Below are 56,117 nucleotides of genomic sequence, written 5' to 3'. Positions count from 1 at the left end.
TCGTCCGGGACGGCCTCGGTCCGCGGGGGCTGGGACGGCTCTTCGCCACGGCTCCCGGCGGACGACGGCCGGCCGTCGTCCTCGACCGTCGCGTTGGCGGAGGGGACGAACCACAGGGCGCACAGCAGCGAACCGGCTGCGGCGGCGGTCAGCAGCGGTCGGCGTGCGGACACAACGGCATCCTCCTTGAGGGTGCGGTGAATTGACCCTGCGTGCCCGATCGTAGTGACATACCGGGGGCGGACGGTAGCGAACCGGGACGACGGCCCGCTCCGCACCGTATGACTAATCCTTGCCTGTCATGGTTTGTCCGTATTCACGGTGCTGCGTCATAAGCTGGACCAGCGTCTTTGCTAAGTGGCCTCGCGCACAGTTTTACTGGGCGTGGAACCGACCAAAAGGTACAGGCGTTCTTGCTGGATAGGTCTTGCTGGATAGGTCTTGGGTTTCTGGGGTCCAGTCGTAAATGGAGAAGCGTGTGATGACGTACGGCAAGCGCCGTAGGGGGCTGGTGGCCGCGGCCGCCGTGCTCAGCGGGGCACTCACTCTCGCCGCCTGTGGCGGGGATGGCGGCAGCAGCGACAGCAAGGGCGGCGGCAAGTCGCAGTCGCAGGTGGACGAGGCGGCGGCCAAGGACGCCTCCGACGCCCGTATCAAGATCACGCCGAAGGCCGGTGCGACCAACGCGGGCATCAACAGCGACACCAAGGTCACCGTCAGCGGAGGCAAGCTCACCTCGGTGACCATGACCTCCAAGGCCGACGGCTCCACCGTGGCCGGATCCATATCGTCCGACGGGACCTCCTGGAAGCCGGACGGGCAGTTGGAGCGGTCCACCCAGTACGAGATCAGCGCCAAGGCCAAGGACTCCGACGGCCGCAAGGCCACGGAGCACTCCTCCTTCACCACCGTCTCCCCGTCCAACAGCTTCATCGGCAACTTCACGCCGGAGGACGGCTCGACGGTCGGTGTGGGCATGCCGGTGTCGATCAACTTCGACAAGGCGGTGACCAACAAGAAGGACGTCCAGTCCCACATCAAGGTCACCTCCAGCAGCGGCCAGCAGGTCGTCGGCCACTGGTTCAACGGCAACCGCCTGGACCTGCGCCCGAAGGACTACTGGAAGGCCAACTCCACCGTCACCCTGAAGCTGGACCTGGACGGCGTCGAGGCGTCGTCGGGTGTGAAGGGCGTCCAGGAGAAGACCGTCACCTTCAAGGTCGGCCACTCCCAGGTCAGCACGGTCGACGCCAAGACCAAGACGATGAAGGTCGTCCGCGACGGCAAGCTGATCAAGACCATCCCGATCTCGGCCGGCAGCCCCGACAACACGACCTACAACGGTCAGATGGTGATCTCCGAGAAGTTCAAGGAGACCCGGATGAACGGTGCCACGGTCGGGTTCACGGACGACGACGGCAAGGGCGAGTACGACATCAAGGACGTGCCGCACGCGATGCGGCTGTCCACCTCGGGCACGTTCATCCACGGCAACTACTGGGGCGCCAAGTCCATCTTCGGCAGCCAGAACACCAGCCACGGATGTGTGGGCCTGTCGGACACCAAGGGCGCGAACGACCCGAACACGGACGGCGCCTGGTTCTACAACAACTCCCAGATCGGTGACGTCGTGGTGGTGAAGAACTCCAACGACAAGACCGTGGCACCGGACAACGGCCTCAACGGCTGGAACATGGACTGGAGCCAGTGGGTGGCGGGCAGCGCGACCGGCGCCTGACGCCGCGTGAAGCACACCACCGCCGGGCGGCGGTCGGCCTTCGGGCCGGCCGCCGCCCGGCGTTTACGGAGCCCGGCGATGGACCAGCCGCCAGAACCCCGCCCGGTGTCGCTCTCGCGCACCACGCGCATCCGCGGCATCCAGGTGCCGTCGCCCCGGGCGAGGGGCCGCCGAGTGGCGCGCCCGTCGCACCGGGGGAGAATTGAGGGCAGAGGCCTTGATTGGGAGGCACCGATGCCCGCATTCACCACTCCCCACGAGCCCGGCACCCCCTGCTGGATCGATCTGACGGCCTCCGACCAGCAGGCCGCCCTCGACTTCTACACCGGGCTGTTCGGCTGGTCCGGGGAGATCGGCCCGGCCGAATACGGCGGTTACACGGTGTGCACGCTCAAGGACCGGCCGGTGGCGGGGGTCATGGCCGCGCAGGCGATGGACGACCAGCCCGCGCCGCCGACCGTCTGGACCACCTACTTCAGCTCCGCCAACGCCCAGGCCACCTCCGAGGCGATCAGCCGCAACGGCGGCACCGTGCTGCTGCCCGTCATGGACGTGATGGACCTGGGGAAGATGCTGGTGGCGGCCGACCCCACCGGCGCCGTCTTCGGCGTCTGGCAGGCGCGGGAGTTCTCCGGGGCGGGCATCGTCAACGAGCCCGGCGCGGTGGTGTGGAACGAGCTGAACACCAGCGACCGCGACACGGCGAGCGCGTTCTACGCGGAAGCCCTCGGCATCGAGACGATCCCCATGGAAGGATCCGAGGACTACTTCGGGCTCACCGTGAACGGCCGCACGATCGGCGGGCTCCAGCCGCTGCGGGAAGGGGTGCCGCCCGGGACGCCCTCGCACTGGCTGGTCTACTTCGCGGTCGAGAACACCGACCGGACGGTGGCGAAGCTGTCGGCGGAGGGCGGGACGGTGCTCAAGCCGCCGTTCGACATGGTGGCCGGGCGGATGGCCCTGGTGCGGGACCCGCAGGGCGCCCCGTTCGCGGTCATCGCCCCGCGGCCGATGGGGTCTTGAGCCTCAGCAGGAAGTAACCACCGGCCCTCGCCAGCGCCTCGTACCGCGCGTCGGGGTGCAGTTGCTTCGCGTACGCCAGCTCCTGCCGCACCGTGCGGTCCGGCGGCTCGGCCAGCGCCAGGTACCGCGGGGTGACGCCCTGGGTGGAGCCGACCCAGAAGACCCGGCAGCGGCTGGTGAGGCGGGTTATCGGCCCGACGTTGGCCTCGACGGTCGCCCCGTCGGGTATCCGGTCCAGCAGCCGCTCCGCCGCCTGGACGTGGGGCGGCTCGCGGTAGGTGGCTTCCTCGGCGAGCCCGGCCAGCGGCAGCGAGGTGGTCAGGGCCAGGGCCGCGGCGCAGACCGCGGCGGGCAGCTGACGGGCGTAACGGACGAGTCGGCCGCTGCCGCTGGTCCCGATCCGGTCGAGCGCGTCGACCAGGGCCAGGAAGACGACCGGCATCAGCACCGCGCTGTAGTGCCAGTCCGTGCCCCAGTAGTGCTCGTCGTGGGAGACGAAGCGCCAGCCCAGGGTGGGCAGGGCGGCCAGCAGCAGCGGGGAGCGCAGCGCGAGCAGCCCGGTGGTCGGCAGCAGCGTCCACAGCAGGGTGCGCAGCGCGGTGGCGAAGGGTATGACGGCGTCCGAGCCGCCCCCGCTGCCGACCTTGTCCCAATAGCCGTACGATCCGGCCCCGTTGAAGCCCGGGATGACGACGCCGAGCGCGAGCGCCGAGACCAGCACCCCGAAGCCCATGAGGGCGACGGCGAGCGGCGTGATGCCCGTCTCCCGCTCGCGCCATACGCGTACCACGATGACGGCGCCGATAGCGGCGACCGTGGCGCCCATGTCCTCCTTGACGAAGACCAGCGGGGCGGCCCACAGCATCGCCGCGTACCAGCGCCGGAGTATGACCGCCTCCAGGGAGAAGGCGATGAGCGGGAGGGCGAAGCAGATCTCGTGGAAGTCGAAGTCCACGGCCCGCTGGAGGCCCCAGGCCAGTCCGTACGCGGTGCCGATCGCGAGCCCCCGGGCCCGGCCGAGCAGCCGGGCGCCGGTGCGGGCGACGGGGACGGCGGAGAGCGCGAACAGGGCGGCCTGCGCGAGGAGCAGCGTGACCGGGCCGGGGAAGAGCCGGTAGAGCGGGGCGAGGAGGGCCGTGATGGGGCTGAAGTGGTCGCCGAGGATGTTGGCGCCGGGGCCCTTGAGGTCGGCTATCGGGGCCTGGAAGTGCGCGTACGCCCGTATCGCCTGTTCGAAGATGCCCAGGTCCCACGACATGGTCGCCATGCGGCGGTAGCGGCAGACCGACAGGGTCGCGTAGGCGGCGAACAGGCCGAGGGCCAGCCAGTACGGATCGAACCGAGGATGGCGCAGCGCGACTGCCCGGGCGGGGAGCCGGGTACGAAGGCGTGCGGTGGCGGCGGTCGCCCCTTCGGCGGTGGTGCCGGGCGGGGCTGTCGCGGCCGTGTCCATCCAGGATCCCTATCGTGTGGTGGGCGGTCTGTCGAAAAGATACGCGAAGGGGGCGGTACGGTTGTCGAAACGGTGCGCGAAGTCGAGGGCGGCGGGAAGGGCTACGGCCGTCGTGCTGGCCGCGCTGCTGTCCCTCACCGGTTGCCTGCCCGGGGACAAGGGCGGGGACAGGGGCGGGGACGGGCAGGGGAGCGGGACACCGTCCGGGCCGGCGCTGTCCGCCGTGGGCTCGCTCACGGTCAAGGGCCGGGCGCCGAAGACGGGTTACGAGCGTGCCGCGTTCGGCAGTCCCTGGACCGACACGGACGACAACCACTGCGACACCCGCGATGACATCCTCCGGCGCGATCTGACCGGCGTGCGGCTCCGCGACGACCGTTGCGAGGTGATCTCGGGCACCCTCACCCACGATCCGTACACGGGCGGCACCCTGCGGTTCGTCCGCGGCCACAGCAAAATCGACATCGACCATGTGGTGGCGCTGTCGGACGCCTGGCAGAAGGGCGCCCGGGCCTGGGACCGGGACAAGCGCGTCGCGTTCGCCAACGACCCGCTCAACCTGATCGCCGTGGACGCCGCCACCAACCGCGGCAAGGGCGACGGCGACGCGGCGACCTGGCTGCCGCCCGACAAGGGCTACCGCTGCGCGTACGTGGCGCGCCAGGCGGCGGTGAAGAAGAAGTACGAGCTGTGGGTGACGCCCCCCGAGCGGGACGCGATGAAACGGGTGCTGGGCACCTGCCCGGGGGCGAAGCTGCCCGCGGCCTCGGCCCCGGGGGCGCGCCGCTGAGCCGGTCCGCGGCCAGGTGCTGACCAAGACCCCGGTGAATCGTTGTCCAAGCAGTGGCCTAGGCCGCGCCGACTTCATACCATCGATCAACGCCAGATCGTTTGTCGCGCCGCACGATCTCTGCCGGGAGGCTCAATGATCCGCCGCCGTACTGCGCTCTCCGTCTCCGCCACGTCCGCCCTGCTGGTCTGCGCCCCGCTGCTCACCGCCTGCGGGGGCTCCCCACGGGCCGGTTCCGCGGCCGTCCTGGACGACGGCCGGATCACCGAGTCGCAGCTCCAGGCCCAGGTGAGGGACGTGCGGGACGCGCAGCGCGGCTCCCCGAGGGCGGACCAGCTGGTGGCCGGCAGCGGCCAGCTGACCCAGAACACCCTCATCCGCATGATCCAGTTCAAGGTCATCGAGCGGGCCGGGAAGGACAACGGCATCGGCGTCAGCCGCCGCGCGGTGCAGCGCGCCCGCGCCGCCACCGAGCAGCAGTCCGGCGGGGCCGCCGCGCTGCGCGCCGCCTACCTGGAGCAGGGCATCGCCCCGGACCAGATCGACAACGCCGTCCGCATGGAGCTGACCCGCACCGCGCTGCTGCGCAAGCTCGGCGTCGCCAAGGTCAACACGGTGTTCACCCGCACCTCCAAGGACCTCGACATCAAGGTCAACCCGCGCTACGGCACCTGGGACGACACCAAGGGCACCGCGGTCCTCACCAAGGAAGCCTGGCTGCGCACCTCCACCGCCTCGCAAGCGCCGGCGTAGGTTACGTTTCAAGGGTGACCACGCCTGACTCCGCCGCCCCCGCGGCCGACCTCGCCACCGGCCGCGTCGTTCTCCTCACCACCAGCCACCGGGTGGCGCCCGGACTGCTGTCCTGGCCCGCCTGGCAGGCGCTGCGCGGCGCGGACCGCGTGCTGTGCGGGGACGGCAGCCATCCGCAGCTGCCGTATCTGCGCGAGGCGGGCATCGAGGTCGAGCACGCGGTGCCGGCGGCCCGCGAGCTGGTCGACTACTGCGTCGCGGAGGGCGGCCGCAGCGCCGTCGTGATCACCTCGGCCGACGGTGAGTCCGCGCTGACCGACGGGCTGGCCCGGCTGGCGGGTTCGGGGCGCGAGGCGATGCCGGACCTGGAGCTGCTGCCCGGTTCGTACGACCTGCCGGGCGCCCGGCTGCTGGACCTGGTCCAGGTGATGGACCGGATCCGGGCGGAGTGCCCGTGGAGCGGGGCGCGGACCCATGAGGAACTGGTCAAGTACGGCATCGAGGAGGCGTACGAACTCGTCGAGGCCATCGAGGAGGGCGACCGGGAGGCGCTGCGCGAGGAGCTGGGCGACGTGCTGCTCCAGGTCGTCTTCCACGCCCGGATCGCGCAGGAGCACGAGGACGAGCCGTTCTCGATCGACGATGTGGCCGGCGCCATCGTGGACAAGCTGATCCGGCGCCATCCGCATGTCTTCGGCGAGGAGGCCGCGGAGACCGCCGAGGACGTCAAGGAGCACTGGCTGCGTACCAAGGCGATCGAGAAGCAGCGCGAATCGGTCACCGAAGGGGTGCCGTTGGGTCAGCCCTCGCTCGCCCTCACCGCCCAGCTCGCCTCCCGCGCCCGCACCGCCGGACTCGCCGTCGCCCTGCCGGACGGCGAGGGCTTCGGCTACGAACTGCTCGCGCTGGCGATCCGCGCCAAGGAGGCGGGCGTGGAGCCGGAGACGGCGCTGCGCGCCGCGGCCCGTGCCTACCGGGACGCGATCCTGGCGGTGGAGGCCACGGCGGCCCGGTGATCCGGGACGGGTCAACCGGGCGGACCGGGGTACCCGGCCGCCATGGATACGTACGCCATGGACCTCGCCGTGCCCCACGACTTCCTGGTCGGAACGGGCCCGCTCGCCGTCGGCATCGTGGTGGTCGTGATCTGTATCGCCGCGATCTGGTACGGCATCCGGCTCCGGGCCCGCGAGCCGGTCCCGTCCCAGGAGCCGAAGCGCCGCTCCGGCGCCTGGCAGCAGGTGGACGAGACCGCGCGGGAGGCGCAGCGGGCGGGCCACGGTCCGGGGCATCAGGACGATGAGGACCGGGTCGGCTACCAGACCCACAACCGGGAGCCCGACGAGCTGTCCCCCGACGGCGTCCGGCGCCGCCCGCACCAGCTGGGCGGCTCCGGGACCAGGGATTCCGGCACGGGCGGCGCCGAGGGCCGGAAGACCTGGACCGAGGGGAACAGCGGATCGTTCGGCGGCGGCTGAGCCGCCCCTCCCTCAGCGGGCCGCGGTGGTGGTGCGCGCCGCCGCCCGCGCCGTGCCCGCCGCCGGGACCGGTACCGGCTCCAGCTTGGCGCGGAAGTGGCGCAGGATCGGGGACTGGTCGAAGATCCGGAAGCCGTGCACCGCGTCCGCGTTCTTGGCGATCTTCGCCAGGGTCTCGCCGATGTGGTCGTAGTGGCTGCGGGTGTAGACGCGGCGCGGCAGCGCGAGCCGTACGAGTTCGTACGGCGCGCTCTTGATCGGGTTTCCGGCCTCGTCCTCCTCGCCGAGGTAGAGGGAGCCCAGTTCGGCGGAGCGGATGCCGCCCTCCAGGTACAGCTGGCAGGACAGCGCGTGGCCGGGGTACTGGTGCGGCGGTATGTGCGGGAACAGCCGCCCGGCGTTGAGGTAGAGGGCGTGCATGCCCGGCGGTTCGACGATGTCGACCCCGGCGGCCCGGACCCGCTGGGCGAGGTGGGCGGCGATGTCGGCGCGTTCGGCGAGGTAGCCGGGGTCGGTGACCTCGGTGAGGCCCTGCGCCATCATGTCGAGGTCGCGGCCGGCCAGGCCGCCGTAGGTGGCGAAGCCCTCGGTGGCGATGAGGAGCAGTTCGCACCGCTGGGCCAGCTCGGGGTCGTTCAGGCCGATGAAGCCGCCGATGTGGACGATGCCGTCCTTCTTGGCGCTCATCATGCAGCCGTCCGCAAGCCGGAACGTTTCCTCCGCGACCTGCCGCGGGGTGCGGTCGCGGTATCCGGGTTCGTGACGGGTGACGAGCCAGGCGTTCTCGGCGAACCGGGCGGCGTCCAGGAACAGCGGAACGCGGTGCTTGCGGCACAGGGCCGAGGTCTGCTTCAGGTTCTCCATGGAGACGGGCTGGCCGCCGCCGCCGTTGTTGGTGATGGTCATGACCACCACGGCGACCCGGGAGGCGTCAGGACCGGTCAGGGTCTGTTCGAGCGCCTTGAGGTCGATGTTCCCCTTGAACGGCTCGGTGCTGTCCAGGTCCTTGGCCTCGGGGCAGGGCAGATCGCGCGCCTCGCAGTGGTTCAGCTCCACGTTGGCGCGGGTGGTGTCGAAGTGGGTGTTGGCCAGGACGAGGGAGCCCGGCTGGAGGAGCGAGGAGAAGAGCACCCGCTCCGCCGCCCGCCCCTGGTGGGCCGGGAGGATGTGCTGAAATCCGGTCAGTTCGGTCACCACGTCGTGGAACCGGTAGAAGGAGCGCGAGCCGGAGTAGGACTCGTCCCCGGCCATTCCCGCGGCGAGCTGCGCCGCCGAGAGGGCGCCGGTGCCGGAGTCGGTCAGCAGGTCGATGGTCACCTCCTCGGCCCGCAGGTCGAACAGGTTGTAGTGGACGCGCTTGAGCGCCTCTTCGCGCTGCTTCCGCGTCGTCATGGGGATCGGTTCGACGACCTTGATCCGGTAGGGCTCCACGCTGACCTTGTCTCCTGTCTCATCGTTGTTCTCGATGTGGCTCCGGGCCCGCGCGAGGTCGCGGACCACCGGGCTCCGGTGCTCCGGTGCCGCCTCGTGGGCCGGTCCCGGCTCGTAGACCGGTTCCGTCTCCCGGGGCGGCCGGACCTCGTACGCCTCCGCGGAGAGGTACGTGGTCACCCGCGTCGGCTTGCCGCGTTCGTGGACCAGGGCCAGATACGCGATCAGACCCGAGCCGTCCTCCAGGGGGCGCGAGGTGATCGCGCCCAGCGCCCGGTCCAGCGCCGTGGCGTCCATGCCGTGGCGGCGCAGGACGGCCATGGCCCGCTCCCGTGCCTGGGCGTCGTCGCGCACGTAGTTCCGGACGGGCACATGGGAGGTGAAGCCGCTGGGCAGGCCGGTGCGCGTCTCCGTGATGGAGTGGCAGGAGATGGCGGGCCGGTCGTGCAGCCCCTTGCCGGTCCCGGGCGGGAGGCCCGCGGCGGTGCGGAAGAACTCCTCCAGCCGTTCCCGGCCGGGGTGGGGCGCCATCCGGGAGAGGGTGGCGGCCCGGTCGGGGGTCAGGCCGTGGTGGGAGAGGTAGACCTTCAGCCGTGGCGCGGACCACTCGCCGAGGTCCAGGGCCAGGAACGGGTAGCCGTCGGCCGTCGGCAGGGTGTCGAACGCCTGGCGGCAGCCGAGCCGGTCCAATGCCTCACCGACGGTTTCCGCGGCCCGGTCCGGGCCGTTCGCCGAGGGGTTGAGGTACACCTTGACCGCGGGGACGCCGCCGGGGCGCAGCTCCAGGGCGCACCACAGGGCCAGCGGTCCGGCGGGGGAGTCAGGGAAGAACAGGTCCTCGAGCCGGTCGAGCCGGTCGGTGGAGAACGCCCAGCGGTCGGCCATGGCGCGGATCGTGCGCAGGCCGATGCGGCCGTTCTCCTTGAGGTCCTCGGCTTCGCACCCCGGCTCCAGCAGCACCCTGAGCGCCGGAAGCCGGTCCGGGGTGAAGGCCAGGGAGTACTCGACCGGGGTGTGGTCGTCGGACAGGAAGCTGGGGGACGGCGGCGGCAGCTCCAGCGAGCGGTCGGCCACCGGCCCCAGGGCCTCGGTCATGATCTGCGCGTAAGCCGTGGTGTCGGCTTCGCTCAGCCCCGCCACCTCGCCCAGCCGGGTGAGCTGGCCGGTGACGAGGTCGCCGAGCCGTGTGGGGTGCGTACGGGTTTCGCGCGCCCCCACACGTTTTCCTCCCCCGAAGCGGAAGAGCTTCACCGAACCTCCCGGGGCGCGGTGGAGTGAAGAAACCCGGGTTGCGGAGGAGCGAAAACGTAGTGTGGTGTCACACTTCGGCGGCCCAAAAGGGGTATGAGTGAAACCGTGGAACTTCGATCAACGCCGGGGTGGTCGGCGATAGGCTGCACGACAGCTCCTTGTTCTGATTTAACCAAGAAATTTTTCGCGATACGGCCTACCCGATCGATTGATTAAGCATGCGGTACGGGAAAAGTGGGTGGTGTTGCGTGGGTCACACCCTCCACCAGGTGAGGAACGAACTCCACAAGCCGCCCTTTTGCTGCTTGGTGTTCGGTCGGCCCTGATCCCCGGACGTAACAGGCTGTTGCTGTTGAGTCGGGTGTTTATCTATCCGTACCGGAGTGAAACGGGCGGGCAGCGCCGTCAGCCCGCGGTTGAAGGGCCCAGGACGCCAGCTCAGGCTTTCGCTGGGCACCGCCAGCTCGATGTCGGGCAGCTGGTTGAGCAGGGTCTCGATGGCCGACACCGTGATGAGCAGGGCCGGATCCTTCGCCGGGCAGGCGTGCGGGCCGGCGCTCCAGGCGAGGTGGGCACGCCTGCTCTGCTGCTCACGGGAGACGGCGAGCGCCGGATCGGAGTTGGCCGCGGCGTAGCTGACCAGCACGAGATCACCCGCCCGCAGATTGGTCCCGGCGAATTCGACGTCGGCCACCGGGTAATGCGGTGAGTAATTCGCCATGGGCGGGCTGTTCCACAGCACATCGTCAATGGCGTCCTCGACCAGCAGTCCGCCTCCCGAATACCGGTCGTCGGAGAGCAGCAGGTGGAGGCAATTGGCAATGAGGTTCCGCAGCGGTTCCGCACCGGATCCCAGCAGCAATACCAGCTGATGCGCGAGTTCCTCGTCGGTCAGCTGTGCGGGGTGCTGTATGAGCCAGGACGTGACATCGTTCCCGGGGTTGGACCGCTTCAGTGCGACCAGCTCGGCGACGCTCTGGGTCAGTACCTCGTTGGCCTTTTCGGCGTTGATGCCGTCGAAAATGCCGGAGATGCCGAAGATGACCCGGTCGCCGATTTCCGCGGGGCAGCCGAACAGCTCGCTGAGCATGAAGAGCGGCAGCAGCTTGGCGTAGTCGTTCAGCAGGTCGGCCGAACCGCGCTCGCTGAACTGCTCGATGAGGTAGCGGGAAATACCGTCGACGTGCCGGCTCAGTCTGTGGGTGTCCATCTTGGCCAGGCTGTCGGTGACCGCCTGGCGCAGCCGCATGTGCTCGGCGCCGTCGGTGAACATGCAGTTCGGGCGGTATGCGAGCAGGGGCACAACCGGACTGCTGGGGTTGATCTTGCCCTCGTTCAGATCGCGCCAGCGGCGTGCGTCCTTGCGGAACGTGTCGGAGTTCTGCAGCAGCTGGAGTGCGGCCGAGTAGTCCGTGACGAGGGTGGCTTCGACGCCGGGAGCCAATTCCACCGGAGCGGCGGCACCGAAACGGCGCATCCAGTCGTAGTACGCCTCCGGGTCCGCCTGGAACTCCGGTCCGTGCAGGGGCACCCGCCCATGGGCAGGGCAACCCGGCGGCGGAGCCGGAAAGTCCGATTGTGTGTCCATTCTTGCTCCTAGCGGGTACGTTCCTGTAGATAGCGGACAAGTGCCATCAGGGCATTGGCCGATGACTTCTCGTCACGCGCGTCACAGGTGACGATGGGTGTCTCGGGCAGCAGATCGAGCGCCTCGCGCAACTCCGCGTCGGGCCGGGCCGGCGTGCCGTCGAAGTGATTGACGGAAATCGCGTAGGGAAGTCCGTACTGTTCCACCAGGTCGATCACGGGGAAGGACTCCTTGAGTCGTTCCGGATCGACGAGGATCAATGCCCCGAGGGCGCCCCGGGTCATGTCTTCCCACACCTGGACGAAACGTTCCTGTCCCGGTGTGCCGAAGAGATAGAGGACGAGGCGCTCGCTGAGCGTGAGGCGGCCGAAGTCCATGGCCACGGTGGTCGTGGTCTTGCCCCGGGTGCCCATCAGATCGTCTACGTGCGCACCGGCCTGCGTCATCCGTTCCTCGGTGCGCAGCGGCGGGATTTCCGACATGGTGCCGATGAACGTCGTCTTTCCGACCGCGAAGTGTCCCACGACCAGGATCTTGGCCGCGATCTGCACCGCGTCGTCCAGATAGACGTCCTCATCCGAAGCGGGCCTGGAGACCATCCAGTACCTCCTGAAGGAGTGAAACGTCGACGAGCTGGGCGGGAGGCGCGGGGGCGCGCGTGACCAGATAGCCGTCCGCCGACAGGTCGGACAGCAGAACCTTGACGATGCCGATCGGAAGCCCCATATGGCCCGCGATCTCGGCAACCGAGAGATAGCCTCCTGAACACAGGTCCAGCAGGCTCCGCTTCTCCGGGTCGAGCGTCGGGGAACGTCTCTGTTCGGAGGCGGTCACCAGGGTGATCAGGTTGAACTGGTCGCTGTCCGGGAGTCCGCGGCCGTTGGTGATGACGTACGGTCGCACTAATCCGGCGGACTCGGGCTCTTGCTCCTCCGGGGCAGTCATGCCTGAACGCCCGATTCACGGGGTGGAGTGGTCAGCGCCTTGCCGAGCTGACCGACGAGCTGCTGCATGCGGAAGGTGATGTCGGCCATGTCGACGTCGGGCGCGGAGGAGACGGCCAGATAGGCGCCCTCACCGGCCGATATGAGGAAGACCCAGCCGCCGTCGAACTCGACCAGCGTCTGGCGCCAGTTCATGTGCGGACCGCCACAGAAGCCGGCCATGGTGCGGCTCAGCGACTGGATGCCGCTCATCGCGGCGGCGACGGTGTCGGCCTCGTCCTTCCTGACCTCTTGAGATCGGGCCATCAGCAGACCGTCGGCGGAAACCAGGATCGCGTGGCGCGCCCCGGGTACCTCCAGGGCGCTGTCAAGCATCCATGACAGGTCGTTGTTCACTGAGGATCATGCCCTTCCCTGTTCGGGTTTGCGGAGCGACCGGACTGTGTGCCGCGCTGGAAGGCGCCCATGATCGAGGCGGTTTCCTCGCTCGTCCGGGCGGGGGCGTTCGCCGCGTCCGACTGCGGCACGATGGAGATGGACCCCTTGCGGCGGCGTTTGGGCAGGCCACCCGCCGTGGAACCGCTCTCTTCCGGGGCGGGCGCCGTGGACTGACGGGGTGCGGGCTGCTCTTCCGGCTCGGGCATGTTGGTCAGAAGGTCCTCGGGAAGAAGCACTACGGCGCGCACACCACCGTAGGGAGAGGCCGAATCGACGGAGACGGTGAAGCCGTAACGGGAGGCGAGCACACCGATGACCGCGAAGCCGAACTGCGGCGGATTGCCCAGGCCCGTGACGCCCGTCGCGCGCTGCGCGGAGAGCAGTTCGTCGGCCCGGTTCTTCTCCTCCTCGTTCATACCGACACCGGCGTCGTCGATGATGATGCAGACGCCCTTGGGAACGGTGCGGATCGTGATGTCGATGGGGGAATCGGGGGCGGAGTAGCTGGTCGCGTTGTCCAGCAGCTCGGCCAGGGCCAGTGCGACCGGTTCGACGGCCCGGCTGACCAGGGCGAAATTGCTCTGGGAGCGAATCTCGACGCGCGTGTAGTGGCGGATGCGGCCCTTCGCGCTGCGCACCACGTCATAGACGGAGGCGACGGCCCGCTGACGGCCCAGCCAGCCGTCACACAGCACGGCGATCGACTGCGCGCGTCGGCCGAACTGCGAGTTCATGTGGTCGATCTCCAGCAGGTCCTGGAGAATGTGGTGCTCGCCGTAGCGGTCCTGCAGCTTCGAGATGGCCAGCTGCTGTTCGTTGGCGAGACCCTGAAGCGTCCGCATGGCGGACTTCAGCGCGCTCTTGGTGGCTTCCTCGGCGCGTACGTGAGCGTCTTGGACCGCGGACGCGTAGTTGTTCTCGAGTTCGGCGTTGCGGTTCCCCAGTTCCGCCTTCTCGGCGCTGAGCTTCGCTCTCGCTTTCCGCCCGCGAATGATGGCGGTTGCGGTGAGAGGCGTGCCAGCGATCAGGGCCCAGAGCGCGGGATCCTGCATGTAATGCGTCATAAGACTCTCTTTAAACGACTAGACCGCCAGGGACTGAAGGGTTTGCTGCGTTAATAAAAATCCGGGGGTTTCGGAGGGGCGGCGGTAAGTCAGCGCCCGTACGGCGGCCGAGGGGACGCGGTGCACCGCACTCGTCCTGCCGCCGGCAGCGCACGGGCTCGGGTGCGCCGGTACGGCCCCATATGCCCAACTCGCGGCATAGTGCTCCTCGGAAGTGGTAACCCTCTCGGCTGATTCACCGGATCGCCGTGTGTCTTACGGGCCCTTGGCTCGCCTGGCAAGCGCGGTGATCGTATCACCAGGGGCAGGAGGCCCCGTGCATGTGCCGGTGTCTCATTCAACCACCTGACGCCGATTCAGCCACCCCCGCATTTTGCCCCATTGGTCGACGTCAGCGCGTGTTCCGTGGAGCCGGGTGACGTTCGCCGCAGGCTGCTCCGGGTGATGGTTCCAGCCATCAGATATCGGGCATTCGGTGCGTGCTGTGAGCGCATCGTGGAGGGTGTGTGGAGATGGTCGTCGAATTGTATCGACATTAATTGGCTTTACTTTCGCGTTATGGATTTACTTCCGATAAGTGACGTATCGGAATCCGCGGGCCGTGGCCGGTATCGTCGGGACGTGTCCGAACAGCCCTGCCCCGCCTCCGCTCCCACCCTCTTCACCTGGGAGTTCGCCACCGATCCCTACCCCGCGTACGCCTGGCTACGCGAGCACGCCCCGGTGCACCGGACCACGCTGCCCAGCGGGGTCGAGGCCTGGCTGGTGACCCGCTACGCCGACGCCCGGCAGACCCTCGCCGACAACCGGCTGTCGAAGAACCCCCAGCGGCACAGTGAATCCGCTCACGCCCGGGGCAAGGTGGGCATCCCGGGCGAGCAGCGCGCGGACCTGATGACACATCTGCTCAATATCGATCCCCCCGACCACACCCGGCTGCGGCGGCTGGTGTCCAAGGCGTTCACCCCGCGCCGCGTCGCCGCCTTCGCCCCGCGGGTGCGCGAGTTGACCGACGACCTCATCGACGCCTTCGCGGCCCGGGGGGAGGCGGACCTCATCCACGAGTTCGCCTTTCCTCTCCCCATCTACGCGATCTGCGATCTGCTCGGCGTCCCCCGGGAGGACCAGGACGACTTCCGGGACTGGGCCGGAACGATGATCCGGCACGGCGGGGGCCCGCGCGGCGGAGTGGCCCGCGCGGTGAAGCGGATCCGCGCGTACCTGGCCGAGCTGATCCACCGTAAGCGCGCCGCCCTCGGCGACGACCTGATCTCCGATCTGATCCGGGCCAGTGACCACGGCGACCACCTCACCGAGAACGAGGCCGCGGCGATGGCCTTCATCCTTCTCTTCGCGGGCTTCGAGACCACCGTCAATCTGATCGGCAACGGCCTCTACGCGCTGCTGCGCAACCCCGGGCAGCGCGCCCGGCTGCAGCGACACCTGGAAGAAGCGGAAGAAGGGGACGAGGGGCTGCTCGCCACCGGCGTGGAGGAACTGCTGCGCTACGACGGCCCGGTGGAGATGGCCACCTGGCGGTTCGCCACCGAGCCGGTCACCATCGGCGGGCAGCACATCGCCGAGGGCGAGCCGGTGCTGGTGGTGCTCGCCGCCGCCGACCGCGACCCCGAGCGCTTCGCCGACCCCGACGTCCTCGATCTGTCCCGCACCGACAACCAGCACCTCGGCTACGGCCACGGCATCCACTACTGCCTGGGCGCCCCGCTGGCCCGCCTGGAGGCACGGACCGCGCTCGCCACCCTGCTGCGCCGGATCCCCGACCTCCAACTCGCGGCGGAGCCGGACGACCTGCGCTGGCGCGGCGGGCTCATCATGCGCGGGCTGCGCACCCTCCCGGTGACCTGGGGGAAGTGACTGCCGGTCAGGCATGTGACCGCGGCGTGACCTGGGATACACCGGCTTGTGATGATCGTGTGACGTCGCTATGTTCAACCGGCAAACGACCCCCACACGAGAGGCGATTCGCATGCTTTCCGGGAACGGACGTCACCGCCGCCCCCGCCAGGCTCCGGCCATCGTCGTCGCGGCGGGGGTGACCGGTGCGAGCATCGCCATCCCGCTCCTCGGAGCGACCGGCGCCCAGGCCGCCCCGGCCTCCACCTGGGACCGGGTCGCCGAGTGCGAGAGCGCCGGGATGTGGAGCGCCAACGAGGGCAACGGCTTCTACGGCGGTCTCCAGCTGACCCTCGACATGTGGAAGAAGTACGGCGGCACCGGCTACGCCCCGCGCCCCGACCTCGCCAGCCGCTCCCAGCAGATAGCCGTCGCCGAGGCGATACTCGGCGACCGAGGACCGGACGCCTGGCCCAGCTGCGCGCTCAACGCCGAGCTGACCGACGACGGCGACGCCCCGGACGTGAACCCGGGCAGCACGGCGCGCCCCTCCCAGCAGCCCCCGCAGCGCGGCGACTCGGGCCGGGACGCCGGAGAGCCGGAGCGGCCCCACGTCTCCAAGGCCCCCGACGGGCTGGACGACGACGCGCCCGCCCCGTCCCCTTCTAATGACGGCCCGGAGCCCTCGCCGTCCCCGTCCTCTTCTTCGTCCTCTTCTCCGTCCTCGTCGTCTTCCTCCGGCGAGAACGCCTCCGAAGGACCCGCCGCGACCCCCTCCGCGGACGCCTCGGACCCGGCCGACGCCTCCACGCCCTCCGGTAAGCACCGGGGCGAGCCGGAGAGGGACGCGCGACCGGGCGACCGTGCCTCGCGTGGCGGAGCGCATCGTGCCGAAAACCCCACGGATGGCGGCTACACGGTGCGTCCGGGTGACAATCTTTCAGCAATCGCCGAAAAGCAGGAATCGGGCGGCGACTGGCGTCGGATCTACGAAGGCAACGAGAACCTCATTGGAACCGACCCGGATCTCATCCTCCCTGGTCAGCGACTTGACCTGACCATCAGGGGCCAGTAGTCCGGGGTGATTTGCCCGATCTGGCACCGGTGAGACATACCTCTCGTCACATTTCCCGGGCCGTCCCTGGTGTCCGGTCTCTCCATACCCGGCCCCACCTGCGCCGATGTGGCCCGAGTGAGATCGATAACAGCCCTCTTCGCTGGGATAAGGGTGTTTGAACGTTTCCCGGACGTGTGTTTAACGTCTTTCCGCTCGCCACCGCGAGCACCGTCGACCGTCACGCCGAGTCCTGCCGGCGGTCGTCCGGTACCGACGCGCCAGCGCCGAAGGCAGGAGCGGGGGACCCAAGGTAAGTGCCGCGAGGCCGGCGGAATCGGCCGAACGGCTAGGGGTGAAGCCCGGTGCGAACCCCGCACCGGGCCGGGCAACTCACGCCCGAACCCGACAGCTCACCTCGTAGGCGTCGGTGAGGAAACGAACGAACATGTCCAACGCTCAGGGCAAGCACCGTCGTCCTTCCAAGGCCACCCGCATCACCGCGCTCGTCGGCCTCGCCGGAGCCGCCGTGGCCACTCCGCTCATCGGTGCGACGTCCGCCTCTGCCGCCACCAGCTCCCAGTGGGACCAGGTCGCGCAGTGCGAGTCCGGCGGCAACTGGTCGATCAACTCCGGCAACGGGTACTACGGCGGCCTGCAGTTCTCCTCCTCCACCTGGGCCGCCTACGGCGGTACCGCGTTCGCACCCACCGCCGACAGGGCGGGCAAGTCCCAGCAGATCCAGGTGGCCGAGAAGGTCCTCGCCAGCCAGGGCAAGGGCGCCTGGCCGGTCTGCGGCAAGGGCCTGACCAGCGGCGGCGCCCCCGCCCCCGCGTCGTCCGCCCCGCAGCAGAGCCAGTCCGACTCCACGCAGCCGGCCCCGTCCGCCAAGCCGAAGGCCGCGCCGCGCAACGCGCCCGAGCACGCCGCGCGCTCCGAGGTCCGCGGCCCCGTCAAGAAGGGCGACGGCGAGTACAAGGTCAAGTCCGGTGACACCCTCGGCAAGATCGCCAAGACGGAGCACGTCAAGGGAGGCTGGAAGAAGCTCTTCGAGCTGAACAAGAACGTCATCCAGCAGGCCGACCTGATCTTCCCCGGCCAGCAGCTCCACCTGAGCTGAGCCGCACCACCGGAGTGCCGCGTCAGCCGAGGTTCACCCCGCTCGCCGCCCTGGCACGGCCATCCGCGGCGTTGCCGAATCAGCCGAGTAGGCCCCCTACGAGGCCGATCCGGCGCCTTGCGGCTGACCGCACCAGGACGCCTCGCTGCCGGGCAAACCCCGACTGACGCGGCACTGGCCAACGAGCCCCGGCCGGGTGCGCCGCCCCCACGGTGCACCCCGCCGGGGCTCCGGTGCGGTTAGGCTCATGCTGCTACCGAAGACCCATACGAAGGAGATCCTCGTGCCGTCCATCGACGTCGTCGTAGCTCGCGAGATCCTCGACTCGCGAGGCAACCCCACGGTCGAGGTCGAGGTCGGCCTCGACGACGGCAGCACCGGCCGTGCCGCCGTCCCGTCCGGCGCCTCCACCGGCGCCTTCGAGGCCCTCGAACTCCGTGACGGCGACAAGAACCGCTACGGCGGCAAGGGCGTGGAGAAGGCGGTCCTCGCCGTCATCGAGCAGATCGGCCCCGAGCTGGTCGGTTACGACGCCACCGAGCAGCGCCTGATCGACCAGGCGATGTTCGACCTGGACGCCACCCCGGACAAGTCCTCGCTCGGCGCCAACGCCATCCTCGGCGTCTCCCTCGCCGTGGCGCACGCCGCCTCCGAGGCATCCGACCTGCCCCTCTTCCGTTACCTCGGCGGCCCGAACGCGCATCTGCTGCCGGTCCCGATGATGAACATCCTGAACGGCGGTTCGCACGCCGACTCCAACGTGGACATCCAGGAGTTCATGATCGCGCCGGTCGGCGCGGAGTCCTTCTCCGAGGCCCTGCGCTGGGGTGCCGAGGTCTACCACACCCTGAAGGGCGTGCTGAAGGAGCGGGGCCTGTCCACCGGCCTCGGCGACGAGGGCGGCTTCGCGCCGAACCTCGACTCCAACCGGGACGCCCTGGACCTGATCGTCGAGGCCATCAAGAAGGCCGGCTACCAGCCGGGCCAGGACATCGCGCTCGCGCTCGACGTCGCCGCCTCCGAGTTCCACAAGGACGGCGTCTACCAGTTCGAGGGCAAGGACCGCACCGCGTCCGAGATGACCGCGTACTACGCCGAGCTGGTCGAGGCGTACCCGCTGGTCTCCATCGAGGACCCGCTGAACGAGGAGGACTGGGACGGCTGGAAGACGATCACCGAGCAGCTGGGTGACAAGGTCCAGCTGGTCGGCGACGACCTCTTCGTCACCAACCCCGAGCGGCTGGCCCGCGGCATCGAGAACGACACCGCGAACGCCCTGCTGGTCAAGGTCAACCAGATCGGCTCGCTCACCGAGACCCTCGACGCCGTCGAGCTGGCCCAGCGCAGCGGCTTCAAGTGCATGATGTCGCACCGCTCCGGTGAGACCGAGGACGTCACCATCGCCGACCTGGCCGTCGCCACCAACTGCGGCCAGATCAAGACCGGCGCCCCGGCCCGCTCCGAGCGGGTGGCCAAGTACAACCAGCTGCTGCGCATCGAGGAGATCCTGGACGACGCCGCGGTGTACGCGGGCCGCTCCGCCTTCCCGCGCTTCAAGGGCTGACAGCGGACACGTCTGACACCTGTCCCCGGCCGCGGTCCCGTACCGTGGCCGGGGACAGCCGCTACTCGAGCGGGCACTGCTCAAGCGAAGTCATCACCGGGGAGGCGACGTGCCGGCGGACCGGTTCTCCACCGCGACCAGGCTCAAGGCGCTCGGCGAACACGCCGCCGCCCGGGTCTACCGCGCCCGGATCAAGCGCCGCAGCCGGCTCACCGGCCGGGCCGCCCTCCTCGCGCTGGTCGTCTGCTCCCTCGTGGTCGCCCTGGCCTACCCCATGCGGCAGTACATCTCCCAGCGCTCGGAGATCGCCGACCAGCGGCGCCAGGCCCAGCGCGAACGCGCCGAGGTGGCCAAGCTGCGCGAGCAGAAGGCCCGGCTGCGCGACCCCGCGTACATCGAGCGGCGGGCCCGCGAGCACCTGCACTACCTGATGCCGGGCGAGACCGGCTTCAGCATGGTGGACCCCGGCGCCAACGCCGAGCGCTCCACCGACCAGGGCGCGGCCGACCGCCCCTGGTACACCAACCTCTGGGACACCGTGGACACGGCGGACGAGCCGAAGGCGGCCGCCGCGGACCGCTGACGCGCCGCGCCGGCGCCCGTCACGGTCACACCCGGTCCGACACCGAGCGAAGAGAACTTTTCCCCTCATGGACACGCCCCCTCCGCAGACGGAGCCCACCGCGCCCACCGACGCGGACATCGCCGCCGTCAAGGAGCAGCTGAACCGCGTACCGCGGGGTCTGCGCGCCGTCGCGCACCGCTGCCCCTGCGGCAACCCCGATGTCGTCGAGACCGCGCCGCGCCTCGAGGACGGGACCCCGTTCCCCACCCTCTACTACCTGACCTGCCCGCGCGCCGCGTCCGCGATCGGCACGCTGGAGGCGGAGGGCGTGATGAAGGAGATGACGGCCCGGCTCGGCAGCGACCCCGAGCTGGCCGCCGCCTACCGCGCCGCCCACGAGGACTACATCGCCCGCCGCGACGCCATCGAGGAGCTGAAGGGCTTCCCGAGCGCGGGCGGCATGCCGGACCGGGTGAAGTGCCTGCACGTCCTGGTCGGCCACTCCCTCGCGGCCGGCCCCGGGGTCAACCCGCTCGGTGACGAGGCGATCGCGCTGCTGCCCGAGTGGTGGCGCAAGGGCCCGTGCGTCGCGCCCTGTGCCGGACCGGCCGAGGGGGAGAGCGCATGACCCGCGTGGCGGCCGTGGACTGCGGCACCAATTCGATCCGGCTGCTGGTCGCCGACGCCGACCCGGCCACGGGCGGGCTGACCGAGCTGGACCGCCGGATGAAGATCGTCCGGCTGGGCCAGGGTGTGGACCGCACCGGCCGGCTGGCCCCCGAGGCGCTGGAGCGCACCTTCGCCGCGTGCCGGGAGTACGCGGAGGTCATACGCGAGCTGGGCGCCGAGCGCGTCCGCTTCGTCGCCACCTCGGCCTCGCGGGACGCCGAGAACCGCGAGGAGTTCGTGCGCGGCGTCGTGGACATCCTCGGCGTCGAGCCCGAGGTGATCACCGGCGATCAGGAGGCGGAGTTCTCCTTCACCGGCGCGACCAAGGAGCTGACCGGACACGCGCATCTGAGCGGTCCGTTCCTGGTGGTGGACCTCGGCGGCGGCTCGACCGAGTTCGTCAGCGGTGACGAGAGGGTGCGGGCGGCCCGCAGCGTGGACATCGGCTGTGTGCGGCTGACGGAGCGGCATCTGGTCGTGGACGGTCAGGCCCGCGAGGTGCCGAAGGGGCGCGGCGCTGTCGACAGCGACTCGGGCGCCCCGGAGGCGAACCGAGCCACGAGTATCGCCGAGAGGCCGACGGAGGATCAGATCTCGGCCATCAGGGCGGATATCGGGCGGGCGCTGGACCTCGCCGAGGAGACGGTGCCGCTCACCGGCGCCTGCCGCCCGGGCGAGGGCGGCCACACCCTGGTCGGGCTGGCCGGCACGGTCACCACCGTCGCCGCCATCGCGCTGGGCCTGGCGGAGTACGACTCGGCCGCGATCCACCACACCCGGGTCCACGCCGGTCAGGTCGGCGAGATCACGGCCAAGCTGCTGACCTCGACCCACGCGGAGCGGGCGGCGATCGGCGCGATGCATCCGGGCCGGGTCGACGTGATCACCGCGGGCGCCCTGGTGCTGCTGTCGATCATGGATCGGACCGGTGCCGAGGAGGTCGTCGTGAGCGAGCACGACATCCTCGACGGCATCGCCTGGAGCATCGCCTGAGCGGGCGCACTATCGTCTGAGCGGCCGCGGAGGGCTCTTCCGGGGCGTTCCGCGGACCGCCGCCAAAAGAGTTCGTGAAACTCTTCACATGAAAAAGGTGCCTGGTGGCCGCCTTCTGGGTCGCCTCGGGGCCGCTATTGGTGACGGTGTTCATCAAGTCGGCCGGAATACGGGCCGATCGGCCATCGCCGCGGACCGCCCGGGAACCTTGTGGTCTACTCCAGCGTTCAACGGCTATCGCTGCTCAGCGGGGCTGGGAACGTCTTGATCCGCTCGCCGGTTCCCCCGGACCGCTATGGCGTCCATCACGGGGGCGGCGGAGTGTAGCAGATACCCCGACATTGCTTGTGAAGGGGCTCACGAGGTCCCCCTCGGGGGGTGCTGGATACTCGAATCATGAGCACCACGGAGCGTCCCAGGATCCTCGTTGTAGGCGGTGGGTACGTAGGCCTGTACGCGGCGCGCCGCATCCTCAAGAAGATGCGGTACGGCGAGGCGACTGTCACGGTCGTCGACCCTCGCTCGTACATGACGTACCAGCCCTTCCTCCCCGAAGCTGCGGCCGGCAGCATCTCTCCGCGCCACGTCGTGGTTCCGCTGCGGCGTGTGCTCCCCAAGGCGGAGGTCCTCACCGGCCGGGTGTCGAACATCGACCAGGACCGCAAGGTCGCCGTCGTCCAGCCGCTCGTCGGCGAGTCGTACGAGCTGCCCTTCGACTACCTGGTCATTGCGATGGGCGCGGTCTCCCGCACCTTCCCGATCCCCGGCCTGGCCGAGAACGGCATCGGGATGAAGGGCATCGAAGAGGCCATCGGCCTGCGCAACCACGTCCTCGAGCAGCTCGACAAGGCCGACTCCACCACGGATGAGGACATCCGCCGCAAGGCGCTCACCTTCGTCTTCGTCGGCGGTGGCTTCGCGGGCGCGGAGACCATCGGCGAGGTCGAGGACATGGCCCGAGACGCGGCCAAGTACTACCCGAACGTGAAGCGCGAGGACATGCGCTTCGTGCTCGTCGACGCGGCCGACAAGATCCTCCCCGAGGTGGGCCCGAAGCTCGGCCAGTGGGGCCTGGAGCACCTGCAGAAGCGCGGTGTCGAGGTCTACCTCAACACCTCGATGAACTCCTGCGTCGACGGCCATGTGGTGCTCAAGAACGGGCTCGAGGTCGACTCCAACACCATCGTGTGGACCGCGGGCGTCAAGCCCAACCCGGCGCTCGCCCGGTTCGGCCTCCCGCTCGGCCCGCGCGGCCACGTGGACACCGGAGCCACCCTCCAGGTGAAGGGCACCGACTACATCTGGGCCGCTGGCGACAACGCCCAGGTGCCGGACCTCGCCTCCGGCGAGGGCGCCTGGTGCCCGCCGAACGCCCAGCACGCGCTGCGTCAGGCCAAGGTCCTCGGCGACAACGTGATCTCGGGCATGCGGGGCTTCCCGCAGGGCGAGTACAAGCACGCCAACAAGGGCGCCGTCGCGGGTCTCGGCCTCCACAAGGGCGTCGCGATGATCGTCATGGGCAAGATGAAGATCAAGCTCAAGGGCCGGCTGGCCTGGTACATGCACCGTGGCTACCACGGCCTGGCGATGCCGACCTTCAACCGCAAGATCCGGGTCATCGCCGACTGGACGCTGGGCATGTTCCTCAAGCGCGAGGTCGTCTCGCTCGGCGCCATGGAGAACCCCCGCGAGGAGTTCTACGAGGCCGCCGCCCCGGTCTCCGCGGCCGCCGCCGCGAAGAAGCCCGCAGCCGAGGTCACCGCGGAGAAGGCCAAGGCGTCCTGACGCCGGACCGGCGACACCGGGCACACCGGGCACACGGGCACCCGTGCAACTGGACATCCAGCACATCTGAACATCGAGCAAGCGCCGAGGGCGTCCGCCATCCGTGGGGCGGGCGCCCTTCGCGTGCGCGCTTTTTACCGATTCCAGACGTGTCGGCGGGACTGTACGGGCGGTTCCATGGTGTTTACGTGGGGAGTGAATCTTCCTGACTCGCCATCATGGAGGTGTGCCGACATGACCCACGCCGCCGCGCGGCTGGCCGCCCTGGCCGAGGAGGTGATGGGAGCCCCGCTCCCGCTCCGCATCCGGGCCTGGGACCGCAGTGAGGCCGGGCCGCCCGGCGCCCCGGTCCTGATCCTGCGGCGCCGGCGGGCGTTGCGCAGGATGCTGTGGAAGCCGGGCGAACTCGGCCTGGCCCGGGCCTGGGTGGCGGGCGACCTCGACATCGAGGGCGACCTCTACGAGGCGCTGGAGCGGCTGGCCGGGCTGCTGTGGGAGAAGGACGAGCCCACCGCCTCGCGCTCGGCCCGCCTCGCCGCGGCGTGGAAGGCCCTGCGCGACCCGGGGACGCGCAATGCCGTCCGCGATCTGGTCGCCCTCGCCGGCCCCGGACTGCCGCCCGCCCCGCCGCGCGAGGAGGCCGGGACGGGCCGTGGACCGCTGCACACGCTGCGCCGTGACAAGCGGGCCATCAGCCACCACTACGACGTCGGCAACGACTTCTACGAGCTGGTGCTCGGCCCCTCGATGGTCTACTCCTGCGCCTACTGGGAGAGAGCCGACACCACGCTGGAGGAGGCCCAGCGGGCCAAGCTCGACCTGGTCTGCCGCAAGCTCGCGCTGGAGCCCGGCCGGCGGCTGCTGGACGTGGGGTGCGGCTGGGGCTCGATGGTGCTGCACGCGGCGCGCGAGTACGGGGTGCGGGCGGTCGGCATCACGCTCTCCGAGGAGCAGGCGGCGTACGCGCGCAAGCGCATCGCGGACGCCGGGCTGACCGAGCGGATCGAGATCCGGGTGCAGGACTACCGCGAGATCGACGACGGCCCCTACGACGCGATCTCCTCGATCGGCATGGCCGAGCACGTGGGTTCCGTACGGTACGCCGAGTACACCCGCATCCTGCACCGGCTGCTGGTCCCCGGCGGGCGGCTGCTGAACCACCAGATCGCGCGGCGCCCCGAACCGGACGAGGAGGCGTACCACGTGGACGAGTTCATCGACCGCTACGTCTTTCCCGACGGCGAACTGGCCCCCGTCGGCCGGACCGTGACCCAGCTGGAGGAGGCCGGTTTCGAGGTGCGCGACGTGGAGGCGATCCGTGAGCACTACGCGCTCACCCTGCGCCGCTGGGTCGCCAACCTGGAGCGGTCCTGGCCGCAGGCCGTCCGGCTGACCTCCCCGGGCCGGGCCCGGGTCTGGCGGCTGTACATGGCCGCCTCCGCCCTGTCGTTCGAGCGCAACCGGATCGGCGTCAACCAGGTCCTCGCCGTCCGTACGCCGGACAGCGGCGCGTCCGGGCTGCCGCTGCGGGCCCGCGACTGGCGCGGCTGACAGGCGCCGGGAACGGTGAACGGGCTCGGCGCGCCGCGCGGCGCACCGAGCCCGTTCACCGTCGTCCGGGGCCGCTACTCGGCCTTGATGGCCTCCAGCATGTTGAGCTTGGCGGCCCGGCGCGCGGGCCACAGGGCCGCCAGCACGCCCACGACCGCGGCCATCGCCAGGAACAGGCCCATCCGGCCCCACGGCAGGACCAGTTCGTAGGTCGTCAGACCGGTGGAGATCAGCTCACCGGCCGCCCAGCCGAAGAAGACGCCGAGGCCGATCCCGAGCACGCCGCCGAAGAGCGAGATGACCAGCGACTCCAGCCGCACCATCCGCTTGATGCCGCGCCGGTCCAGGCCGATGGCCCGCAGCATGCCGATCTCCTGCGACCGCTCGAAGACCGACATGGCCAGGGTGTTGATGACCCCGAGCACCGCGACGATCACGGCCATGGCCAGCAGGCCGTAGAGCATGTTCAGCATCAGCGTGAAGAGCTTGGCGATGCTGTCGGAGATGTCCTGCTTGTTCTGGACCTGGAGGGCCGGGTTGTTGCCGAGTGCCTTGGTCAGCGCGTCCTTGTTGGCCTCGGTCGCCCCGCCCTTGGTCTTCACCATCACCTGGAAGTCGGTGACGGTGGCCATGTGCGGGGTGATGGTGGCGGCGTCGACCATGACCCCGCGGATCATCTGGTTGCCCTCGTACACGCCGCCCACGGTCAGCTTCCCGCTGCGGCCGTCCTGGTACGTCACCGGGAAGGCCGAGCCGACCTTCCAGCCGTTGCTGTCGGCGGTCTTGTCGTCGACGACGACCTTCTGGCCGCCGAAGCCGGAGAACGACCCGTGGACGAAGTCCACGCCGACCAGCTGCCTGATGGCCTTCGGGTTCACACCCGTCAGGGAGTCGGTCTCGCCGCCGACCTTGGCCGGGGTGTTGCGCAGCGGGCTGACCGCGGTGACCTCGGGCTGCTTCTGAAGCTTCTTGGCCACGTCCGGGGACAGCGGCCGCGGCGCCCCGCCGGCGCCGCCCATGCTGACGACGTAGTCGGACTTCAGCCCGTCCGAGGCCATCTGGTCGATGCCCTTCTGGACGCTGCCCGCGATGACCGTCATGCCGGTGATCAGGGTGAGGCCGACCATCAGCGCGGAGGCGGTGGCGGCGGTACGGCGCGGGTTGCGCACCGCGTTCTGCCGGGCGAGCTTGCCGGACATCCCGAAGAGCCGCAAGCCCGGAGCGGCCGCGGCGATCAGCGGCCGGGACAGCAGCGGGGTGAGTACGAACACGCCGATCACCAGGACCGCCGCGCCGAACGCCATCGGGCCCTTGCCGTCCATGCCCTGGCCGGAGCCGTACAGCACCAGCGCGACACCGGCGGCGGCGAGCAGCCCGCCGATCGTGTTCCGTACCACCAGACCGCGGGTCGTCGGCGCGGCGTGCACGCTGCTCATCGCGGCGACCGGCGGGATCTTCGCGGCGCGGCGGCCCGGCAGCCAGGCGGCGAGCACGGTCACCACGACGCCGACGAGCAGCGAGACCGCAACGGTCGTCGGCTGGACGACCAGCGGCCCGTCCGGGACGGTGGCCCCGGTGGAGGACAGCAGCGAGCGCAGCCCGGCGCCGATGCCGACACCGGCGGCCATGCCCACCACGGCCGCGACGGCGCCGACGGCGGTGGCCTCGATCAGCACCGAGCGGGTCACCTGACGGCGGCTCGCGCCGACCGCCCGCATCAGGGCCAGCTCCTTGGTGCGCTGGGCGACCAGCATGGTGAAGGTGTTGGCGATGATGAAGATGCCGACGAAGAGCGCGATCCCGGCGAACACCAGCATGGCGGTCTGCATGCTGCTCATGCCCTGCTTGATCTGCTCGGCCTGGTCGTCGGCGAGCTTCTGGCCGGTGGCGGCCCTGGCATCCGGCGGCAGGATCTTGTCGACCGCGGACTTCAGCGCGGCCTGCGAGGTCCCGGCGGCGGCCTTCACATCGATCTCGTCGAACTGGCCGGGCTTGGCGAACAGCTTCTGCGCGGTGGCGTTGTCGTACAGCGCGAGGCTGCCGCCCGCCGCCACATTGCCGTCGTCGGTGGTGAAGACGCCGGAGATCTTCTCGGTGCGCACCGGGCCGTTCACGGACACCCGGATGGTGTCACCGGCCTTGTAGTGGCCCTTCGCGGCGGACTCGGAGTCGAGCGCGATCTCGCCCGGGGCCTTGGGCGCGCGGCCCTCGGTCATCGTGTACCGCGGGTCCTTGCCGTCGGGGCCCGGGTAGTAGTTCCCGCCGAGGGTGGAGAAGCCGCCGCCGAGCAGGTCGCCCTCGCGGTCGGAGAGGGCGGTGAAGCCCTTGACGACCCCGGTGGCGGAGGCGGCGCCGGGCACCTTGGCCGCCTTGTCGAGCACCTGCTGGCCGAGCCGCGGCGTGGAGCCGGGGACGCCCGAGCCGGAGTCGGACTTGTGCGGGGTGATGGCGACGTCGACGCCGTCGAAGCCCTTCTCGGAGCTCTTCTGGTAGGCGGCGGAGATGGTGTTGGTGAAGACCAGGGTGCCGGAGACGAAGGCCACGCCGAGCATGACGGCGAGGACGGTCATCAGCAGCCGGGCCTTGTGCGCGAGCACATTGCGCAAGGCGGTACGGAGCATGGAAGTCAGTCCTGGGAGGAAGGGAGACGTGCGGAGGCTTGGAAGCGTCGTGCGGTGACCGGCGCGCGCCTCGCGTCAGCTCGTACGGCCCTTGGCGTCGAACCGCTTCATGCGGTCCAGCACCGAGTCGGCGGTCGGGGCCAGCAGCTCGTCCACGATCTGGCCGTCGGCGAGGAAGACCACCCGGTCGGCGTAGGCCGCGGCGACCGGGTCGTGGGTCACCATGACCACGGTCTGGCCCAGTTCGCGCACCGAGTTGCGCAGGAAGCCCAGCACCTCGGCGCCGGAGCGGGAGTCGAGGTTTCCGGTGGGCTCGTCCGCGAAGATGATCTCGGGCTTGCCGGCCAGCGCGCGGGCGACGGCCACCCGCTGCTGCTGACCGCCGGAGAGCTGGCTCGGGCGGTGCTTGAGCCGCCCGGCCAGACCGACCGTCTCCACGACCTGGTCCAGCCACTTCTGGTCGGCCTTGCGGCCCGCTATGTCCATCGGCAGGGTGATGTTCTCCAGCGCGTTCAGCGTCGGCAGCAGGTTGAACGCCTGGAAGATGAACCCGATCTTGTCGCGGCGCAGTTGGGTGAGCTTCTTGTCCTTGAGGGCCGTCAGCTCGACGTCGCCGATGCGGGCCGAGCCATGGGAGACGGAGTCCAGGCCCGCCATGCAGTGCATGAGCGTCGACTTGCCCGAACCCGACGGGCCCATGATCGCGGTGAACTCGGCCTGCCGGAACTCGACGGAGACGGAGTCCAGGGCGACGACCTGGGTCTCGCCCTGTCCGTAGACCTTGGAGAGGTCCGTTGCTCGGGCCGCCGCCGTCGTGGAACGGGCGGCGGTCTCGACGCCGGAAGTGGTGGTGGTCACGGTGCGGGGCTCCTGTCGTGCGGTCGGGTCGTCCGGGACGTCCTTCCATCGTCCTTGCCCTGAGGAAGGACGGGATCCGTCGCTCCTCCGGTTCTGCGCGCGACTCGGGTCGTAGGCGCGCGGCCCGGAGTCCTCCTTGGGTAGGAGAGGACCCCCGAACGGGGGCATCGAGATTGCGTCAATCCGCCGTCAAAGGGGTCACAGGGCATATAAGCAGGTCCGGTCGGGCGCCGGCATCGGCGGGTACCCTGCCCCACTGCTGATGGGCCCTCAGTTGCCAATAAAATAAGACAACCTCGGTCCGGTGATTCGCTGTTCGGGTTCATCGGCCCGGATAGGCTCGTGCTGCTCTCCCGTGGGGAGGGAGGTACGCAAGGACGTACGTCCCAGGGTGAGCCGCTGCCCGGATGGTGGAATGCAGACACGGCGAGCTTAAACCTCGCTGCCCCTCGCGGGCGTACCGGTTCAAGTCCGGTTCCGGGCACCTCCAGATCTCGTGGGCGCACGCTGTGTGCGTGGCCGGTCGCCCACCGTACGACCAGGGCCTCTATCCGGCCCCGCACCGGCTCCCCCGGGGCCTCGCGCTGTCCGCGCGCGCGTGAAAAGATCCTCCTTGGGCACTAGGGTGCTTTCTTTGCTTACCCATTACTCTTAGGTCAAGGTCGCGCAGGGCGGCCATGGAGGAGTGAGATGAGGAGCAGCAACCCGGTCTTCTCGCGACGGGGGTTCAGCCGCAGCGGCGGCTACGCCGGCTTCGGCGCGGCCCAGCAGGCCGGGGGCCCCGCCGCAGCCCAGGGCAACCCCTACGCGGGCGGCAACCCGTACGCGCAGACGCAAGCCGCACCGGCCAATCCCTACGCGGCCGGTGGCCAGCAGAACCTGACGCCCGAGCAGCTCCAGCAGATGTACGGAGCGCCCCCGGCCGGTCCGCAGACCGGCCGGATGACGATGGACGACGTCGTCATGCGCACCGGTATGACGCTGGGCACCGTCATCGTCGCCGCGGCCGTCGCCTGGATCGCGCACCTTCCCCTCGGCGTGGGCATCGGCGCCGCGCTGGTCGCGATGGTGCTCGGCCTGGTGCAGTCGTTCAAGCGCGCGCCCTCGCCCGCGCTCATCATGGGGTACGCCCTGTTCGAGGGGCTCTTCCTCGGCGTCATCAGCCAGGCGTACAACGAGCGCTGGTCCGGCGCCCCGATGCAGGCGGTCCTCGGCACGATGGCCGTCTTCGTGGGTGTGCTCGCCGCGTACAAGACCCGGCTCATCCGGGTGAACGCGCGCTTCCAGCGCTTCGTGCTCGCGGCGGCCATCGGCTTCCTGCTGCTGATGGCGGTCAACCTGCTGTTCACCGTCTTCGCCGGCGGTGACGGCATGGGCTTCCGCAGCGGCCCGCTGGGCATCGTCTTCGGGATCATCGGCGTCGTGCTCGGCGCCGCGTTCCTGGCGATGGACTTCAAGCAGGTCGAGGACGGCGTCCGGTACGGCGCTCCGCGCGAGGAGTCCTGGCTGGCCGCGTTCGGTCTGACGCTGTCGCTGGTGTGGATCTACCTGGAGCTGCTCCGGCTGATCTCCATCTTCAGGGACTAGCGCCCGGGGCCGGCGGCCCCCAGCCGATCAACGCCGAAGGGCCCGTGGAGGCGATCGCCTCCACGGGCCCTTCGCGGTCTTCCGCGGCCCCAGGGGGTGGCTTATGGATCATGCCGGGCTCCCGACGCCCGGCACGGCACCTCGCGGCCCCGCGCTCGTCGCACGCAGCGCCGCTGCGCTCTCCTCACGCGGGTTGCGAGCCACCGCACCAGACGCCGCTCGCTGATCCGGCCTGACCCACAAGCCACCCCCTAAGCCGCTCTCGTCTCGTGCCCCTCTGTGGTACACGCTGGAAGCCTCCGGGCAGCGGGCTACAGCAGCTTGCGGGCCGCGCGCCTCAGGTCGTGTTCATGGATGATCGCTTTGGCGTGCCCATAGGCGAGCTGGTGCTCGCCCCGCAGCCAGCTGACCTTCTCCTCGAAGCGGAAGAAGGCGGGACCTTCGTCTACGGTGCGCAGCCAGTCGGCAACGTCACGGCCGGTGCATTGGGGGATGCGGGAGAGTAGGTTCCGGTGAGTCTCGTCGGAGAAGATCTGGGACATCGGCGCCTCCGGACGCGTCCATTCCGGACCCGGGTTCAATCACCCGGGTGGGGTCCTTCAGCTCACCGTGCCTGAGTGTTCGGCCGTTGGCAACAGTCCGTGGGTGGCGCATACGCTCTCGTCGTGGATGATGCGACCCCGTTGCTCCGTGCCGTGGACCGTCTCGCCGACCGGCTGCGCGCCCTCCCGCAGTCCCGGCTGCACCAGGGAGCGGCGGCCGAAGGACTGGCCCTGGCGAGGGAATTGTCGGTGCGGGCCCAGTGTCTGGAGGAACCCGGGAACCCGCCGCGGATCATGCCGGACGCGGGGGTCTTCGTGATCGCCGACCAGCTCGCGGTGGCCGGTCATGATTTGGTGCACGCGCTGGAGCACGCGCCGGGTGGCGCCGCGGACACGGGAAGCGGGCGCATATCCGAAGCGGTCGCGCTGGTCGAGGCGACAGCCGGGCGCTGCGGCCTCTGAGGCCGCTTCACGGCGTCACAGCGAGGCGATGACGCGGTCGGCGAGGACGTACACGTTCTCGTCCCCGCAGCCGAAGGTGAGCGCGTACGCGCCCGAGACGCCCGAGCCGCCGAGCAGCACCGGGGCGGTGCCCTCGCGCAGGGCGTCCGCCAGCCGCTCGGCCGTCTCCCGGTGGCCGGGGGTCATGCAGATCGTGGTGCCGTCGGCGAAGACGTACACGTCGAGCGTGCCGAGCGGCCCGGGGCGTACGTCCGCCAGCGGCGTACGGGCCTCCGCCAGCTCGGTCAGCCGGGCCACCGTCCGGTCGTGGTCGGCGATCGGCGACGAGGGCGCGAAGTCGGGGTGCGAGGGGTGGCGGCGGCGGGCGGCGGCCAGCTCGGGCGACTCGACCGCCTCGGCCTCCTGCTCCGCCTCGGCGCCCAGCTCCGCGCCGACCTCGGCGCCCACCTCCAGCTCCATCGGGTCCTCCGGCTCCTGCTCCGCCGCGGAGTCGCGGGCGCGGTCGCGGGCGTCCGGCCCCAGCGCGTCCAGCCCGAGCAGGGGCTCAAGGCCCGCCAGGTCGGCCTGGCGGGGCACGAAGAGCTGCGCGTCGTGCGGCGCGTCGTGCCGGTCGTCCTCGACGAGCCCGGCCAGCCCGCCGAGCAGCGAGGGGGCGTCGGACGACCCGGCCGAGTCCCGCGCCTCCTGGGCGGCCCAGAACGCCCGGGCCTCGGCCAGCTCGCGCTCCCGCTCCTCGGCGAGCGCGTCGGCGACGGCCGCCCGTATCTCGGCGGCCGGAGTGGCGCGGGCGGCGGGCACCGCGACGGCGTCCTCCCCGGACCGGTCCGCCCGGCCGGCAGCGGTGGCGGCGGCGACCGTGGCGGCCAGTTCGGCGCGCAGCTCGGTGATCTGCCGCCGCACTCCGCGCGCGGTGTGCAGGGCTGCGGCGCCGGTGGCCGTGGCGGCCGCCGCGGCCAGCAGGAGGGCAAGGGTCATGGGGCTCACTGACGTAACTCCCGATTGCTGTCGATCCCCCGAATTCCTACCTCAGCTTGACCCGGATCGCCTCTCGACGTCAGGCCGTGACGTCGTCCAGCGGACCGAAGTCCATGCCGGGGAAGGGCCCGTCCACCGCCGCTGACCTGGGCAGACGCGGCTCCCCCAGGACGTTGGTCACATCCTGGGGGAGATTGGGTCACAACTCGCGCTCGGGCCGTGTATCCGCCGGAGTCCGGCCCGGCCGCCCGGATCAGCTCAGGCGCTCGATGACCATCGCCATGCCCTGCCCGCCGCCGACGCACATGGTCTCCAGACCGAACTGCTTGTCGTGGAACTGCAGCGAGTTGATCAGCGTGCCGGTGATCCGGGCGCCGGTCATGCCGAACGGGTGGCCCACCGCGATCGCGCCACCGTTGACATTGAGCCGGTCCAGGTCGATGCCGAGGTCCCGGTAGGACGGGATGACCTGGGCGGCGAACGCCTCGTTGATCTCCACCAGGTCGATGTCGCCGATCGCCATCCCGGCCCGGGCCAGCGCCTGCTTGGACGCCTCGACCGGTCCGTACCCCATGATCTCGGGGGAGAGGCCGGAGACACCGGTGGACACGATCCGGGCCAGCGGGGTGATGCCCAGCTCACGCGCCTTGGTGTCGGACATGATCACCAGCGCGGCGGCGCCGTCGTTCAGCGGGCAGCAGTTGCCCGCGGTGACCAGGCCGTCGGGGCGGAACACCGGCTTCAGGCCCTGTACGCCCTCCAGTGTGGTCCCCGCGCGCGGCCCGTCGTCCGTGGCCACCACGGTGCCGTCGGGGGTCGTCACAGGGGTGATCTCGCGCTCCCAGAAGCCCTTCTTGATGGCCTCCTCGGCGAGGTTCTGGGACCGCACGCCGAACGCGTCCATGTCCTCGCGGGTGATCCCCTTGAGCCGGGCCAGGTTCTCGGCGGTCTGCCCCATCGCGATGTACGCGTCCGGGATCAGCCCGTCCTCGCGCGGATCGTGCCAGTCGGTGCCCGCCTGCTCGGCCCGCGCGGCCGTCCGGGCCTCGGCGTCGGCGAACAGCGGGTTGTGGGTGTCCGGCAGCCCGTCCGAGGTGCCCTTGACGCTGCGCGAGACCATCTCGACGCCCGCCGAGATGAACACGTCCCCCTCACCCGCCTTGATGGCGTGCAGCGCCATCCGCGAGGTCTGCAGGGACGAGGAGCAGTACCGGGTGATCGTGCACCCGGGCAGATGGTCCATCCCCATCTGCACGGCCACGATCCGCCCCAGGTTGTGCCCCTGCTCCCCACCCGGCAGCCCACAGCCGAGCATCAGGTCGTCGATCTCCCGCGGATCCAGCTGCGGAACCTTGGCGAGCGCGGCCTGAATGATCTCGGCGGTCAGGTCGTCGGGGCGCAGATCCTTGAGCGACCCCTTGAAGGCACGGCCGATGGGCGAACGGGCGGCAGAGACGATCACGGCTTCGGGCATCACGGCTCCATGGGGCGGATCGGGGGAGCGACTGGGACTGTGAGGGAAGTTACCCGGACGTAGAGCGGGGGTCACGGGGCGCGTGCTGTGACGCGGAACTCTTTTTTCCAAGCGTACGCTCAGCCGCCTGGCCCGGGGCCTCGTCCCCCACCCCGCCCCTCCCCGGCCCCGGGGCTGCGCCCCGGTGCCCTGCCGGGGCTCCGCGCGGACGGCGAGGCGCAGCGCCCGGGGCGGCCGGCCCGGGACAGAGAGGCCGCTGTCCGGCCCAGGGGCGCCGGCCCGGGATGTCGCCGGTTCCGGCCTGGGGGCGGGGCCGGAGGGGGCCGCCATCCGGCCGTCGGGACTGCGGGTTCGGGGCCCGGCACCCGGCCCCGCCAGGGGCGCGGCGGCCGGGCGGAGGCGCTGGCCCCTCCGGGGCGTGGTCCGGGCCGGAGGCCCGTCGCCCAGCGCTTCCGGGAGCCCCCCGGCCCGTCGCCCGGGCCGGGGCGGCCGGTTCGGGACGGAAAGAGGCCGCTGTCCGGCCGAACCGGGCCGTGAGCCCGGGACAGAGGCCCATCGCCCTGCCCCGACCGGGCGTGCCGGTCGGGAGCGCGTCCGGGCCTCCGGGGTGTGTTGTGGGACCCGCCCCACCGGGGTGCGATCGCGGAGCAGACGCAGCACCCCAGCCTCCTCCGGCGATTGAGGAGCGGGGGTGTGGGGGCGGAGCCCCCGCCCGGCGGCGGGGGTGGGGGAAAGCGCCGCTCAGTGGGTGACCGGTGGGGGCGAGGGGGCCGGGGCCGTGTCCTCGCCGGCGGGCCGGCCGCGGCGTAGCAGCCGGGCCCACGGCCCACGGGCCGCCGTCACCTCGGTGCCGCCCTCCGCCGCGGCCTCGGCCGCCGCCTTGGCCACCGGCAGGATGCCCTCGTCGCGCGTCTCCGGCGCCTCCTCCGGCCACAGCCCGAGCGTGTCGCACAGCGTGGGCAGCACGGCCATCGCGGCCGTGGCGTACCCCTCCGCCGAGGGGTGGTAGTTGTCCGGCCCGAACAGCTCCCGCGGATTGGCCGCGAACTCCGGCCCCAGCAGATCGCCCAGCGACACCGTACGGCCGCCCTGCTCGACCACCCCGATCGTCTGCGCCGCCGCCAGCTGGCGGCTGAGACGGCGGGCGACGAAGCGCAGGGGCTGGTAGACGGGCTCGATGGTGCCCAGGTCGGGGCAGGTACCGACCACGACCTCGCACCCCGCCTCGCGCAGCCGCCGCACCGCCTCCGCCAGCAGCCGCACGGACTGGGCGGGTGGCATCCGGCCGGTGACGTCATTCGCGCCGATCATGATGACGCAGACGTCCGGCAGCTGCTCCGGATCGTCCAGCACCAGCGTGACCTGCCGCTCCAGGTCGCTGGACTGCGCGCCGGGAAGCGCCACGTTCCGCAGGTCCACCGGGCGTTCCGCCACCGCCGCGAGCCCCGAGGCCAGCAGCGCTCCCGGCGTCTGACTGGGGCGGTGGACGCCCTGTCCGGCGGCCGTGGAGTCGCCGAGAAAGGCCAGCCGCAGCGGGGGCTGGCCGGTCCTTCGGGCGAAGGCGAAGCCGTAGCGGCCGTCCGCGCGCGGCGGAGCCTCCTCCGATCCGCCCACGATCCGTTTCGCGAGTGACACCTCGGTGAGCAACAGCACGGCGGTCACCCCGCCCAGCAGGCCGATCCCGCCGCCCCCGTACGCCGCCGCGGCCGCGATCCGCCGCGCAACCCTCGCCCTCGACATCGACATGGGTCCAGCCCACCTCCGTCCGAACGCCTTCTGTACCTTTGTACGCCTTGCTGACCAGTTGGTGCCCCCCACGTGCTCGTCCACAACCACCCGGGCCGCCGGGCGGTTCCGCGCAATAAGCTGGCTCCAAGGGCCCGCGACGCGGCCGTCCCGACGCGGAGATCCCGCGGATTCCGGACCAGGAGCTGGCGTGCAGTACTACGAATCGATGATTGAGCTGGTCGGCAACACCCCGCTGGTCAAGCTCAACACCGTGACCGAGGGCATCCGGGCGACCGTTCTGGCCAAGGTCGAATACTTCAACCCCGGCGGCTCGGTGAAGGACCGCATCGCGGTACGCATGATCGAGGCGGCGGAGGCGTCCGGCGCGCTGAAGCCCGGAGGCACGATCGTCGAGCCGACCTCCGGCAACACCGGTGTGGGTCTGGCGATGGTCGCCCAGCGCAAGGGCTACAAGTGCGTGTTCGTCTGCCCGGACAAGGTCTCCACCGACAAGATCAACGTGCTGCGGGCGTACGGCGCCGAGGTCGTCGTCTGCCCGACCGCCGTCGACCCCGAGCACCCCGACTCGTACTACAACGTCTCCGACCGCCTGGTGCGCGAGACCCCCGGCGCCTGGAAGCCCGACCAGTACAGCAACCCCGACAACCCGCGCTCCCACTACGAGAGCACCGGCCCCGAGCTGTGGGAACAGACCGAAGGCAAGATCACCCACTTCGTGGCGGGCGTCGGCACCGGCGGGACGATCAGCGGCACCGGCCGTTATCTGAAGGAAGCGAGCGAGGGCCGGGTCAAGGTCATCGGCGCCGACCCCGAGGGCTCCGTCTACTCCGGCGGCACCGGGCGCCCGTACCTGATCGAGGGCGTCGGCGAGGACTTCTGGCCCACCGCGTACGACCGGACCATCGCCGACGAGATCGTCGCCGTATCCGACAAGGACGCCTTCCAGATGACCCGGCGGCTCGCCAAGGAGGAGGGGCTGCTGGTCGGCGGCTCCTGCGGTATGGCGGTCGTCGGCGCGCTCAAGATCGCCGAGGGGCTCGGCCCGGACGACGTGGTCGTCGTGCTGCTCCCGGACAGCGGCCGCGGCTACCTCTCCAAGATCTTCAACGACGAGTGGATGGCCGACTACGGCTTCCTGGAGGAGGACGGCCCGGCCGTGCGCGTCGGTGACGTCCTCCAGGGCAAGGCGGGCGGGCTGCCGTCGCTCGTCCACATGCACCCCGAGGAGACCGTCGGGGAGGCGATCGAGGTCCTGCGGGAGTACGGCGTCTCGCAGATGCCCATCGTGAAGCCCGGCGCCGGACACCCCGACGTGATGGCCGCCGAGGTCATCGGCTCCGTCGTGGAACGCGAACTGCTGGACGCCCTGTTCGCCCAGCGCGCCTCCCTCGACGACCCGCTGGAGAAGCACATGAGCCCGCCCCTGCCGCACGTCGGCTCGGGCGAGGCGGTCGAGGACCTGATGGCCGTCCTGGGCCGGGCGGACGCGGCGGTCGTGCTGGTGGAGGGCAAGCCCAAGGGCGTGGTGAGCCGGCAGGACCTGCTCGCCTACCTGGCCAACGGCGCGAAGTGAGCCCCGGGTCGGCGCTTCGGCGAAGTGGTACGTGAGCGTCACGCGCCCGCAGCACAGCGTTAACACCGCTCCGGCAGATTAGGGGATGTCGGAACGGACGACACCGACACCCTGAATGCGGCGACCAGGACATCCGGAGCGGCTCCCGGACCTCCACAGTCGCCCAGGACGCGGCCACCGCGTCCACGCGGGAACCGCCGTCGTCCCGCCCTCGGCACACGCTGCCGGGGTGCGGCGGTTCCCGCGCTTACTCTTCAGCTCTTCTCCCGGCGGAACCGGGAGAACAGGCCCAGCGCGTGGACCGCGTTGACGCCGACGATCCCGGCCCAGGTGATCAACAGCCCGCTCTCCCCGGCGTTGACCGCGCCGATCGCCGACAGCGGCACCGCGAGCACCAGGGACACCCCGACGAACGCGAACCGCTCGCCGAGCCCCACCCCCGCCGCCTCCCCGTCCCCGCCCGCGTACGGGCGCGCGCCGCGCGCGGCGGCCATCTGGCGTTCCGCCTGCTGCCGTCGCAACTCCCGGTCCGACGTGGCGTCGAAGCGCTGCTGGACCTTCTCCAGGAAGGCGTCGATCAGTTCCGACTCGTACTCCGCGCCCAGCTCCTTGCGGGCCTGCAGGGTCGCGTCGAGTTCCCTTTTCAGCTCCGGGTCACGGGCATTCATGGGTACGAAGGTACGGTCACGGGGACGCTGTGTCGGTAGGGCCAGCCCCCGAAAGGCACAGGGGGCCCGAAAGGAGTCAGTTCCGTGACCGCACCTCTCCTCACCTCGCTCGCCGCACCGGACGGTGACCGCCCCGACGCGCTCACCGTCGGCGGCCGTGCCCTCTCGCGCGAGGAACTGCTGGGCGCCGCGGGCGTGGTGGCCGCCCGGGTGGCCGGGGCGCCGGTCGTCGCGGTCCGGGCGACCGCGACCGCGGAGACGGTGACGGCGGTCGTCGGCGCGCTGCTCGCCGGGGTGCCCGTGGTCCCCGTACCGCCGGACTCCGGGCCCGCCGAACGCGACCACATCCTGCGCGACTCGGGCGCCACCCTGCTGCTGACCGGTGACGCCGGTGTGGAGGCGCCGATCGAGACGATCCCGGTGGACCTGACCGAGCGGGCGGCGTGGACGAAGCCGGAGCCCGACCCGGAGTCGACGGCGCTGATCCTCTACACATCCGGCACCACGGGCGCGCCCAAGGGCGCCCTGATCTCGCGCCGCGCGGTCGCCGCCGACCTGGACGGGCTGGCCGAGGCCTGGGCCTGGACGCCGGACGACACCCTGGTCCACGGGCTGCCGCTGTTCCACGTCCACGGCCTGGTGCTGGGCGTCCTGGGCGCGCTGCGGACGGGCAGCCGCCTCGTCCACACCGGCAAGCCGACCCCGGCGGCGTACGCGGCGGCGGGCGGCAGCCTCTACTTCGGCGTACCGACGGTGTGGAACCGCGTCGTCCAGGACCCCGAGTCCGCCCGCGCCCTCTCCGCCGCCCGCCTCCTGGTCTCCGGCTCGGCGCCGCTGCCCGCCCCGGTCTTCCGCGACCTGGAGCAGCTCACCGGCCAGCGCCCGGTCGAGCGCTACGGCATGACCGAAACCCTCATCACCATCTCCACCCGCGCGAACGGCGAACGCCGCCCCGGCTCCGTCGGCACCCCGATCAACGGCGTCCGCACCCGGATCGTCGCCGAGGAGGGCGCCGAGATCGGCGAACTCCAGCTCACCGGCCCCACCCTCTTCGACGGCTACCTGGGCCGCCCCGAGGCCACGGCCGGTTCGTACACCGACGACGGCTGGTTCCGCACCGGCGACATCGCCGCGGTCGACCCAGACGGCTTCCACCGCATCGTCGGCCGCGCCTCCACCGACATGATCAAGTCCGGTGGCTACCGCATCGGCGCGGGCGAGGTCGAGAACGCCCTCCTGGACCACCCCGCCGTCCGCGAGGCCGCGGTCGTCGGCGCCCCGCACGACGACCTCGGCCAGCAGATCGTCGCCTACGTCGTCGCCGACGGCATCGGCGAACAGGACCTGATCGACTTCGTCGCCACCCAGCTCTCCGTCCACAAGCGCCCCCGCAAGGTCCGCTTCCTGGACGCCCTCCCCCGCAACGCCATGGGCAAGCCCCAGAAGAAGCTCCTGCCCCCGGCCTGACCGGGGCAGAACCCCCGGTCGGGGTCCAGGCGCCATTGCCACCCATGAACTCCCTGTCTACCGTTGGCCATTCCGGACAGACGGATCAGTGGAGGAACCGATGGCCCGCGCCTGGGAAGCCAACCCGTCCGCCTCGTTCGCGCGCCGATTGGGAAAATCGGCGCGCGAACTCGGAAAGACCGGAGGGCGCGACGGATGCCCCGACATCTGGCAGCTCGACAACGGTGACATCGCGGTCATCGGCCGCGACCTGACCGACGCCTACCGGGCGAAACTCCCCGAGGACGCCAGCATCGCCCCGGACGAGCGCCTGGTCGTCATCCCGGGCGCCACCCTGAGCGCCGCGAAGCCGGACATACCCGACGCCCGGGCCTGACCGCCTCCGCCGCGAGTGGGTCACTCCGGTGGGACGCTGTACCGCTCCAGGGTTGCCTTGGACGTCGAGGTGTCCATCAACCGCAGTTCCCAGGGCCCGGTGTTGACGTCGAAGTCTTTGCCGAACCCGACCCACTTGCCGGCCATGCGGCGACCGGTGGGCTCCACGAGCATCTGGATCGCGCCGTGGTAACACGCCCCCTGGTAGTAGCCATTCGTGGCCGTCTGCTCGGTCCAGGTGCCCGTGACCACGCTGCGGTCGACGGTGAGGTCCAGGGAGAGCGGCGAATCCGGGTTCACGGAGGCCCCGTTCAGCGACCGCCCCGTCAGGCGGTTGCCGTGCTGGACGAGCACGACGTAATGCCTGCCCTCGTAGACGTCCTCACGGCCTGACGAGTAGTACTCGTAGCGGGAGAGCCAGACGCCGCTGAAGTTGTCTCCCGTCGTCTGCCCGCCCGCCCGGGTGTCGGCGGACGCGGGGGCGATGCCCATGGTGTCCTCCGTACTCGGTGCCATGTCATGGCCTCCCGTCCCATCGCCCCGCACTCGCGCCATGGGCACCTGCGGGGCGAAGCCCAACGACTCGACCGGCACCCCTGTGACCTTCTCCAGCGCGCGGATGTAGACGGGCCTCGGTGATCTGCTGATACCGGACTCCCAGCGTTGGACCAGCCGTTTGCTGGCCTCGTTCGGCTCGCCCAGCTCCACACCTGCCAGGCGGAGTGCCTTCGCCAGGTCGTCCTGGCTCATCCGCAGGCCGATCCGCACGGCCCGCAGGGCGTCGTTCGGTGCGTGCACCTCGGTCGTCATGACGTCCACGCTAGCCCTGGAAACCCGCCCATGACACCTAAATGACGCCCTTTGGGGGACACCCGAACAACGCCCTTTCTGTCGTCGCGATGGTCTGGCCGCCGACGGCACCATCACGACCGAACGCGGCAGAAAGGCGGATCGTGATGGACAGGGCGGCAAGAGGGCAGCGGCTCATGAGCATGCGTGTGTCCCGTGACAGTGGCCGGACGTGGGGCGCCGAAGTGGTGGTCATCGCCAGTGATCCGCTGGCTCCTCTGCTCAGCTCGGTGTGGCCACCGTGCCGATGCTTACGCTGTGCGGTCGGCCCAGGTGCGGCGCCCGACCGATTCACGGGCGGAACGGCCCAGTGAACCGCTACGAATTGCGCCTGGTACTGCTGTGGTATCTGCACTCCGCGGACGCGGCCCAGACCTGGATCAACCCGCAGGAGGCCCATATCCCGCTCGAACCGCTGAGTGAGGGCGTCACCCCCGCCTCTTTCGCGGACTACGACGAGGCCATGCGGTGGTACGAGGCGGAGCGCGGCAATCTGCTGGCCGCCACGCGCGCCGCCGAGGAGGCCGGTCTCGATGTGATCGCCTGGCAGCTTCCGGCGGTGCTGCGGAGCGTGCACATGATCCTGAACCCGTTCGAGGAATGGCTCACCATGAGCCGGATCGGGCTGGGCGCGGCGCGCCGGGTGGGCGACCGCACGGCGGAGGCCGAACTGTTGGAAAGCCTGGGGATGGCCTGTACGCAGTCCCATCGCCTGGCCGAGGCCGCCGAGTACCACCAGGGTGCCCTGGCCGCCCGCCGGGAGACGGGGGACCGGCTCGGGGAGGCGCTGTCGCTCAACGACATCGGGCTGATCCACCTGCGGGGACGTCGGCTGGAGACGGCGAAGGACCACTTCGAGCAGGCCGTAACCCTGTTCCGGGAACTGGAGGCCGTCCACTGGGAGGCCGTCGTACTGGCGAACCTCGCCGAGGTGACGTACGAACTGGCCCAACTGGAGGAGGCGTCGGCCTTCGTCCACCGCGCCCTGGAGACGCACCGTGAGCTGGGCAACCAGGGCGGCGAGGGCAACGCGCTGCGCATCCTGAGCGCCGTACAGCGGGAGAGTGACCGGCCGGAGGAGGCGCTGCGGTCCGCACAGGACGCGCTGGACATCGCCCTCACTCACGGCAACCACATGTGGGAGGGCTACTGGCTGCTGGAGCTGGGCCGGGCGCAGCTGGCGAACGATGAACCGCACGACGCCCTGGTCTCGTTCCAGCGCGCCGCCTCGCTTCAACGCCGCCTCGGCGACCGGGCGCGGGAGGCGCGGGCGTGGGACGGCGCGGGGGAGACGTACCGGCGGCTCGGACGCCCGGCGGAGGCGGCCGACTTCCACCGCCGCGCGGCGGTGGTCCACCGGGAGCTGGACGACCAGTGGCCCACGGCGCTCGCGCTCGACGGCCTCGCCGGTGCGCTGCGCGAGGCGGACGAAGCGGAGGAGGCGCGACCGCACTGGGCCGAAGCCCTGCGCGCGCTCGCCTCCTACGACGACCCCCGGGCGGCGGCACTGCGTGACCGCATCACCGCCGCCCTCGCGTAACACGGCCCGTCAGGAACGCTCGGCGCACCTCTTGAGCTGGGGTGTTGCGACGACCACTAGAACCAACGGCGCTGACGGCCGGGGCTCACTTGGGGGCGCTATGCCCGATGCTGGGGCGACGGCGTGCGGGCCGCGTACAGCTTCGTGAGTCTCGCCGCTTCGTCGTCTCGGAATGCGGCGACCTCTCGGCAGCGCTGGCTCATGATGAACTCACCGAGCGGTAGGCACAGGTCCATCCGCTGAATGCACACGCCGACCATGAACGGCCCGCCCGTGGCCCGGTACATCCGGACGCCGTAGTAGCCCTCTTGGCAGTCGTCGGACCTGGTGAATTTGCACTCGGCGCACGTCTCCGGGAGGCGCACGGGCCGGATGCTCTTCGCGTATAAAGTCCGCCCGTCCGGCAGCCGGTACCGTACCCGCTGATCCGACGCACCCGCTGTGACGATCCTCCGGACCGGCACGGCGTCGAGGTGGTCGACGACCTCCTGCATGGCGGCCAGCGACGCCCCGTCGTCCTCCAGCGACACGAGCATGCGCACCACCACCGACCGACCGTGCCGCTCAATGATGCGCAGCACGCGTTCCACATGGTCGTCGTTCGGGATCACGATGTTGGCCGACACCTTGATGCCGTAGGTACGAGCACTCTCGATCGTCTTTGCCAGCGCGTCGAGCTTGCGCGCGGCGAGCTTTGGCGAGGCCAGGCGCGGGCCCTGCACGGCGGCGAGTTCTTCGGGGGTGGTGCCGAACACTGACAGGTTGATGCGGTCCAGGCCGGCTGCTGCGGCTTCCGGGAGGACGGCCGCGCCGTTCTCACCGTTCGAGGTCAGTCCGACGGTCAGCCCGAGGCGCCGGGCGATGCGGATCAACCCGGGCAGCTCCGGATGCAGGGTGGGTTCCCCGCCGGTGAAGTGGACTTCGTTGGTAGGCAGGCTGCCACGGACGGCGGCCAGCGCCAAGGCGAAGTCTGAGTCGGCCGGGATGCGGGCCGGAAGGAAGCCGGCGCCATTGGACTTCAGGTAGATGGACACCCGGCCGGATCGCCCGGGCGTGCCGGTGAACTCACCTGCTGCCCGGCCGCCGTTGTCAGTGACCACGGGGGTGCCCTCGTTGTGGCAGAACGAGCAAGCGAGCCCGCACGCGTCGATGATCTTCACGCGTAAGGTGCGGTCCGGTCGGACCTCGACCGGCAGGTTGTTCGTGTCGTGCATCGTGCCCCCTCCAATGTCCCGGCCGACGTTCCGCCGACTGGGGCCTCGGCTACTCGAACCGCAGGTCGGTGATCGCGTACAGGTCGATGCCGTACAGGTCGTAGACCTTGGTCGTGTTGATCGACGTGAGGCGCTCGCGGTCGAACCCCAGCGCTTCGGCCGCGGCCCACACCTGCGGCTCGTCGTCCGCCTCGATCTCCAGATACGGCGGGATGAGGGGCCACTCGTCGATCTCCAGGCGCACGGCGCCGAGCGTGTAGGAGGTGCGCCGGTTCTCCTGAGTGCGTGTTTCTGATCCTCGCGGCCTCCAATCTCTCGGTCTGTACCTGGTATCCGATTGTCCAAGCAAACTGCCTGGGTCCGATCTTCTCCGCTCCTGTCGGCACCCTCCCGGTAGCCGGTGCGGTGAGTGTCCCTCAGTTGGCCGCGCCAGCGAACGATCTCCCAGCCCAGGTAGGTTGGCGTGCGGTAGTTCGGACCGCGGCCGCGATCATCCCGTCTTCCCTAGCGGGGATGATGGGCCCTTAAGCATGGTTCAAGGAGACAGGTAAGAGTGATCACTGTAGATCTGCATCCGATTTTCCAGAACAACCGTGATATCGAGCTGACGCTGCGACAGACGATCTTCAGGGCGGCGCAGGCGGGCGAGGATGTTCAGTTCATTCCGGGCAAAGGATCGGGGCAGCTTAAGCAGCGGGTACTGACGTTCCTCGCGCAGAAGCACATCAAGAAGCTGTACCACGCTGTTGAAACCCTTCCAGGCAACAGCGGCCGAGTCATCGTTCGCATGGCTCCGCCCGGGTCACGCTCCGCTGCCCCCGTGGACGACGAGGAAGACCATGACTGGGGCATGTGATAAGGGAGTCGGCAAACAGTGAGGCCGCAGCCCTGCATCAAGGCTGCGGCCTCACCGGCAGCTGTCAGCGGGCCCGCAGAGCGGGATCCGGAGGACGACGCGATCGCGGCGGACTACCCGGCTGGGCCTCATAAGGCAGGCCGCGTGGATCAGGCTGGCCTCCTCGGCCAGCTGGGGGTGGCGCCTTTCCGGGCGAGGCGCCTGGTCATGAGGGTGATGGCGGCCCAGGTGATCAGGGTCTCGGAGTGCTGGATGAGCCGTTCGTAGTCCCTGGCGTGGCGGCGGGCGTGCATCATCCAGGCGAGCGACCTCTCTACGACCCAGCGGCGGGGCAGGACGACGAAGCCGGAGGCGTCCTTGGGGCGGCTGACGGGCTTGATCGTGAGGTTGAGGTGTCGTTTGGCCCAGTCGACCAGCTTTCCGGCGTAGGCAGAGTCGGCCCACACGATCGTGATCTCGGGGTGCATAAGGCGGAGCCGAAAGAGGACTTCCTTCGCGGCAGCGGCGTCGTGCAGGTCGGCGGGTGTGACCATGACCATGAGGGGAAGTCCGCGAGTATCGACGACCAGGTGACGCTTGCGCCCGTTTATCTTCTTGCCCGCGTCGTAGCCGCGGGTGGCCTTGGAGACCGTCTCGGCTGCCTTGACGCTCTGGGAGTCGATCAGGGTGGCGACCGCACGGGGCCCTTTGCCCATGTCCCGGCGGATCCGGCCGGCCAGATGGTCCCGGATCTGGCCGACGATCCCGGCGGCTGCCCAACGGGCCATGAACCCCCAAACTGTGCGCCAGGGCGGAAAATCTGCAGGTAGGGCTCGCCACTTGCATCCCGTGTCCACGACGTAGCGGATCGCATCGACGATCTCGCGACGGGGATGTTTCTCAGGCCGGCCGCCCCTGCTGGTCTCGCAGGCCGCGGTGGGCAGCAGCCCTTCGAGCAAGGCCCATTCGGCATTCGTGGTGTCCGAGGGATAGCGGCGAGAACGCATGACGAGGGCCTTCGGGCTGTGCGGTGGGACCGCCCTTCCAGGCGGTCCCACCGCAGGTCAGGAGCTGTTGATGAGGTCGAGGGTGGACTCGATGGAGTTGAGCTGGGCGACGATGGGCTTGACCCACTTGTCGCCCGGGTGGGCGGCGGCGTACGGGGCGACGGTGCCGGTTCGGTCTCGTGGGTGCCATCGACCGCGTCGGTTGAGATCTGCTTGACACACAGGGTCGTTACGGCCCCGGTGTCGCGCAGGCGCACCCACCGGCCGGGGGCGGCCGGGATGGTGTCGTAGACGTACCGGCGCATCAGCCGTGGTTCAGCCTGGCGCACTCCGCCCGCCTCGATGATGAGCTGCCCCATCTTCGTCGGGCCGATGTCCAGGGCCTTTGCTTCGAATTCGATGCCCGTCATGTGTCTCCGTTCGGTAGGTGCCGCTGTGTGGCGAACGAATGCCGGGGTCGGGAGGAGCTCGGTGGGGGCATGCTTCGAAGCTAGGAAGTCACATCCGGCGGGCGCGAGGATCTTGCGCCTTCTTGCGCCCCTTCACCTGAGAGCGTTAATCGCCTTGGTGATCAACAATCGCGCGTGGGGACCACGCGCGGCCATGGCAGCGAACGAGGCGAAGGTTCGCACGTACTCGGCGATCTCCGGGGGCCGGGTGATCCGCAGATAACCAGAGGTCAACTCGACCGCGACCTCTGCCTCATCGAACATGTAGAAGTCTTCGACCGGGAGATGCGGCCGCTCAGCGCCCATCGGGATGATGCCGAGGCTGACGAACGGACTTGAGGCCGCGGTGATGAGCTGGCCGAGCTGTCCGGCCATGGTGCCGGAATCGCACACGGCGGCGTACAGCACGTACTCCTCGATGAGCAGGCCGAAGCGGTGCCGGCCCGAGAACAACATGCGTTGCCGGTCCATCCGCGCATTGACGGCGTCCTCGACATCGTCGACCGGAACGCGGTGCCGCTGGATGGATCGCAGTACCGCGGTGGTGTACTCCGGCGTCTGCACCATCCCGGGCAGAACACGACTGGCGTAGACCCGGAAAAGGCTCGTGCGCTGGTACAGCGGGGCAACCGACTCTTGCTCGGCCCGAAGTCCGGAGTGCTCGGTACGCCGCCACTCGGTGTACATCGAGTCGACGGCGCGCGAGGTGGCGATCAGGTCGGGCACTTGGTCGTCGGCGCCACAAGCCGCGCACCAGGCGCGCAGGTCTTCCTCTGATGGGGCGGTCCTGCCGCTTTGGATGAGGGACGTCTTGCTCTCGTGCCATCCGCAGCGGGCGGACAGCTCGGCCCCCGTGAGCCCGGCATCCTTGCGGATCTCGACCAGCCGGTTCGCGAGGGCCTTCCGAGCCTCGATGACGCTGGAGGATGGAGACGAGGGCATAGAGCTCTACTTGCTACGGGCGGACAGGGATTAGACAACGTACTCGGAGTGTGGAATGCCCCGGTCCCACACCGCCTCGAAGGCAGTCGTCACCATCTCCACGGTGGCCGGGTCCTCGTCGAATTCGTGTCCTGCCCACTCGCCGTCGCCAGTGAACCAGTGGAACAGGACACGGCGTTCATCGATCAGCCACAGGTCGTTACCCGGGAGGGCGAGATCAGAGGCGAGACGCCGAGGCAGCCAGCGAACCCGCTCACCGAGCGCGACATTGTGCCGCTCGGTGATCGCACGCTCCCAACGGATGTAGTCGGTCACCGGTTCGGAGACGACTCGCGCCCGGCGCATGACGACGCCCCGGGCGACGGTCTCGCGGACCAGACCGGCCCACTCCCGGTATTCCTGCGGGAGCTGGTATTCCTCGGGCTGGTCGACAGGCTTGCCTGCCCGCCAGTCGGCGAACACCGGGTCATCCATGTAGGAGTCGCGCATCTCCAGGTGACACGCGGAGTGCTCAGCGCTCCTCAGCAGGGCGGCAAAGTCCGGCACGCTCTGCGTCATCGCACACCTTCCTCAGATAGGGGATCATCCTGACGGGGACACGGACCACGCCCTCATGGCCCGGAATGCCGATCGGGTGTCCCTCTACCCACTCGGTTCCGGCGATCTCGGTGTACATCTCCGGGTCGAGCAGCCACCCTTGAATGACGATCTCCGCTTTCTCGTCTTCGAGTCAGACTGTGGGCGAGCCCCCGTTGGGTGTGTCCGGGTCGATGCCGACGAACCTCAGCGACATGGTTTCCTCCAGGGACCGGGGTCGGACGGGTCATGCACGAGATTGCCCCGGTGTCAGCCCGCAGGGCCACGGACTTGCGTAAACTTGCACCCTGCCCGGGTCCTACCCTGTCGTCCGGTCAGGTGCCGCGCTCCAGAAACGACGGAAGGCGTCCCCCCGCCGACCTCCGACTTCCACCGCCGCGCCGCGGAGGTCCACCGCGAGCTGGACGACCTGTGGCACACGGCGCTCGCCCTCGCGTGACGCGGCCCGCCAGGAATGCTTTGAAGTACCGGGTCGCCCGCTCCGTCGGGTTGAGGACTCAGCGCTCCACGGTGTTCGCCAGCGCCTCCAGGGTCCGTTCCATCGTCCAACGATTGCGAGCCGAGCGTCGGCCCAATCCGGTCGTGACCACCGAGGTCACCTTGTAGAACAAGCTGCGCTGATCGAAAGTCCGCTGTGTGACCTCGCACCCGCCCTCGCGCGGGACGATCTCGAACTCCCAGGCCGCGACCGGCCGACCAGCCGCCCTGACGTCGAACGCGAAACGCTTCCCGGGATCGGCCGCGGTGACGGTGCAGATCGTGCTCCACTTCACCCAGGGCCGCCGGTTGTGTCCGCGGAACGTCGACCCGACCGCGCCCGGTTCGCCCTTCAGCCACTCGGCTCCGGTCGCCTCGGGGCTCCACTCTCCGATCCGGGTCACGTCGGCGATCAGCTCGTACACGTCCTGGGGATCGGCGGCCATCACGCGCCGCGCCTCGACCGTGGCCACGGACAACACTCCTCGACTTCTCGCTTCCACGCCTTGAGACGTTCCCAAGTCCTCGCCTTCGCAAGGAAGAAGCACCCTTCGGGCAACGAAGCGTATCGGCCCCGGCCTGCGGGCGGCCGCTCCGCGTGAACGCATCGCCGCCGCCCTCGCGCAACGCCGCCCGTCAGGAGTGCTCGGCGCGGAGCAACGTGGCGGTTCTGGAGGGAGTCAGCCAGACGAGCCGCGCGGCCTGGAGGGAGCCGTCAGCCCGGGGGCCGAAATACCGGATTGCCCGCTCGGGCGAGTTGAGAGTGAGCTGCCGAGTGCCGTCCACACTGGCCACGCGCACGGCACCGTCGTCGAAGGCTAAGCCCCAGGCGGCGATCACGCCGTCTCGTAGCCCTGGTTCCACGTCGTACTCCTGGACCACGGCGAAGAGTCTCGGTGCGAAGTCGATGACGAGGTCGCACAGTTCCTTGTCGAAGGTGTCGGGGGTGTCGGGCGTCTCCATATGAGCCTCCGAGAGGTGCTTGCCGCCCCTTCGGGCATGCCGGGGCCAGAGCAGGCGGCATGGAGGGGCGGTACGCTTCCGGCTTGGCCGGTCATCCTTGGGTGATGAGCGCATCACTTAGAGTGGACATAAGGTTGGGGTGGCACAACCTTATGTTTAGGATTCTCTCGGCCGGATTGGATCTGTGTGATGGCTGTTCAGCGAACCCTGCGACAGCCTGGAGGGAGGGGTGCGTGCCGCCGAGAACTCAGCCGACGGCGCGACGGCGGCGCCTGGGTGCTGAACTGAGGAAGATGCGCGAGGCGGCTGGCATGACCGCCCGCGATGCGGCCGAACTGATCGGGACCAACCCGATCCAGATGAGCCACATGGAGGCAGGCAAGGCCGGTGTGAGCGAGGCGCGCCTGCGGCACATGGCGAGCCAATACGCCTGCCTGGACGACGCGTTGATCGATGCGTTGGTCGCCATGGCTGGTGAACGCGGTGGCGGGTGGTGGGAGGAGTACCGGGGCACTCTCTCGCACGGGGCGCTTGACCTCGCGGAGTTGGAGCATTTCGCCACGCGGATGCGTACCCTTCAGACGGCCTATGTTCCAGGCGTGCTGCAAACCGAGGCATACATTCGGGGCCTGCTGTCCTATCGGCTTCCCACGCCGCCGGAACGACACATCGAAGCCCTGACCGCCTTTCGTGTGCGGCGGGCCGAGGTGCTGGAGCGCGAGCCCGTTCCTGGCTTTGAGGCGGTCATTCACGAGTCGGCCCTCCGCACGCGGGTTGCCGACCGGGCGACCGCGCGTCAGCAACTCGCGTATCTGCTGGAACAGTCGGAGCGGCCCAATGTCGACATCCGCGTGATCCCCTTCGGTATCGACGGTTTCGGCGGTGCGGGCGACTCCATGCTCTATGCGGACGGTCCCGTGCCCAAACTCGACACCGTGCAGATCGACGCGCTGCACGGCTTGTTTCTGCTGGATGCGGAGTCACAGCTCGTTCGGTACCGAGCGCTCTACAAGCGGGCTGTGACCTTCTCCCTCGGAACCGGCGAGTCCCGAGACTTCATCCGGCGTGTCGCCGAGGAACTGTGAAAGGTGTGGTCATGATGCAGCAGGTGAACTGGCGGAAGTCGACGTTCTCGGGGCACGCCGACAACAACTGCGTGGAACTCGCCGCCCAGGACGGCAAGGTCTCGCTACGCGAGAGTGACGACCCCGCAGTGGTCGTCACCGTCACCCCCGCCTCGCTCGGGGTCTTCATACGCACCGCCAAGCGCGGTGGCTTGGACCGCCTCACTCGGACGCGGTGACGCCTCGGGGGCCCATGAAGGGGATACCGGGTCCCGCAACAACACCGTGGTGGGGCAGCTTTGTTGTTCTGCTGTCCCACCACGATGCTCGACCAGGGGGGGCGGGCATACGCCGCTACTGCTTGGTCAGGCCGTGGTCGGCGGACCACCGCGCGGCCACCTCGTCCGGGTCCTTCTTCTCCTTGTCGACGAGCTTGTTGAGGCGGGCCAGCTCGTGGGTGGTCAGGGCGATGCCGAGTTCGGCCAGGGCCTTGCGGACCTTGGTGTCGGCCTTGGCGCCGCGCACGACGGGGACGATGTGCTGGGCGGGGATGAGGGCCTTGGGGTCGGCGAGGACGACCCAGCCGTTGGCCTCGATGTCGGGGTCGGTGGAGAAGAGGTTGGCGACGTCGATGTCGCCCTTCTTCAGGGCGCCCTTGACGAGGGGGCCGGACGCGTCGAGGGCCTTGAACTCCTTGAAGGTGACGCCGTAGCGGGACTTGAGGCCGACCAGGCCGACGACGCGGTTCTTGTCCTCGGCGGGGCCGCCGAAGACGAGCTTGTCGTTCTGCTTCTTCAGGTCGGAGAAGCTGCGCAGGCCGTACGTGGCGGCGGTCGCGCGGGTGACGCAGAAGACGTCCTTGTCCTCGGCGGCCGCGTACGAGAGGGCTTCGAGGCCGGTGGGGAGGGCGACCGTGAGGGCGTTCTGCAGGTCGCCCGCCTGGGTCTGGGGGGCCTTGTCGTCGAAGTGGAGGAGCAGGTTGCCCTGGTATTCGGGGAGCAGGTCGATGTCGCCCTGGCGGAGGGCGGGGATGACGATTTCGCGGGAGCCGAGGTTGGGGCGCACGCTCGCCTTGACCCCCGCGCCGCGCAGGACCTCGGCGTAGAGGTAGCCGAGGAGCTGGTTCTCGGTGAAGTTGGCGGTGCCGATGACGAGGCCGCCCGCGCTGCTGCCGCCGCCCTCGCCGCCGGAGCCGTCGCCCTTCAGCGAGGTGATGCCGCCGCTGCAGGCGGCGAGGGTAGGCACGGAGGCACCGGCGAGCAGGCCGCCGAGCAGTTTCCTGCGGTTCATGAGTCTCCTTGGGGCGGGTCGGTGCGGGCAGGCGTCAGCGCGCTCGGGAGGGGGCGGGGCGGTTGCGGAAGAGCAGGCGTTGTACGGAGGCCAGGGCCAGATCCAGGGCGATGGCGAGGACGGCGACCAGGACCGCGCCGCCCAGGACCTGCACCAGGTCGCGCTGGGCGAGCCCGTCGAAGACGTAGCGGCCGAGTCCGCCGAAGCTGACGTACGCGGCGATGGTGGCGGTGGCGACGACCTGGGTGCAGGCCAGCCGCAGCCCGGTCATGATCAGGGGGAGGGCGAGGGGCAGTTCGACCTGGAGGAGGACCTGGTGCCGGCGCATGCCCTGGCCGCGTGCCGCGTCCCTGACCTCGGGGTCGACGGCGGCCATGCCCGCGTAGGTGTTGGTGACGATGACCGGGACCGCGAGGGCGACCAGGGAGATGTAGACCGGCCACATGCTCAGGCCGCTGGCCAGGAAGACGAGGGTGACCAGGCCGACGGTGGGCAGCGCGCGGCCGAAGCCGGAGAGGTTGATCGCGAGGAACGCGCCGCGCCCGGTGTGGCCGATGAGCAGCCCGACGGGGAGGGCGATCAGGGCGGCGACGACGGTGGCGAGGACCGAGTACTGGAGGTGTTCCAGGAGCCGGGTCGTGATGCCGTCCGGCCCGGACCACTGGGCGCCGCTGGTCAGCCAGCGGCCGAGGTTCTTCAGCAGTTCGAGCATGTCAGGCACGCCTCCTCAGCCAGGGGGTGCACAGCCACTGGATGGCGACCAGGACGGCGTCCGCGACCAGGGCGAGCAGCAGGGACAGGACGACTCCGGCGACGACCGGGGTGGGGTAGTCGCGCTGGAAGCCGTCGGTGAACAGCTGGCCGAGGCCGCCGTATCCGATGTAGCTGGCCACGCTGACCAGGGAGATCGCCATCACGGTGGAGACCCGTACGCCCGCCATGATCACCGGGAAGGCGAGCGGCAGCTCGACGGTGAGCAGGGTGCGCAGCGGGCGCGCGCCCATGGCGGTGGACGCCTCGCGCGCCTTGGCGGGGACGCTGTCCAGGCCCTCGACGGTGTTCCGGAGCAGCACGGTCAGGGTGTAGATCGTGAGGCCGGTGATCGCGGTGGTGCGGGTGAGGCCGGTGATCGGCAGCAGCAGCACGAAGATCGCGATGGAGGGGATGGTGAAGAGGACGTTCGACATGCCGAGGAGGACGCCGCGCAGCGGCCGTACGCGGTGTGCGATGACCGCCAGCGGTACCGCTATCAGCAGACCGAAGAGGACGGCCGGAACGGCGGTGGAGAGGTGGTCGAGGGTGAGCGTGGTGAGGTCGTCCAGGTGGTCGGGGAACCAGCCCCAGTCGACGGTCATGCGGTCACGCTCGCGCCGGGGTCCAGGGTGTCCGCGGCCTGTGGGGTACGGCCCGCCTCCGCGTGGCGGCGGCCCGCGTGCTCGTGGATCCGGTCGCGCCCGGTGACCCCGGTCAGCACGCCGTCCGCGTCCACCCGGGCGATCAGCCCGGCGGGGGAGGCCAGCGACTCGTCGAGGGCGGCCAGCAGGGTGTCGGTGTCGCGCAGCGGGCGCACCGGCAGCAGCGGGGCCTGGTCGCCGTCCGGGCCCTCGGTGTCGCGCCAGCCCAGCGGTTCGCCGCGGCCGGAGGTGACCAGCCGCCAGCGGTCGGTGCCGGCGGCGGGGGCGGGCTCCTGCGGAACGCCGGCGAGGGTGGACAGCGAGAGCAGCTTGAGCCCGCGCTCCGCGCCGAGGAAGCCCGCGACGAAGTCGTCGGCGGGGGCGGCCAGCAGCTCGGCCGGGGGCGCGCACTGCACGAGGTGGCCACCGGTGCGGAAGATCGCTATCCGGTCGCCGAGCCGGACCGCCTCGTCGATGTCGTGGGTGACGAAGACGACCGTCTTGCGCAGCTCGCTCTGCAGCCGCAGCAGCTCGTTCTGGAGCTGGGTGCGGACGACCGGGTCGACCGCGCCGAACGGCTCGTCCATGAGCAGCACCGGCGGATCGGCGGCCAGCGCGCGGGCCACGCCGACGCGCTGCTGCTGACCGCCGGAGAGCTGGTGCGGATAGCGCTTGCCGGATCCGGCGGGCAGCCCGACCAGCTCCAGCAGCTCGGCGGCGCGCGCCCGCGCCTTGCGGCGGCCCCAGCCCAGCAGCAGCGGGACGGTGGCGATGTTGTCCAGGATCGTGCGGTGCGGGAAGAGTCCCGCCTGCTGGATCACATAGCCGATGCCGCGCCGCAGCTCGGCGGCGTCGGCCTGGAGGACGTTACGTCCGCCGACGCTGACCGTGCCGCTGCTCGGCTCCACCATGCGGTTGACCATCCGGAGGGTGGTGGTCTTACCGCAGCCCGAGGTGCCGACCAGGACGGTGATGTCGCCCTCGGGTAGTTCAAGACTCAGATCGTCGACGGCGGTGGTGCCGTTCGGGTAGTGCTTGCTGACGTGCTTGAAGCTGATCATCCGCTTCCCCTTGCCCTGTCTGCATATAGTCATGCACAGTCATAGTCGAGTGAATAGAAGTCAAGAGGTCTGCGTTAATCGACGGTTACTTCTGCTCGCAATATGGGACGAAGCGCTTGGCGGCTAGCCCGATAAGGGTGCGTTCGGAAGGGGTTGCCCTGGATGGTGTCTCACATGCTGGATTCGACGGCCACCGGCGCGGCGACTGCCGCACCGGCCACGACGGCGGACCGCACCGCTGCTGCCGCCGCGCCGCGGATCACGCTTGACGGCCGCGGCCTGCGCGTCGCCGACGTCGTACGCCTGGCCGACCGCCGGAACCTGCCCGCCGCCCCCGACCCCGCCGCCCTCGCCCTCACCGAACGCGCCTGGGAGACCGCCGACCGGCTCGCCGCCACCGGACGGGTCTACGGCCGTTCCACCGGCGTCGGCGCCAACCGCACCGAGGACGTCGGCCCCGACGCCGACCACGGCCTGCGGCTGCTGCGCAGCCACGCCGGGGCCATCGGCGCCCCGCTGCCCGGCCGCGAGGTGCGCGCCATGATGGCCGTCCGCGCCAACCAGGTGCTCGCGGGCGGCGCCGGGCTGCGCCCTTCCGTCGTCACCTCCCTCGTCCAGGCACTGGACGCCGGTGTCCACCCCGTGGTCAACGAATTCGGCGCCGTCGGCACCGGCGACCTCGCCGCCCTCGCCCAGGCCGGGCTCGCCCTCGTCGGCGAGCACCCCTGGGACCTCACCGACGCCGCCCCCGGCGGCCGCGCACCCGACCCCATCGCCCTCGACAGCAACGACGCCCTCGCACTCATCAGCAGCAACGCCCTCACCCTCGGCCAGTCCGCCCTCGCGCTGGACGACCTGCGGCGGCTGCTGTCCGCCTCGCTCGCCGTCGCCGCGCTCTCGCTGATCGCGGTCGGCGGCTCGTACGAGGCGTACGCCGAACCCGTCCAGCTCGCCCGCCCGCACCCCGGGTCCATCCGCGCCGCCGCCCACATACGCGCCCTCCTCGGCGCCCCCGCCCGGCCCACCCCGCCGCTCGGCCGCATCCAGGACCCGTACGGCTTCCGCTGTCTGCCGCAGATCCACGGCCCGGCGCTGGACGCCGCCGACGCGCTGGAGCGGGTGCTGAACGTCGACATCAACGCCGCCGCAGAGAACCCGCTGATCAGCGCCGAGGACGAGGCCGCTTACCACCACGGCAACTTCTACGCCGCGCACGCCGCCCTCGCCCTCGACCACTTCCGGCTCGCCGCCCTGCAGACCGCCCGGCTGTCCACCGCCCGGCTCGCCGCGCTCAGCGAACCCGACTTCACCCGGCTGCGGCCCTTCCTCGGCGACCCCGCGCCCGCCAGCTCCGGCGTGATGATCCTGGAGTACGCGGCGGGCGCGGCCCTCGGCGAGATGCGGGCCGTCTCCCACCCCGCCTCCCTCGGCCACGCCGTGCTCTCCCGCGGCGTCGAGGAACAGGCCAGTTTCGCCTCGCTCGGCGCCCGACAGACGCTGCGGGTGGCCGACCACTACCGGCAGGTGCTGGCCTGCGAACTGGTCGCGGCGGTACGGGCGCTGCGGCAGCGCGGCATGGAACCGGAGCCCGGGGTACCGGCGGCCACCGCCTACGCGCTGGCGGCGGAAGTTCTCGATCCGCGGATGGAGGACCGGCCGTTGACGGAGGATGTGGCGGACGCGGTGGGTCTGCTGGACCCACTGGCCGACGTGTGCGAGGCCGTTGAGCTTGCCGTGGTTCGTGAAAGTGCCGAGGGCCAGGAGGAATGATGAGTACGGACAACGGGGTGGCGGACATGGCCGGAGCGGATGCGGCCGGTACGGAAGCGGGCATGGCCGGTACGGAAGCGGATGCGGCCGGGGCGACGGGGGTGGCCAACGGGAACGGGACGGTTTCGGGCAGCACCGCCCGCCTCCAGGCCCTGTTCGAGGGCCACCGCCTCACCCCCACCCAGCGCCGCATCGCCCACTGCATGGTGCGGCGGGCGGCCGACGCCCCGTTCCTCTCCAGCGTCGAACTCGCCGAACTCGCCGGGGTCAGCCAGCCCTCCGTGACCCGCTTCGCCGTCGCCCTCGGCTTCGACGGCTACCCCGCGCTGCGCAAGCACCTGCGCGACGTCGCCCCCGCCGCCGAGGAACGGGCCGCCGGGGACGGGACGTACAACGAGTACCAGCAGGCCGTGCAGTCCGAGATCGACAACCTGCGCCACCTCGCCGCCCTGCTCGCCGACCCCGAACCCGTCGTCCGCGCCGGCCGGCTGCTCGCCGCGTCCCGCCCGCTGCCGGTCCTCGGCCTGCGCGCCGCCTCCGCCCAGGCGCGCGGCTTCACCTACTTCGCGCGCAAGGTCCACCCCGACGTCCGGCTGCTGGACGAGGGCGGCACGATGCTCGCCGACCGCGTCGACGCCGCCCATCGCGCGGGCGCCACCGCCCTGCTGTGCTTCGCGCTGCCGCGCCATCCGCGCGAGGTCGTGGAGGGTCTGGAGTACGCGCGCGACACCGGCCTGACCGTCGTCACCGTCGCCGACAGCGCCTTCGCCCCGGTCGCCCGCCACAGCGACCTGCTGCTGCCCGCCGCCGTCGGGACCGGGCTGGCCTTCGACACCGCCTGCGCGCCGATGCTGCTGGGCCGGGTGCTGCTGGAGGCCATGTGCGACGCGCTGCCGGAGGCGCAGGCGCGGCTGGAGGAGTTCGACGCGAGGGCGGCCGCGCGCGGATTGTTCGTCGATTGACGTGCTCCCCGGTCTAAAGTCCGGGGGTTCTTGCCACGGTCGGGTGACCGTCTGGGTGGCTTCCTGCTTCAACGCGCTGCGCCGGGACTTTCGTCCTGGTCTTACCTGCGCTCTGCGAGGCGTTTAACCTGTCCGCCCGTCCAGCGGCCAGGGTGTTCTTGGATGCATTGTCGTCGCGGTCGTGGACGGCCCCGCACCCTGCGCATGTCCATTGGCGGACGTGGAGGGGTTTGGGGCCGTCCTTAA

The 56,117-nt window shown here is 70.3% G+C and carries 53 protein-coding genes, 1 tRNA gene, 3 pseudogenes and 1 riboswitch (1 of these 58 running past the window's edge); of the genes and pseudogenes, 27 read left to right on the top strand and 30 right to left on the bottom strand.

Annotated features, from left to right (window positions below; genetic code table 11):
• Positions 1-173, bottom strand: the 5' portion of a protein-coding gene (locus tag ASC60_RS34785; RefSeq protein WP_055557704.1) for a hypothetical protein. The gene continues 124 nt to the left of window position 1, outside the view; 173 of the gene's 297 nt are visible here — the first part of the coding sequence; it begins with the start codon at positions 171-173; its stop codon lies off the left edge, out of view.
• A gap of 308 nt (positions 174-481) precedes the next feature.
• Here ASC60_RS34785 and ASC60_RS34780 point away from each other — a divergent pair, with 308 nt between their 5' ends.
• Together ASC60_RS34780 and ASC60_RS34775 are read left to right on the top strand one after the other, a co-directional pair.
• The gene (locus ASC60_RS34780; protein WP_055557718.1) at positions 482-1,738 is read left to right on the top strand and encodes an Ig-like domain-containing protein; all 1,257 of its coding nucleotides are present in this window, start codon (positions 482-484) and stop codon (positions 1,736-1,738) included.
• A gap of 234 nt (positions 1,739-1,972) precedes the next feature.
• Entirely contained in the window at positions 1,973-2,761 is a 789-nt protein-coding gene (locus ASC60_RS34775; RefSeq protein WP_055557703.1) for a VOC family protein, read from the top strand.
• Here the strand turns inward: ASC60_RS34775 and ASC60_RS34770 are convergent.
• Positions 2,733-4,214 (bottom strand): DUF2079 domain-containing protein, encoded by a 1,482-nt coding sequence (locus tag ASC60_RS34770; protein WP_055557702.1) that lies wholly within the window; start codon positions 4,212-4,214, stop codon positions 2,733-2,735. The genes ASC60_RS34775 and ASC60_RS34770 overlap by 29 nt on opposite strands.
• A 61-nt stretch (positions 4,215-4,275) precedes the next feature.
• Between ASC60_RS34770 and ASC60_RS34765 the strand changes: the two genes are divergently transcribed.
• From ASC60_RS34765 to ASC60_RS34750, 4 genes are all read left to right on the top strand, one after another.
• A complete protein-coding gene (locus ASC60_RS34765; RefSeq protein ID WP_055557701.1) occupies positions 4,276-5,004 on the top strand; it encodes an HNH endonuclease family protein in 729 nt (242 codons plus the stop codon).
• Positions 5,005-5,139: 135 nt separating this feature from the next.
• Positions 5,140-5,757, top strand: a complete 618-nt coding sequence (locus ASC60_RS34760; protein WP_055557700.1) for a SurA N-terminal domain-containing protein — start codon at positions 5,140-5,142, stop codon at positions 5,755-5,757.
• A 14-nt stretch (positions 5,758-5,771) separates the two neighbouring features.
• Positions 5,772-6,773 carry a nucleoside triphosphate pyrophosphohydrolase gene (locus tag ASC60_RS34755; RefSeq protein WP_055557699.1) on the top strand — a complete coding sequence of 334 codons (1,002 nt, stop codon included), beginning with the start codon at positions 5,772-5,774 and terminating at the stop codon, positions 6,771-6,773.
• Positions 6,774-6,815: 42 nt separating this feature from the next.
• Entirely contained in the window at positions 6,816-7,235 is a 420-nt protein-coding gene (locus tag ASC60_RS34750) for a DUF6479 family protein (protein ID WP_055557698.1), read from the top strand.
• A 12-nt stretch (positions 7,236-7,247) separates the two neighbouring features.
• Here ASC60_RS34750 and ASC60_RS40185 read toward each other — a convergent pair whose 3' ends face one another.
• From ASC60_RS40185 to ASC60_RS34720, 6 genes are all read right to left on the bottom strand, one after another.
• Positions 7,248-9,884 carry a tryptophanase gene (locus tag ASC60_RS40185; RefSeq protein ID WP_079038818.1) on the bottom strand — a complete coding sequence of 879 codons (2,637 nt, stop codon included), beginning with the start codon at positions 9,882-9,884 and terminating at the stop codon, positions 7,248-7,250.
• Positions 9,885-10,170: 286 nt separating this feature from the next.
• A complete protein-coding gene (locus ASC60_RS34740) occupies positions 10,171-11,505 on the bottom strand; it encodes a cytochrome P450 (RefSeq protein WP_055557697.1) in 1,335 nt (444 codons plus the stop codon).
• A gap of 8 nt (positions 11,506-11,513) precedes the next feature.
• Entirely contained in the window at positions 11,514-12,104 is a 591-nt protein-coding gene (locus ASC60_RS34735) for an ATP/GTP-binding protein (RefSeq protein WP_055557696.1), read from the bottom strand.
• Positions 12,079-12,450 carry a DUF742 domain-containing protein gene (locus ASC60_RS34730; RefSeq protein WP_055557695.1) on the bottom strand — a complete coding sequence of 124 codons (372 nt, stop codon included), beginning with the start codon at positions 12,448-12,450 and terminating at the stop codon, positions 12,079-12,081. The genes ASC60_RS34735 and ASC60_RS34730 overlap by 26 nt, the downstream gene beginning before the upstream one ends.
• Positions 12,447-12,845 (bottom strand): roadblock/LC7 domain-containing protein, encoded by a 399-nt coding sequence (locus tag ASC60_RS34725; protein WP_055557694.1) that lies wholly within the window; start codon positions 12,843-12,845, stop codon positions 12,447-12,449. The genes ASC60_RS34730 and ASC60_RS34725 overlap by 4 nt, the downstream gene beginning before the upstream one ends.
• Positions 12,842-13,951, bottom strand: a complete 1,110-nt coding sequence (locus ASC60_RS34720; protein ID WP_055557693.1) for a sensor histidine kinase KdpD — start codon at positions 13,949-13,951, stop codon at positions 12,842-12,844. The genes ASC60_RS34725 and ASC60_RS34720 overlap by 4 nt, the downstream gene beginning before the upstream one ends.
• Before the next feature lie 621 nt (positions 13,952-14,572).
• Here ASC60_RS34720 and ASC60_RS34715 point away from each other — a divergent pair.
• The 9 genes from ASC60_RS34715 to ASC60_RS34675 all read left to right on the top strand — a co-directional run bounded on the left by ASC60_RS34715 (position 14,573) and on the right by ASC60_RS34675 (position 25,106).
• On the top strand, positions 14,573-15,826 hold the full coding sequence (locus ASC60_RS34715; RefSeq protein ID WP_055557692.1) for a cytochrome P450: 1,254 nt from the start codon (positions 14,573-14,575) through the stop codon (positions 15,824-15,826).
• Between the two features lie 112 nt (positions 15,827-15,938).
• Entirely contained in the window at positions 15,939-16,880 is a 942-nt protein-coding gene (locus ASC60_RS34710; RefSeq protein ID WP_055557691.1) for a transglycosylase family protein, read from the top strand.
• A 254-nt stretch (positions 16,881-17,134) separates the two neighbouring features.
• Positions 17,135-17,301, top strand: a riboswitch (cyclic di-AMP (ydaO/yuaA leader).
• Between the two features lie 6 nt (positions 17,302-17,307).
• Entirely contained in the window at positions 17,308-17,979 is a 672-nt protein-coding gene (locus ASC60_RS34705; protein WP_055557690.1) for a transglycosylase family protein, read from the top strand.
• Positions 17,980-18,256: 277 nt separating this feature from the next.
• A complete protein-coding gene (eno, locus tag ASC60_RS34700; protein WP_199831129.1) occupies positions 18,257-19,543 on the top strand; it encodes a phosphopyruvate hydratase in 1,287 nt (428 codons plus the stop codon).
• Positions 19,544-19,652: 109 nt separating this feature from the next.
• The gene (locus tag ASC60_RS34695; protein ID WP_055557689.1) at positions 19,653-20,126 is read left to right on the top strand and encodes a septum formation initiator family protein; all 474 of its coding nucleotides are present in this window, start codon (positions 19,653-19,655) and stop codon (positions 20,124-20,126) included.
• 67 nt (positions 20,127-20,193) lie between these two features.
• A complete protein-coding gene (locus ASC60_RS34690; protein ID WP_055557688.1) occupies positions 20,194-20,736 on the top strand; it encodes a DUF501 domain-containing protein in 543 nt (180 codons plus the stop codon).
• Complete coding sequence (locus tag ASC60_RS34685; protein WP_055557687.1) at positions 20,733-21,770, top strand: Ppx/GppA phosphatase family protein; 1,038 nt, start codon at positions 20,733-20,735, stop codon at positions 21,768-21,770. Before ASC60_RS34690 ends, ASC60_RS34685 begins: the two co-directional genes overlap by 4 nt.
• Positions 21,771-22,166: 396 nt before the next feature.
• Positions 22,167-23,555, top strand: a complete 1,389-nt coding sequence (locus tag ASC60_RS34680; RefSeq protein ID WP_055557686.1) for an NAD(P)/FAD-dependent oxidoreductase — start codon at positions 22,167-22,169, stop codon at positions 23,553-23,555.
• Positions 23,556-23,789: 234 nt separating this feature from the next.
• Positions 23,790-25,106, top strand: a complete 1,317-nt coding sequence (locus ASC60_RS34675; RefSeq protein ID WP_055557685.1) for a cyclopropane-fatty-acyl-phospholipid synthase family protein — start codon at positions 23,790-23,792, stop codon at positions 25,104-25,106.
• A 74-nt stretch (positions 25,107-25,180) separates the two neighbouring features.
• Here the strand turns inward: ASC60_RS34675 and ASC60_RS34670 are convergent, their stop codons facing one another.
• Both ASC60_RS34670 and ASC60_RS34665 read right to left on the bottom strand, forming a co-directional pair.
• Positions 25,181-27,727, bottom strand: a complete 2,547-nt coding sequence (locus ASC60_RS34670; RefSeq protein ID WP_055557684.1) for an ABC transporter permease — start codon at positions 27,725-27,727, stop codon at positions 25,181-25,183.
• 75 nt (positions 27,728-27,802) lie between these two features.
• Positions 27,803-28,585 carry an ABC transporter ATP-binding protein gene (locus ASC60_RS34665; protein ID WP_055557683.1) on the bottom strand — a complete coding sequence of 261 codons (783 nt, stop codon included), beginning with the start codon at positions 28,583-28,585 and terminating at the stop codon, positions 27,803-27,805.
• 401 nt (positions 28,586-28,986) lie between these two features.
• Between ASC60_RS34665 and ASC60_RS34660 the strand changes: the two genes are divergently transcribed.
• A tRNA-Leu gene (locus tag ASC60_RS34660) sits at positions 28,987-29,069 on the top strand.
• Positions 29,070-29,275: 206 nt separating this feature from the next.
• Positions 29,276-30,172, top strand: a complete 897-nt coding sequence (locus tag ASC60_RS34655) for a Bax inhibitor-1/YccA family protein (protein ID WP_055557682.1) — start codon at positions 29,276-29,278, stop codon at positions 30,170-30,172.
• Positions 30,173-30,483: 311 nt separating this feature from the next.
• Here the strand turns inward: ASC60_RS34655 and ASC60_RS34650 are convergent, their stop codons facing one another.
• Positions 30,484-30,714: a DUF4287 domain-containing protein gene (locus tag ASC60_RS34650; protein WP_055557681.1), complete on the bottom strand. Its 231-nt coding sequence runs from the start codon at positions 30,712-30,714 to the stop codon at positions 30,484-30,486.
• A 123-nt stretch (positions 30,715-30,837) separates the two neighbouring features.
• Between ASC60_RS34650 and ASC60_RS34645 the strand changes: the two genes are divergently transcribed.
• Complete coding sequence (locus tag ASC60_RS34645) at positions 30,838-31,176, top strand: hypothetical protein (RefSeq protein WP_079038819.1); 339 nt, start codon at positions 30,838-30,840, stop codon at positions 31,174-31,176.
• 15 nt (positions 31,177-31,191) lie between these two features.
• On the opposite strand, the gene ASC60_RS34640 is transcribed toward ASC60_RS34645, so the two are convergent.
• The 3 genes from ASC60_RS34640 to ASC60_RS34630 all read right to left on the bottom strand — a co-directional run bounded on the left by ASC60_RS34640 (position 31,192) and on the right by ASC60_RS34630 (position 35,371).
• Positions 31,192-32,160 carry a hypothetical protein gene (locus ASC60_RS34640; RefSeq protein ID WP_055557679.1) on the bottom strand — a complete coding sequence of 323 codons (969 nt, stop codon included), beginning with the start codon at positions 32,158-32,160 and terminating at the stop codon, positions 31,192-31,194.
• Positions 32,161-32,404: 244 nt separating this feature from the next.
• Entirely contained in the window at positions 32,405-33,625 is a 1,221-nt protein-coding gene (locus ASC60_RS34635) for an acetyl-CoA C-acetyltransferase (protein WP_055557678.1), read from the bottom strand.
• Positions 33,626-34,366: 741 nt separating this feature from the next.
• Positions 34,367-35,371 carry an SGNH/GDSL hydrolase family protein gene (locus ASC60_RS34630; protein WP_055557677.1) on the bottom strand — a complete coding sequence of 335 codons (1,005 nt, stop codon included), beginning with the start codon at positions 35,369-35,371 and terminating at the stop codon, positions 34,367-34,369.
• A gap of 190 nt (positions 35,372-35,561) precedes the next feature.
• Here ASC60_RS34630 and ASC60_RS34625 point away from each other — a divergent pair, with 190 nt between their 5' ends.
• The gene (locus ASC60_RS34625; RefSeq protein WP_055557676.1) at positions 35,562-36,947 is read left to right on the top strand and encodes a cystathionine beta-synthase; all 1,386 of its coding nucleotides are present in this window, start codon (positions 35,562-35,564) and stop codon (positions 36,945-36,947) included.
• A gap of 254 nt (positions 36,948-37,201) precedes the next feature.
• On the opposite strand, the gene ASC60_RS34620 is transcribed toward ASC60_RS34625, so the two are convergent.
• Positions 37,202-37,615, bottom strand: coding sequence for a hypothetical protein (locus ASC60_RS34620; RefSeq protein ID WP_055557675.1), 414 nt, complete (start codon positions 37,613-37,615; stop codon positions 37,202-37,204).
• Between the two features lie 84 nt (positions 37,616-37,699).
• Here ASC60_RS34620 and ASC60_RS34615 point away from each other — a divergent pair, with 84 nt between their 5' ends.
• Complete coding sequence (locus ASC60_RS34615) at positions 37,700-39,082, top strand: acyl-CoA synthetase (RefSeq protein ID WP_055557674.1); 1,383 nt, start codon at positions 37,700-37,702, stop codon at positions 39,080-39,082.
• Positions 39,083-39,182: 100 nt separating this feature from the next.
• Positions 39,183-39,458, top strand: coding sequence for a hypothetical protein (locus ASC60_RS34610; protein WP_055557673.1), 276 nt, complete (start codon positions 39,183-39,185; stop codon positions 39,456-39,458).
• A gap of 20 nt (positions 39,459-39,478) precedes the next feature.
• Here ASC60_RS34610 and ASC60_RS34605 read toward each other — a convergent pair whose 3' ends face one another.
• Positions 39,479-40,267 (bottom strand): DNA-binding transcriptional regulator, encoded by a 789-nt coding sequence (locus ASC60_RS34605; protein ID WP_055557672.1) that lies wholly within the window; start codon positions 40,265-40,267, stop codon positions 39,479-39,481.
• Between the two features lie 349 nt (positions 40,268-40,616).
• On the opposite strand from ASC60_RS34605, the gene ASC60_RS34600 reads away from it, so the two are divergent.
• Positions 40,617-41,846 (top strand): tetratricopeptide repeat protein, encoded by a 1,230-nt coding sequence (locus tag ASC60_RS34600; protein WP_234357252.1) that lies wholly within the window; start codon positions 40,617-40,619, stop codon positions 41,844-41,846.
• A 98-nt stretch (positions 41,847-41,944) separates the two neighbouring features.
• Here the strand turns inward: ASC60_RS34600 and ASC60_RS34595 are convergent, their stop codons facing one another.
• Complete coding sequence (locus ASC60_RS34595; RefSeq protein WP_055557671.1) at positions 41,945-43,060, bottom strand: radical SAM protein; 1,116 nt, start codon at positions 43,058-43,060, stop codon at positions 41,945-41,947.
• 49 nt (positions 43,061-43,109) lie between these two features.
• Positions 43,110-43,343, bottom strand: a pseudogene (locus ASC60_RS34590) (adenylate cyclase); the annotation flags it as partial.
• 270 nt (positions 43,344-43,613) lie between these two features.
• On the opposite strand from ASC60_RS34590, the gene ASC60_RS34585 reads away from it, so the two are divergent.
• Positions 43,614-43,916: a Smr/MutS family protein gene (locus tag ASC60_RS34585; protein WP_063787267.1), complete on the top strand. Its 303-nt coding sequence runs from the start codon at positions 43,614-43,616 to the stop codon at positions 43,914-43,916.
• 149 nt (positions 43,917-44,065) lie between these two features.
• Here the strand turns inward: ASC60_RS34585 and ASC60_RS34580 are convergent, their stop codons facing one another.
• From ASC60_RS34580 to ASC60_RS34560, 7 genes and pseudogenes are all read right to left on the bottom strand, one after another.
• Entirely contained in the window at positions 44,066-44,902 is an 837-nt protein-coding gene (locus ASC60_RS34580; RefSeq protein ID WP_055557670.1) for an IS5 family transposase, read from the bottom strand.
• Positions 44,903-44,959: 57 nt separating this feature from the next.
• Positions 44,960-45,073: pseudogene (locus tag ASC60_RS41270) on the bottom strand (RacP protein); the annotation flags it as partial.
• Positions 45,073-45,312 (bottom strand): annotated as a pseudogene (locus tag ASC60_RS43475) (adenylate cyclase); the annotation flags it as partial. The pseudogenes ASC60_RS43475 and ASC60_RS41270, both read right to left, overlap by 1 nt.
• Positions 45,313-45,444: 132 nt before the next feature.
• Positions 45,445-46,293: a helix-turn-helix transcriptional regulator gene (locus tag ASC60_RS34575; RefSeq protein ID WP_055557669.1), complete on the bottom strand. Its 849-nt coding sequence runs from the start codon at positions 46,291-46,293 to the stop codon at positions 45,445-45,447.
• A 30-nt stretch (positions 46,294-46,323) separates the two neighbouring features.
• Positions 46,324-46,851: a DUF6879 family protein gene (locus ASC60_RS34570; RefSeq protein WP_055557668.1), complete on the bottom strand. Its 528-nt coding sequence runs from the start codon at positions 46,849-46,851 to the stop codon at positions 46,324-46,326.
• 536 nt (positions 46,852-47,387) lie between these two features.
• Complete coding sequence (locus tag ASC60_RS34565; protein ID WP_055557667.1) at positions 47,388-47,840, bottom strand: SRPBCC family protein; 453 nt, start codon at positions 47,838-47,840, stop codon at positions 47,388-47,390.
• A gap of 163 nt (positions 47,841-48,003) precedes the next feature.
• Positions 48,004-48,330: a hypothetical protein gene (locus ASC60_RS34560; protein ID WP_055557666.1), complete on the bottom strand. Its 327-nt coding sequence runs from the start codon at positions 48,328-48,330 to the stop codon at positions 48,004-48,006.
• A gap of 233 nt (positions 48,331-48,563) precedes the next feature.
• On the opposite strand from ASC60_RS34560, the gene ASC60_RS34555 reads away from it, so the two are divergent.
• Together ASC60_RS34555 and ASC60_RS34550 are read left to right on the top strand one after the other, a co-directional pair.
• A complete protein-coding gene (locus ASC60_RS34555) occupies positions 48,564-49,415 on the top strand; it encodes a helix-turn-helix transcriptional regulator (protein ID WP_055557665.1) in 852 nt (283 codons plus the stop codon).
• 11 nt (positions 49,416-49,426) lie between these two features.
• Positions 49,427-49,633 carry a DUF397 domain-containing protein gene (locus ASC60_RS34550; RefSeq protein ID WP_370592999.1) on the top strand — a complete coding sequence of 69 codons (207 nt, stop codon included), beginning with the start codon at positions 49,427-49,429 and terminating at the stop codon, positions 49,631-49,633.
• 115 nt (positions 49,634-49,748) lie between these two features.
• Here ASC60_RS34550 and ASC60_RS34545 read toward each other — a convergent pair whose 3' ends face one another.
• From ASC60_RS34545 to ASC60_RS34530, 4 genes are read right to left on the bottom strand one after another with little or no spacing between them, the layout of a single operon-like run.
• Positions 49,749-50,684, bottom strand: a complete 936-nt coding sequence (locus tag ASC60_RS34545) for an ABC transporter substrate-binding protein (RefSeq protein ID WP_055557664.1) — start codon at positions 50,682-50,684, stop codon at positions 49,749-49,751.
• Positions 50,685-50,718: 34 nt separating this feature from the next.
• Positions 50,719-51,396 carry an ABC transporter permease gene (locus tag ASC60_RS34540; protein WP_055557663.1) on the bottom strand — a complete coding sequence of 226 codons (678 nt, stop codon included), beginning with the start codon at positions 51,394-51,396 and terminating at the stop codon, positions 50,719-50,721.
• A 1-nt stretch (position 51,397) separates the two neighbouring features.
• Positions 51,398-52,039: an ABC transporter permease gene (locus ASC60_RS34535; protein ID WP_055557662.1), complete on the bottom strand. Its 642-nt coding sequence runs from the start codon at positions 52,037-52,039 to the stop codon at positions 51,398-51,400.
• Positions 52,036-53,139, bottom strand: coding sequence for an ABC transporter ATP-binding protein (locus tag ASC60_RS34530; protein WP_055557661.1), 1,104 nt, complete (start codon positions 53,137-53,139; stop codon positions 52,036-52,038). The genes ASC60_RS34535 and ASC60_RS34530 overlap by 4 nt, the downstream gene beginning before the upstream one ends.
• 174 nt (positions 53,140-53,313) lie before the next feature.
• On the opposite strand from ASC60_RS34530, the gene ASC60_RS34525 reads away from it, so the two are divergent.
• Together ASC60_RS34525 and ASC60_RS34520 are read left to right on the top strand one after the other, a co-directional pair.
• Complete coding sequence (locus ASC60_RS34525; RefSeq protein WP_234357251.1) at positions 53,314-54,909, top strand: aromatic amino acid lyase; 1,596 nt, start codon at positions 53,314-53,316, stop codon at positions 54,907-54,909.
• 62 nt (positions 54,910-54,971) lie between these two features.
• Positions 54,972-55,871, top strand: a complete 900-nt coding sequence (locus tag ASC60_RS34520) for a MurR/RpiR family transcriptional regulator (RefSeq protein WP_055557712.1) — start codon at positions 54,972-54,974, stop codon at positions 55,869-55,871.
• Positions 55,872-55,884: 13 nt separating this feature from the next.
• Here ASC60_RS34520 and ASC60_RS43465 read toward each other — a convergent pair.
• The coding region (locus tag ASC60_RS43465) for a transposase (RefSeq protein ID WP_234357250.1) at positions 55,885-56,117 on the bottom strand (233 nt) is incomplete at its 5' end.

The sequence above is a fragment of the Streptomyces sp. NBRC 110028 genome, from assembly GCF_001417735.1.
Classification (GTDB): domain Bacteria; phylum Actinomycetota; class Actinomycetes; order Streptomycetales; family Streptomycetaceae; genus Streptomyces.
The sequence above is the reverse complement of the archived record's forward strand: the minus strand, read 5'-3'. Positions and strand labels throughout refer to the sequence as shown.

What these genes read in the sequence shown, in the direction of transcription:
- ASC60_RS34630 (WP_055557677.1), bottom strand. Translation starts at nt 35,371, where the DNA reads ATGTCGATGTCGAGGGCGAGGGTTGCGCGGCGGATCGCGGCCGCGGCG.
- ASC60_RS34575 (WP_055557669.1), bottom strand. Translation starts at nt 46,293, where the DNA reads ATGCCCTCGTCTCCATCCTCCAGCGTCATCGAGGCTCGGAAGGCCCTC.
- ASC60_RS34655 (WP_055557682.1), top strand. Translation starts at nt 29,276, where the DNA reads ATGAGGAGCAGCAACCCGGTCTTCTCGCGACGGGGGTTCAGCCGCAGC.
- ASC60_RS34680 (WP_055557686.1), top strand. Translation starts at nt 22,167, where the DNA reads ATGAGCACCACGGAGCGTCCCAGGATCCTCGTTGTAGGCGGTGGGTAC.
- ASC60_RS34740 (WP_055557697.1), bottom strand. Translation starts at nt 11,505, where the DNA reads ATGGACACACAATCGGACTTTCCGGCTCCGCCGCCGGGTTGCCCTGCC.
- ASC60_RS34520 (WP_055557712.1), top strand. Translation starts at nt 54,972, where the DNA reads ATGGCCGGTACGGAAGCGGATGCGGCCGGGGCGACGGGGGTGGCCAAC.
- ASC60_RS34685 (WP_055557687.1), top strand. Translation starts at nt 20,733, where the DNA reads ATGACCCGCGTGGCGGCCGTGGACTGCGGCACCAATTCGATCCGGCTG.
- ASC60_RS34560 (WP_055557666.1), bottom strand. Translation starts at nt 48,330, where the DNA reads ATGGAGACGCCCGACACCCCCGACACCTTCGACAAGGAACTGTGCGAC.
- ASC60_RS34705 (WP_055557690.1), top strand. Translation starts at nt 17,308, where the DNA reads ATGTCCAACGCTCAGGGCAAGCACCGTCGTCCTTCCAAGGCCACCCGC.
- ASC60_RS34580 (WP_055557670.1), bottom strand. Translation starts at nt 44,902, where the DNA reads ATGCGTTCTCGCCGCTATCCCTCGGACACCACGAATGCCGAATGGGCC.
- ASC60_RS34535 (WP_055557662.1), bottom strand. Translation starts at nt 52,039, where the DNA reads ATGACCGTCGACTGGGGCTGGTTCCCCGACCACCTGGACGACCTCACC.
- ASC60_RS34570 (WP_055557668.1), bottom strand. Translation starts at nt 46,851, where the DNA reads ATGACGCAGAGCGTGCCGGACTTTGCCGCCCTGCTGAGGAGCGCTGAG.
- ASC60_RS34760 (WP_055557700.1), top strand. Translation starts at nt 5,140, where the DNA reads ATGATCCGCCGCCGTACTGCGCTCTCCGTCTCCGCCACGTCCGCCCTG.
- ASC60_RS34730 (WP_055557695.1), bottom strand. Translation starts at nt 12,450, where the DNA reads ATGACTGCCCCGGAGGAGCAAGAGCCCGAGTCCGCCGGATTAGTGCGA.
- ASC60_RS34690 (WP_055557688.1), top strand. Translation starts at nt 20,194, where the DNA reads ATGGACACGCCCCCTCCGCAGACGGAGCCCACCGCGCCCACCGACGCG.
- ASC60_RS34735 (WP_055557696.1), bottom strand. Translation starts at nt 12,104, where the DNA reads ATGGTCTCCAGGCCCGCTTCGGATGAGGACGTCTATCTGGACGACGCG.
- ASC60_RS34530 (WP_055557661.1), bottom strand. Translation starts at nt 53,139, where the DNA reads ATGATCAGCTTCAAGCACGTCAGCAAGCACTACCCGAACGGCACCACC.
- ASC60_RS34775 (WP_055557703.1), top strand. Translation starts at nt 1,973, where the DNA reads ATGCCCGCATTCACCACTCCCCACGAGCCCGGCACCCCCTGCTGGATC.
- ASC60_RS34540 (WP_055557663.1), bottom strand. Translation starts at nt 51,396, where the DNA reads ATGCTCGAACTGCTGAAGAACCTCGGCCGCTGGCTGACCAGCGGCGCC.
- ASC60_RS34635 (WP_055557678.1), bottom strand. Translation starts at nt 33,625, where the DNA reads ATGCCCGAAGCCGTGATCGTCTCTGCCGCCCGTTCGCCCATCGGCCGT.
- ASC60_RS34545 (WP_055557664.1), bottom strand. Translation starts at nt 50,684, where the DNA reads ATGAACCGCAGGAAACTGCTCGGCGGCCTGCTCGCCGGTGCCTCCGTG.
- ASC60_RS34770 (WP_055557702.1), bottom strand. Translation starts at nt 4,214, where the DNA reads ATGGACACGGCCGCGACAGCCCCGCCCGGCACCACCGCCGAAGGGGCG.
- ASC60_RS34750 (WP_055557698.1), top strand. Translation starts at nt 6,816, where the DNA reads ATGGATACGTACGCCATGGACCTCGCCGTGCCCCACGACTTCCTGGTC.
- ASC60_RS34610 (WP_055557673.1), top strand. Translation starts at nt 39,183, where the DNA reads ATGGCCCGCGCCTGGGAAGCCAACCCGTCCGCCTCGTTCGCGCGCCGA.
- ASC60_RS34710 (WP_055557691.1), top strand. Translation starts at nt 15,939, where the DNA reads ATGCTTTCCGGGAACGGACGTCACCGCCGCCCCCGCCAGGCTCCGGCC.
- ASC60_RS34675 (WP_055557685.1), top strand. Translation starts at nt 23,790, where the DNA reads ATGACCCACGCCGCCGCGCGGCTGGCCGCCCTGGCCGAGGAGGTGATG.
- ASC60_RS34780 (WP_055557718.1), top strand. Translation starts at nt 482, where the DNA reads ATGACGTACGGCAAGCGCCGTAGGGGGCTGGTGGCCGCGGCCGCCGTG.
- ASC60_RS34720 (WP_055557693.1), bottom strand. Translation starts at nt 13,951, where the DNA reads ATGACGCATTACATGCAGGATCCCGCGCTCTGGGCCCTGATCGCTGGC.
- ASC60_RS34605 (WP_055557672.1), bottom strand. Translation starts at nt 40,267, where the DNA reads ATGACGACCGAGGTGCACGCACCGAACGACGCCCTGCGGGCCGTGCGG.
- ASC60_RS34550 (WP_370592999.1), top strand. Translation starts at nt 49,427, where the DNA reads ATGATGCAGCAGGTGAACTGGCGGAAGTCGACGTTCTCGGGGCACGCC.
- ASC60_RS34595 (WP_055557671.1), bottom strand. Translation starts at nt 43,060, where the DNA reads ATGCACGACACGAACAACCTGCCGGTCGAGGTCCGACCGGACCGCACC.
- ASC60_RS34620 (WP_055557675.1), bottom strand. Translation starts at nt 37,615, where the DNA reads ATGAATGCCCGTGACCCGGAGCTGAAAAGGGAACTCGACGCGACCCTG.
- ASC60_RS34650 (WP_055557681.1), bottom strand. Translation starts at nt 30,714, where the DNA reads ATGTCCCAGATCTTCTCCGACGAGACTCACCGGAACCTACTCTCCCGC.
- ASC60_RS34525 (WP_234357251.1), top strand. Translation starts at nt 53,314, where the DNA reads ATGCTGGATTCGACGGCCACCGGCGCGGCGACTGCCGCACCGGCCACG.
- ASC60_RS34670 (WP_055557684.1), bottom strand. Translation starts at nt 27,727, where the DNA reads ATGCTCCGTACCGCCTTGCGCAATGTGCTCGCGCACAAGGCCCGGCTG.